Raw genomic sequence first — 46,427 nt, 5'->3', positions numbered from 1 at the left:
GGGCGCTCTCGGCGGGTGCGACCTGGACCTTGCAGCGCGAGATCGACGGCGGCGGCGCCCGGGACTCCCACGGCCTCGACCTGGAATTCGACCTCACCACCGCCCGCTTCTGGCACGGCACTCTGGGCCTCGAAGGCGAGACCTCCTTCAGCGACGACACGGACGCCGGCACCGGCCCCCTGGCCGAAGCCTCGATCTCCCTGACCTACGACCTGAAGTTCTGACGGCTCCGGCGCCGGCCCGCTACAGCGGCCAGACCAGCAGGATCATCGGGATCGCCACCGCGATGACGATGATCTCCAGCGGCAGGCCGAGGCGCCAGTAATCGCCGAAGCGGTTGCGGCCCGCCCCGGGATTGAGGGACATTTTGGGAGTTTTCTGCACAGCGACACAGGCTCTGGCAGGTGACAATCCCAAGCTATCCATATATCCATAAATGGCATTTCCAGGTGTTCCCTGCCCCGAAGTTTTCGTCTTCGAGGCTAACGACCCTCTGAATACAGAGGGCATCAAGCGCCGTGAAATTAGCACAGGAGGAGCAATCACCTTCGTTGACAAATGATCTACCCTTTGTTGTAGGCTCCTTGCTGTCGACAACTAAGAGCCGCCAACCAAAGGGCTGCACGAATGGCCAAGAAGAAGACATGCTTCATCATTATGCCTATCACCACGCCCCCAGATTTAGTTGAGACCTACAGTGGGGGCCGGGAGCACTTCAAGTATGTATTGGAGGAGCTATTCGTCCCTGCGGTGGAGGCCGCTGATCTAGAGGCAATTCGACCGATTTCTGAAGGCTCTGAAATCATTCACGGAGATATTATAAAGCACATCGAAACTGCTGACATGCTGCTATGCGACATGTCCTCTTTGAATGCAAATGTGTTCTTCGAACTAGGAATGCGGACAGCAGCCAATAAGCCGGTAGCCCTTGTGAAAGACCGAGACACACCAAAGGCGCCATTCGATCTAAACATAATCAATCACTACACCTATAGCTCCACTCTACATTCCTGGGAGATGAAGCAGCAAATTGGCGGCCTGAAAAACCATCTACAAAGTTGCCTTTCAAAAATCGACGAAGGCAACGCCCTTTGGAAGTACTTTAGCGTAACCGTGAAGGCAGAGCCGTTAGAGGAAAAACCAGGAGCAGAGGCTCAATTCGCGCTCATCAACAAACAGCTGGAATATCTGCGAAGCCTGGTTGAAGGCCAAAGAGAAGGGAATCCCCTTAGTTTCGCTGATATTGATAGGATGATTGACGGCAACTTGCCCAGGCCTTCTCGCTCACGCCAAAGTCTCCGTAAGAAAGTTGAACATCGGATACGGAATATGGTCAATAACCAAGGAGTTCCTGCTGCTGTTCATGTCGTAGGACCAGATCATTTCGAACTCGAATTTTTTCAAGGCGTACAAAGGGAAATACCTGGGATTGAAGATTTTTGCAGAGCCGTCGATTCACTTGCAAGAGAAAACAAGATGTCTGTTGATTTTGTTTTTGACGAGTAGAAATGATCTTCTTTAACTCTTGCAATCGTCACTACCTCGCCATTTTCCTTTTCGTGGCCATTGGTGTTGGGGTGTTCCCTTTCGCTAGGGCGGCGGCAACAGAAAAAGTGAGAGTGACTATGTATCAACTCGCCCAGGTGATCTTGAATGAGCGGTCGCGCACGAAATTGGATAACAACGTAAGCCTAAGCTGGAGTGCTGTACATCAGAACATAGGCGCCATTCAAGGCGCGGCTTACGTGTATGCATTAGAAGGGAAGTGTGAACGTTTTAAGACCGAGACCTTGAACGGGAGCCGCGTGTCAAAACAACACGCCCTTCGGGTGCTAGAGCTTCATGCTTCCCGGTCTGCTGCTAGTGATCTCAGCACAACGGCAACGCTCTTTGGCACAGAAGCAGCAGAATATTGGTGCGGGCATCGATAATGGCTCTTGATGTGCTTTGCGATAGTCGTTTGCTAGCTAAGCATAGACACCCCCTAGAAGCCATTCTAAGAGTCATACAGAGCGATCTGGATTTCTGGGCCGCCAACCCCTACCTGGGAATCAAATCCGCGAATCCGGGGCGGCGAGAATCCGTTCTAGGGGGAGTCGCTGTCCGACCATAGTAGAATTGGCATCAGCGGTGCTAGGTTCCACTTCTACCCGATTCGCCGACAGAACCCGATATTGGATTTGGTAGGAAATGGACAAACGCTATCAGGTCTTTGTAAGTTCCACTTATACCGACCTACTCGAAGCCCGGCAGGAAGTGATGCAGGCGCTTTTGGAGTTGGACTGCATCCCTGCCGGTATGGAATTGTTCCCTGCCGCAGATGATGATCAGTGGACTTTGATAAAGCGTGTCATAGATGATTGCGACTATTACATCGTCATAATTGGCGGACGCTATGGCTCTCTTGGGCCAGATGAAAAGAGCTTTACGCAGTTGGAATACGAGTATGCTGTCTCGATGGGTAAGCCAGTAATAGCATTCTTACACAAGGAGCCAGGAAAGCTCCCCGCTGAGCATACCGAGAAAGATCCAGAGAACGCGAAAAAGCTAGAAGCGTTTCGTCAGCTAGCTCAACAGAAGGTGGTCAAATATTGGACGAGCCCAGCAGATCTCGGCTCTGTCGTCAGCCGGAGTCTCGTTAAGCTGATAAAGAATAATCCGGCTGTAGGTTGGGTGAAAGCAGATTTGCTCCCATCAAAGGCGACCACAGAAGAGATACTTGAACTGAGAAAAATTGTCGACTCTCTTGAGCGAGAACTTGAACTATCGCGCACATCTGCCCCGAAAGATACTGAGCATTTAGCGCAAGGAGACGAACAATATAGGATAAGTTTCACATTCAAGTCATACGAAGGGGCAAATTTTTATAGATCCACTATACATCACACGACTTTTGATGCTTCTTGGTCGCAGATATTCTCACGAATCTCACCTCTTATGATTGATGAGGCATCAGATCGCGAAATCAAGCGCGCTTTAGATGATATGACTACGGAAGTAAATATTGTTCCATTAAGTGAAAGAGCGGAGTTCAATGGGTTTACAATAATCGACTTCCAGATCGATGACAATGACTTCGACACCATTAAGGTGCAGTTGCTCGCGCTGAAACTCATAGCGAAAAGCGTCAAAAGCCGAAGCGTGAAGGACACCCAAAACTACTGGACGCTCACACCTTACGGCGATTCGTATATGACGCAGCTAAGAGCAATTAGGAGGGAAGGCCACGAAGAACCTTCTCCAAAGCCCTCCGAAGCCGCGAAGTCCACGTCAACGTAGAAATCACCTACGCTAACAGTTCTGGTGTTGGTGTCCGGGTCGAAGCCACGGGTGCTGATCTCGCATCTAGAAGCCGCTTCCCGAATATCACGATCACTTGGGCCACGGCCTCCAGAGCCGCTTTCGCTTTCCGCGCCCATTGTCCAAACTCTTTCTCAAAATCCTTGGCCTGTTTCTCGCTCACGAAATAGAACCGGGCGAAGTGCTTCGGAGGGTTCCCTGGTTCTGAGTGGCCGTGCTGGTCCCAGACAGGGATACGAAGCCCGTCACAGCCCAGCCAATTGAACATTTGATCCAGCCGCTTCCCCAGCCCTTCGGGAGGGACAGTAATATCGACTTTGTACGGATAGAGTCGTTCGGCCCTTTGCTTGAATAGCTCGCTATTCATCCGCCCTATATGTTCATAATATGTTCTCATTCGGTCTTAGTCAACCATCCATAGGCCAGCGCCCCCCGGGTGGCAAACATACTCTCGACAATCCCCAGGCTTAACTGACTGGAAACCCACAGAAACATCAACAGGTTTTCCGCGCTGGCCGATGCCGTGCTGTTGACACGGGGTGAAAATCAGGAGATGAATCACTTCTCTCTCGTATCAGCCATCGGAGGCGCAGAGGTTTCCGCCCAACGGGTCGATGACGCAAGCAAAGTGCTTGGCGACATTTTGGTGGAACCTTTGTTTCTGGACGTATGGCTGCGCCCGAACCCTTTTTCCCACGATGGCTTGTTATCGCCCGCGCGGTCTCCCAGGAGCTGCGCGAATGGGCCAGGGTGCTTCGCGTATGGCTCTGGGTGGTGCTGATCTTGCTTTAGGCTTAGGTCCCGCTCGGACGTGGCCTCCTTATCCCAATGTAGCCTTGGGCTTCCCATTGCTTTGCACAATGCTCTACCAACGACTCGGCATTGGCCTTGCCAGCGTCGTTATAGGTCCACCAATACCACTCGTTGCAGCCAACTGTTTTGCCCGTTTCTGGGTTTTTCAGAACCATGCCGGTTTGGCCGCACCCGGCAAGGAGCAGGGCAAGGGGCAAGGCAAGGCGCAACATCGCTGTATTGTACGCCCGTTGGTCAACTAGGCCTAGGCACCTAGAGAGGCCAAACCCACAGGATCATGGGGATTGAGACAGCGACAATTAGGATTTCCAGCGGGAGCCCCATCCTCCAATAGTCCCCGAACTTATAGCCGCCTGCGCCAAGAATTAGCGTGTTGTTCTTGTGCCCGATCGGGGTCAGGAAGGCGCAGGAGGCGGCGACCGCGACCGTCATCAGGAAGGGGTCGGGGTTGGCGTCCAGGCGACGCGCGATCTCGACCGCGATGGGGGCGGCGACCACGGCGGTGGCCGTGTTGTTCATCACGTCGGAGAGGGTCATGACGATGACCATCAGCAGGACAAGGACCACCACCGCCGGATAGCCCTGGGACAGGGCCAGGATGCCGGAAGCGATGATCTCCGTGCCGCCGGTCGCCTCCAGGGCCTGGCCGATCGGGATCATCGAGCCGATCAGCACGATCACCGGCCACTCGACGTTCTCGTAGATGTCGCGCGGCGGCACGATCTTCAGGAAGACCATGGCCGCGGCGGCGGCGCTCAGCGCGACCGGCAGGTAGAGCCAGCCCAGACTGGCCAGCAGGATCGCGAGGGCGAAGATGCTGCCGCAGATGATCGCGCTGCCGCGCCGGCCGCCCTGGACCCCGCGCTCCCCCAAGGGCAGGCAGCCGAGCCAGCGGACCACCTCGGGCAGCTCGTTGGCGTTGCCCTGGAGCAGCAGCACATCGCCGGCCTCGACCGAGAGGTGGCGCAGCCGCTCGCGGAAGCGCTTGCCGCGGCGCGCGATGCCCAGGAGGTGGACGCCGAAGCGGTACTTCAGGCGCAGGCTCATGGTGCTGCGCCCGACCACCCGGGCGCCCGGCGGGACCACCACCTCCATGACCGCCACGTCGTCGCTGGACAGGAGGCCGGTCTTGGCCTCGGTGACCACCGCGTGCTCCAGCTTGAGGTTGGCGATCAGGCGCTCGATGTCGTCGGGCCCGCCCTCGATCACCAGCAGGTCGCCCTCGCGGATCTCCTGGTGCCGGGCCATGCCGGCCAGGCGCTGGCCGCCGCGGACCAGGCCGATGATGTCGACCTCGGCGTCCTGGGCGGCGACGTCCAGCTCGCGCAGCTTCTTGCCGGCGACCTTGCTGTCCTTCGGGACCCGGGCCTCGGCGATGTAGTCCTCCAGCTCGAAGGCCTTGGCGTCGGTGGCGCCGCCCCGGTCCTTGGGGATCAGGCGCCAGCCGATCAGGGCGACGAAGGCGATCCCGGCCAGGGCGCAGGCGCCGCCGACCGGGGTGAAGTCGAACATGCCGAAGGGGGCGCCCAGGGCGTCCTCGCGGAAGGCGGCGATGATGATGTTGGGCGGGGTGCCGATCAGGGTCACCAGGCCGCCCAGGATCGAGGCGAAGGACAGCGGCATCAGGGTCAGCGAGGCGGCGCGCTTGGCCTTGCGCGCGGCCTGGATGTCGACCGGCATCAGGAGCGCCAGGGCGCCGACGTTGTTCATCACCGCCGAGAGCACCCCGGCCAGGCCGGACATCACCAGGATGTGGCTGGTCAGGCCCCGCGCCAGGCCCGAGATCGCCCGGGTCAGGAGGTCGACCGCGCCGGAGTTGCTGAGCCCCCGGCTGACGATGAGGACCATGGCGATGACCACCGTCGCCGGATGGCCGAAGCCCGCGAAGGCCCGGTCGCCCGGGACGACTCCGGCGACCACCGCGACCAGCAGGGCCGCGAAGGCCACCAGGTCGTAGCGCCAGCGGCCCCAGATCAGGAGCGCCATCACGGCGACGAGGATGGCGAAGACGGCGGACTGCTCGGCGGTCATGCGGTCATACGGGAATCGGCGGTGACGAATCGGAAACTTTTTGCTGGCCTTTGGTTAACAATAGCGCCTGACCCGGCCCGGGCAAGAGTTCACGAGGATAAACCTCTGAAATACGGAGGTAATCCCGGCAAAGGCTGGAATTGTTCAAAATTCCATCCGTAAAGGTCGAGTTAATTTTTGGCGGTCAGAATATTTACCCAGCCTTGGCGGCCAACCAGGACGGCGGCTGTGACTATCGAGGGTACTGACTATGCCTATCGGGACTGTGAAGTGGTTCAACACCAAAAAGCGCTACGGCTTTATCCAACCTGAGGATGGCTCGAAGGACGTCTTCGTCCATGCCACCGCGGTCGAGGCCGCGGGGCTCGAGAGCCTGCAAGAGGGCCAGAAGGTCAAGTTCGAGCTTTCGCCCGACCCCCAGGGCCGAACCATGGCAATCGACATCTCCGTATCCTACTGACACGCAGCGGATCCGCCTCGGATCCCCCTGCCGGCGCCGCGGCGCCCGGCGGGGTCAGTCGGACTGTGCCGAATCGGGGCCGTCCGCGGCCGCCAGGCGGCGCAGCTCGGTCTTGAGCACCTTGCCGTAGTTGTTCTTGGGCAGGGCTTCGGCGAAGCGGTAGCCGCGCGGCCGCTTGAAGCGGGCGATGCTGGCCAGGCAGAGGGCGTCCAGCGCGGCCGGGTCGAGCTTGGCGCCGCGGCGGGGGACGACGAAGGCCAGGACCTCCTCGCCCCAGTCCGGATGCGGCCGACCGATCACGGCGCATTCCATGACGTCGGGATGGCTTTGCAGCACCTCCTCGATCTCGCGCGGATAGATGTTCGATCCGCCGGAGATGATCACGTCTTTTGAGCGGTCCTTGAGGGTCAGGAAGCCGTCGTCGTCGAGGACGCCCATGTCGCCGGTGTGCAGCCAGCCGCCGCGCAGGGCCTCGGCGCTGGCCTCGGGCCGGTTCCAGTAGCCGGGCATGACCGAATCGCCGCGCGCCAGGACCTCGCCCAGCTCGCCGGGGGGCAGGGCCTCGTCGTCGGGCCCGGCGATCCGGACTTCGACCGCGGTCTGCGCCCGCCCGACCGAGGCCAGGCGCGCCTCGTAGCGCGGGTGCGCGCAGTCCGCGTGCTGGGCCCGGGTCAGCGAGGTGATGGTCATGGGGCTCTCGCCCTGGCCATAGATCTGCACGAAGACGTTGCCCAGGGTCTCCAGGCCGCGCTTCAGGTCGTCGACGTACATCGGCCCGCCGCCGTAGACGATGGTCTTGAGGTTGCCGGTCTCGCCACCGCCGGCCGCGGGATGCTCGATCAGCCGCTTGGCCATGGTCGGCGCGGCGAACATCGTCGTGCCCGGGTGATGGCCGAGCAGCGCGAAGACCTCCTCGGGGTCGAAGCCGCCGCTTTCGGGGATCACCTGCAGGGCGCCGGCCGCGACGTGCGGCAGGATGTAGATGCCGGAGCCGTGGGAGATCGGCGCCGCGTGCAGGATGCAGTCGCCCGGGTCGATGCGGTCGACGTCGGCGAAGTAGCAGAGCGTCATGGTCAGCAGGTTGCGGTGCGACAGCATCGCGCCCTTGGGCCGGCCGGTGGTCCCGCTGGTGTAGAACAGCCAGGCCAGGTCGTCGGCCGCGACTTCGGTTGGGGCCAGCGGCGCGGTGTCGAAAAGGGCCGGGTAGGCCGGGCCCTCGACGTCGATGACCTCCCTCAGCGCCGGCAGCTCGGCAAGGCCGCCCAGGGTCTGCGCCAGCTCGGCGGTGGCGAAGGCCAGCCGGCAGCCGCTGTCGGCCAGGATGTAGTGGAACTCCTTGGGGTGCAGCTTGGCGTTGACCGGCACCGCCCCGATCCCGGCGAACCAGCAGCCGTAGAGCAGCTCGACGAACTGCGGGCAGTTGCGCATGATCAGCGCGATCCGCTCCCCGGGCGCGAGCCCGAAGCGCCCGCGCAGCGCCCCGGCCAAGGCCGCTGCCCGTTTCGCGAGCCCGCCGTAGTCGGCGACCACCCGCGTCCCCACGGCCAGCGCCGGCGCCTGCGGCGCCGCCCGGGCGGTGCGGAGAAGAAGCTGGGCGAGGTTCATCGGCGTGGGCCTGGTCTCGTTGCCTCTGCGTGTTGGCCCCGCCATCTTGCAATTCCGCGGGCGATATCGAAAGACCTGCGGCCCCGCTTGCGCTCCCGGCTTCGCCGTCGCTTTGCAGCCTGCTTGTCAGCGACTAGCTTGGCGCATGGCTCGGCTTCGGTCGCAACGGGAACATGCGACGGTCCGGCTCGCCCGCGTCGAAGGCCGCGCCGCCGGGGCGCCGGGCTGAAGGGCGATGGCGGACCTTGCCGTCTATGGCGGTCTCTTCCTCAGCGCCTTGCTCTCGGCGACCCTGCTCCCGGGGTCTTCGGAGGCCCTGCTGACCGGGCTCGTGGTGTCCGGGCGTGGCGCGCCCTGGCTGCTTCTGGCCGCGGCGGTGGCCGGCAACGTTCTCGGCTCCCTGGTCAACTGGGTTTGCGGCCGCTTCCTCGCGGCCTTCCGGGACCGCAGGTGGTTCCCGGTGTCGCCGCGCCGCTACGCCCAGGCGGCCGGCTGGTTCGCGCGCTACGGCGTCTGGTCGCTGCTCTTTGCCTGGGCCCCGGTCGTCGGCGATCCCCTGACGGTCATCGCCGGCGCCTTCCGGGTCCGGCTCCTGCCCTTCCTGCTGCTGGTCACGATCGGCAAGCTCGCGCGCTATCTCTTCGTGTTCTGGCTCGCCCTCTCCCTGACGGGGTCGTAGGGGAAGCTCGAAGCGGACGCGGCCGGGGGCAGGCTGCGCTCAATCCGTGAGGCAGTCCGGGTCGAAGGCGTAGGCGCCCTAAAGCCAGGCGCGCAGCTCCTCGGCGTAGGGGTTGCCGGCGAAGCCGCCGTCGGACTCGATCAGGTCACGGCGCCGGTCCTCGGCGATCGCGCCGAGGCCCCGATCCTGGAACAGCGCGACCTCCGAGGCGATCCGCGCGCCCAGCGCTAGGCCGGTGGGGCCCATCCGGTCAGGCCTGTGGTGGCACGATCGGAGCCGAGTAGTCGGTCGCCTGCAGGATCCGGTCCTCGATGGCGCCGACCAGGCTGCCGTGCTCGGCGGCGGTGACGCGCTTGATCTCCTGCCAGTCCTCGTCGGCCATGAAGGACGCCCAGGCCGCCTCCTTCGCCGCCTCGTCCGGCCAGGCCAGCAGGTAGACGAACTCGGTCCGCCGCTCGGTCCCCCGCTCGAAGGTGGTCTCCCACATGGCGAGGATCCGGAAGCCGTGGCGGGCCATGATCCGGGCGGCGTGATCGCGGAAACGCCCGTGGAAGGCGGCCTTGTTGTGCTCGAAGATCTCGTAGATGCGCAGCTGGTTGATCACGCGGCGGTCTCCCTCGTCCTCATCCGTCTCCACGGGACCCAAGTGTCCCGAGTCTGAAGTTCGCAGGAGCGAAATTCAGAATCGAAGGGACACCATCTTGGTGAATCCAGTGTGATCCGGCTTCCAAAGCCGGGCATATGAAATGTGTCGGGCTTCGAAACCATCACACTAGCGGGCCTGACCGGAGATGTCGTCCCGGTCGACGGGAAAGACGAGGCCGACCCGGCCGGTCGATCGCAAGAACCACTATTTGCGGGGATGCCGGAGATTATTTCGCGCGTACAGAAATCATGAGAAGGGACTCAGGGCGAATTTTTGCCTGGACCGGGCCTTCTCCTGGGTCTGGCCCTGGCAGGCACCAAGTCGAACTGCTATATATCAAACAATTGGCGATCCATGAAGGATGGCCGGCGGAGGGATCGGACTGAAGCCGTGCGGCAGGACCCGCAGGCAGCACAGAAAAAGCAAAATCAGCACCCGCGCCGGCGCTGGTTGCGGCTCGTCGGCATGCTTGGTGGCGCAGCCACGGCGCTGAGCCTGGGGGTTGGGGCGGTCCTGCTTCCCGGTTCGCCCGGCGCCTCGGCCGAGGACATCCGCTTCTTCCGGATCGGCACTGGCTCGACCTCCGGCACCTACTTTCCCATCGGCGGCATCATCGCGACTGCGATCAGCAGCCCGCCCGGCAGCCGGGCCTGCGAGGTGGGCGGCTCCTGCGGCGTGCCGGGCCTGATCGCGGTGGCCCAGTCGACCAGCGGCTCGGTCGACAATGTCGACGCCATCGGTCGCGGCCTCCTGGAATCCGGCTTCAGCCAGGCCGACATCGCCTACTGGGCCTACAACGGCAAGGGCGCCTACAGCAAGAAAGGCGCGGTCGGCAATCTTCGGGCCATCGCCAACCTCTACCCCGAGGCCGTGCATATCGTGGTGCGCCGCGACGCCCGGCTGACCTCGCCGCGCGACCTCAAGGGCCTGCGGGTCTCTCTCGACAAGGAAGGCTCGGGCACCAAGGTCGACGCCGACCTGATCCTGCGCGCCTACGGGCTGACCACCAAGGACATCGAGGCGCACTACGTGCCGGCCGGGCTGTCGATCGACAAGCTGCGGGCCGGCGAGCTCGACGCCTTCTTCTTCATCGCCGGGCCGCCGGCCAAGGCGGTCAGCGCGCTGGCCGAGGACACCTCGATCACCCTGCTGCCGATCAAGGGCGAGGAGGCCGAGGCCCTGACCAAGAAGTATCCCTTCTTCGGCCATTACAGGATCCAGGCCGGGGCCTACCTCAACGTGCCGGCGACCGAGACCCTCAGCGTCGGTGCGCAGTGGCTGGTCGGTGCGGAGGTCGAGGAGGAGACGGTCTACGAGATCACCCGGGCGCTGTGGCACGAGAACACCGCGAGCCTGCTGGGGCGGGGCCATCCGACCGGCAAGCTGATCACCCGGGAAACCGCCCTTCAGGGCATCGGCATACCCCTGCATCCGGGTGCCGAGCGCTTCTACGAAGAGCTGGCCACCGTCACCGAATAGCGGGCTTCGACCGAGGCTCCTAGAGCGGGATGACATGAAGCCGATCCAGCTTCATGTCTGAATCCCGCTCTCTTTCAACAGTTTAGAGCACGATTCAGACAAGAGGTCGATTCGACCTCATGTCATCGTGCTCTAGGTATCAGATCGAAGGCCGGCGCGCGATCGCAGCCTCGACGATTCCGGTGACACGCTCGCGCTCCGCGCCGATCAGCGGCAGCCGCGGCCGTCGGACCCACTCGGCGCCCTCGCCGGCGATCTGGTTGGCCAGCTTGATGTACTGCACCAGCTTCTTGTCGACGTCGAGATGCAGCAGCGGCATGAACCAGCGGTAGAGCGCCAGGGCCTCCTCGACCCGCCCCGCCACGGCCAGGCGATAGAGCGCCACCGCCTCCTTGGGGAAGGCGTTGACCAGCCCGGCGACCCAGCCGGCGGCACCGAACAGCAGGTTCTCCAGGACCAAGTCGTCGACCCCGCAGAACAGCACATAGCGGTCGCCGCAGACGTTGATCATGTCGGTGACCCGGCGGCTGTCGTGGGAGGATTCCTTGACCGCGACGATGGTCTCGCTCCCGGCCAGTTTGAGGAAGGCCTCCGGGCCGAGGTCGACCTTGTAGCTGACCGGGTTGTTGTAGATCATGATCGGCAGGTCGCTGGCCGCGGCCAGGGACTCGAAGTGGGCCAGGGCCTCGCGCTCGTCCTGCTCGTAGACCATGCAGGGCAGGGCCATCAGGCCGGCGCAGCCGGCGCGCTCCGCGCGCTTTGCGTGGGCGATGCCCAGCTCGGTGGTGTACTCCGCGACGCCGGAGAGGACCGGCACCCGGCCGGCCGCGGCCTCGACGGCGCCGCGCAGCACCGCCTCCTTCTCCTCCGGCATGAGCGAGGCGTTCTCGCCTAGAGTGCCGAGCATGACCAAGCCTTCGCAGCCGGCGTCCAGGCAGGACTCGATGTGCCGTGCCGTCGCTTCCAGGTCGAGGCTTTCGTCCTGCTTGAACTCGGTCATCAGGGCGGGGAAGACGCCCGACCAGGCGATCGCCATCGCGGAATTCCTTTATGCTCGGGATAGACGGGCTTGGCCCGAAGTTTTCTTAGTCTTCCATAGCGGAAATATGCTAGCAATATATTTGTACCGGGAGCCGTTGAAATTCCAACGAAATTTGGCGCCGGAACCGGGCGGAGAAGCAGATGAGACCTGCGGATGGACAAAAGCGGCTGGCCGACGAGGCCTTCCGGCGCCTTGAGGAGATGATCGTCTCGCTGCGCCTGAAGCCGGGCGAGGCCGTTACCGAGCCGGCCTTGGTCGAGATGATCGAGATCGGCCGCACCCCGACCCGCGAGGCGGTCCAGCGCCTGGCCGCGCAGGGCCTGATCCGGGTCCAGGCCGGTAAGGGCCTGGTCATCACCGAGGTCAATCCCTTCGACCATCTGGCGCTGATCGAGGCTCGCGCGGTGCTCGAGCGATTGCTGGCACGGCGGGCGGCGGCGGTGGCCCGGGACGCGCTGCGCCGCGAGCTGGTCGACTGCGCGGTCAGCATGACCCGGCGCGCCGAGGCCGGCGATCTCGAGGGCTTCATGCGCCAGGACAAGACCTTCGATGCGATCGTCGCCCAGGGCGCTCGCAACCGTTTTGCCACGGCCGCCGTGGCGCCCATGCAGACCCTGAGCCGGCGCTTCTGGTACGCCCATCACGCGGGCAGCGACCTGGAGCCCTCGGCCCGGCTCCACGTCGCCGTGATGGGTGCAATCGTCGAGGCCGATCCGGAGGCCGCCGGCCGGGCCAGCGATGTCCTGATGGACGATCTGCGCCAGGCCGCCAAGCGGGTGCTGGAGACCGAGGCCGCGGGCGACCTGGCCCTCAGCCGCTGAGCGCGGCCGCAGCCTTCGCCGATCCCCGGCGCTACTGATCCCCGGCGCTACTGATCGATCACCCAGGGCTCCGCTTCGGCGGCGGTCCGCCAGGCTTTCATCGCCGGCCAGGTCCAGACCGCGTCGCGATAGGCGGCGGTCGCACCCTCCAGCGACACGCCGTAGGTGACGAAGCGGCCGACCACCGGGGCGAAGAAGGCGTCGACGATGCCGAAGCGCCCGAAGAGGAAGTCGCCGCCCCGGCCGAAGTCCCGCCGGCAGACCTCCCAGATCTCGACGATCCGCAAGATGTCGGCGGCGACGCCCGGCGCGTCGTGGCCGCGCCCGGGGAAGCGGCCGCGCAGGTCCATCGGCAGGTGCTCGCGCAGGGCGGCGAAGCCGGCGTGCATCTCGGCGGCGATGGCGCGTGCCTGGGCGCGCTGCTTCGGGTCCTCGGGCCAGAGGCCGGCCTCGGGGAAGCACTCCGCTAGGTACTCGCCGATCGCAAGGCTGTCCCAGATGGTCAGATCGCCGTGCTTCAGGGTCGGCACCCGGCCGCTCGGCGAATGGGCGCGGATCGCGGCCTTGGTTTCGGGAAGGTCGAGCGGGATCACGACCTCGTCGTATTCGGCCCCGCTGGCCTCCAGGATCAGCCAGCCGCGCAGCGACCAGGAGGAATAGTTCTTGTTCCCGAGGATGATGGTAAAGTCGGCCAAGTCGAGCCCTCCCTTCGTGACGTGACCGGCATTTAGCGACGCTGCCGTCCCCGAGGCAAGCGCACGGTGGCGCCGGCGGCTTCGCGCAACCCCCGACCGAGTACCCTTCCATGCCCGCCTTCGCCCCTCGCCGATGACCCCGGACCTGGCCCTGATCGTCGCCTTGGGGGCAGGTCTGGCCGGCTTCGTGACCGGTCTCGCCGGCTTCGGCACCGGGCTGGTCGCCCTGGGCGTCTGGCTGCACGTCCTCGATCCCCTGCTGGCGGCGCCCCTGGTGGTGATCTGCTCCGTGGTCGGCCAGCTGCAATCGCTCTGGAGCTTGCGCCGCAGTCTGGTCTGGTCACGGCTTCGGCCCTTCCTGGCGGGCGGCCTGCCCGGCGTGCCGCTGGGCGTCCTGCTGCTCGGGCTCCTCGATCCGCAGGTCTTCCGCGCCCTGGTCGGCTTGTTCCTGCTGGCCTACGCTGGGATCATGCTGCTGCTGCGCAGGCTGCCGGTCCTGAGCTTCGGCGGCCGCCTGGCCGATGCCGCGGTGGGCTTCGGCGGCGGCGTTCTGGGCGGCTTCGCCGGCCTCTCGGGGCCGCTGCCGACCATCTGGTGCGGCCTGAAGGGCTGGAGCAAGGACGAGCAGCGCAGCGTCTTCCAGGGCTTCAACCTCACGATCCTGAGCCTCGCCCTGATCTCCCAGGCCCTGGGCGGGGTCGTGACCCGGGAGGTCCTGCTGCTCGGCCTGGTCTGCCTGCCGGCGACCTCTCTGGGCGCCTGGCTGGGCCATCGCGTCTATGGCCGGATCGACGACCGCCAGTTCCGGCGCCTGGTCCTTTGGCTGTTGCTGGCGTCGGGCGCGGCGCTTACCGTCGGCAATCTGCCGTGATCCGGCGGACGACCGAGGGGAAGGGGGAGCCGAGGACCTTGCTGCAGCATCTGACCGCCCGGCCCGGGAAGGAGGCCGTCACCATCACGCCACTCACCGTGGCGGCGCTCGAGCCCTGGCTGGCGGCGCAGCCGGCCGCCACCCGGCGCTGGGTGGAGCGGATCGGCTTCACGGCCCGGCCCGGCACGACCGCCCTGCTGCCCGATGCCGAGGGGGCGCTGGCCCGGGTCCTGCTGGGGGTCGAGGCGGGCGAGGACATCTGGTCCTATGGCGGCCTGCCCGGCGCCCTGCCCCCGGGCCGCTACCGGCTGGACGATGCCGTGGATGCGGCGGCTGCGGGCCGCGCCGCCTTGGGCTGGGCCCTCGGCGGCTACGCCTTCACCCGCTACAAGGCGCCCGAGCGCGACTTCGCGGTCCTGGTCTGGCCCAAGGGGGTGGACAAGGCAGCGGTGACCCGGGCGGCCGAGGCGACCTTCCTGGTCCGCGACCTGATCAACACCCCGGCCGAGGACATGGGCCCGCCGCAGCTGGCCGCGGCGGCCAAGGCCGTGGCCAGGCGGCACGGCGCCAAGGTCGCGGTCACCACCGGGGACGCCCTGCTTAAGAAGAACTACCCGATGATCCACGCCGTCGGCCGGGCCGCCGACAGGGCGCCGCGCCTGATCGACCTGCGCTGGGGAACCAAGGGCCCGCGGGTCACCCTGGTCGGCAAGGGAGTCTGCTTCGACAGCGGCGGCCTGGACCTCAAGTCCGCGGCCGGCATGAAGCTGATGAAGAAGGACATGGGCGGCGCCGCCCACGTCCTGGGCCTGGCCCAGATGATCATGGCCGCCGAACTGCCGCTGCGCCTGCGGATGCTGATCCCGGCGGTCGAGAACAGCGTGTCGGGCAACGCCTTCCGGCCGCTTGACGTGATCAGGACCCGCCAGGGCCTGACCGTCGAGATCGGCCATACCGACGCCGAGGGCCGGCTGATCCTCTGCGACGCCATGACCGAGGCCGATCGCGAGCAACCCGATCTGCTGGTCGACTTCGCGACCCTGACCGGGGCCGCCCGGGTCGCCCTGGGCACGGAACTGCCGGCCCTGTTCTGCAACGACGACGCCACCGCGGCCGCGGCGCTTGAGCACGGCCTGGCGGCCCAGGACCCGCTGTGGCGCCTGCCCCTGCACGCGCCGTACAAGCGCCTTTTGGACAGCAAGGTCGCCGACCTCAACAACGTCTCCGAGGGCGGCTACGGCGGCGCGATCACCGCCGCGCTCTTCCTCGAGTCCTTCGTCGCCAAGGCCAAGGCCTGGATCCACATCGACGTCATGGCCTGGAACCTGGCGGCAAAGCCCGGCCGCCCCGCCGGCGGCGAGGCCATGGGCCTGCGCGCCATCTACGGCCTGATCGAGGCGCTGGCCAGAGCGGGATGATTTGAAGCCGATTGGGCTTCAAATCTGAATCGTGCTCTCGGTCCCCGAAAGGCGGCAAGCGTTGATCCCGCTTGCGTCCGGGGCGCCGGTCACTTGACGGCGATCACCGTCATCGCGGCCAGGTTGGCGACCTTGTGCGACACGCTGCCCAGCAGGGCGCCCTCGATGTCGCCGACCCCGCGGCTGCCGAGCACGATGGCGTCGGCGTCGTTGCGCTTGGCGAAGTCGACGATGGTCCGGGCCGGCGGGCCGATCCTGACCTCGGTCTGGACCGAGGCGACGCCAGCGGCCCGGGCCGCCTGGGCGGCCGCCTCCAGGATCCGCTTGGTCATCTCGTCCAGGACGTACTGCGGTTCCCCGGTCAGGTGCTCGAGCTCCAGGTAGCGCTTGATCTCCGGCGTCACCGTGATCTTCCTGGTGACGGTCAGCAAGGTCAGCCGGGCGCCGAACTTGGCGGCCAGGGCGCTTGCGACCTCTGCGGCCTTGAGCGCGTGCTCGGAGCCGTCGACGGCACAGACGATGTTGTTGAACATGGGACTCCCTCCCCGCGGCGCTTGCGTACGCGTCTTCGTCGCGCAGATTAGCGTCGGAGCGGACGCCGGGATAGCGCGGGCGCGCCCTCCGAGGCCAAGCCGGCGACGCGCTCAGTAGCCGCGCGCGACCTCGACCACGTGCTCCAGCGGCTGGCCCGCCTCGAAGCGGCGGATTTGGCCGACCACGGCCGCGGCGGCGCTGTCGGGGATGGTCATGCTGGCGACGTGGGGCGTGAGCACGACCCGCGGATGGTCCCAGAAGGGGCTGTTGGCCGGCAGCGGCTCCTCCGGGAAGACGTCCAGGGTCGCGCCGCCGACCCGGCCGTCGTCCAGGGCCGCCAGCAGGTCGGCCTCGACGATCAGGTCGCCGCGGCCGGCGTTCACGATGGCGGCGCCGCGCGGCAGGGCTGACAGGGCCTCCGCGTTCAGCAGGCCGCGGGTCTCGGCGGTCGAGGGCAGGAGGCAGACCAGGATGTCGCTCTGTCCGAGGAAGGCGGCCAAGCCCTCGACGCCGGAAAAGCTCTCGACACCCGGCACCGACTTGGGGCTGCGGCTCCAGCCGGCGACCGGGAAGCCGAAGCTCAGCAGACTCCGGGCGGCGTCCTGGCCCAGGACTCCCAGGCCCAGGACCCCGACCCGCCGCTCCTGCGCGCCGATCTGGGAGATCTCCCGCCACGCGCGGGCGCGCTGCTGGGCCAGGTAGTCGAGCATGAAGCGGTGGTGATAGAGCACGCTCATGACCACGAACTCGGTCATCCCGGCGGTCAGGCCGGGCTCCACCATGCGCACCACGGGCACCGCCGGCGGCAGCTCGGGATCGCTGGCCAGGTGGTCGATGCCGGCGCCGATCGAGAAGATGACCTTGAGGTTCGGCAGCCCGGCCAGCAGGCCCGGCGGCGGCGCCCAGACCAGGGCATAGTCGATCCCGGCCGGATCGCCGAGCTGCGGCCAGGACCGCAGCTCGAGATCGGGCGCGTGGCGTGCCAGCGCCCGCTCCCAGCTGCCGCCGCGGTCGATATCGCCCTTGAAGAGAAGCGCCATGTCCAGAGTCCCCAGGCCCCTGCGGTCAAACGATGCACGACGGCCGAGAGCTACAGGGAAATGCCGGGGCTTTCAACCGGGCGGCGAGGCGCCGCGGGGATCTCGGGGCCCGAGGTCACTTGGGACACTCGGACTGGTCCTTCATCGCCGCCACGAAGGATTCGTAGCTGCTTTCGCCCGGCGGCAGGCGGATGCTGGCCTCGGTCGAGGCCCGGTGCTGCTGGTAGACCTCCAGGCTGCGGTCGAAGGCGGCGCAGGCCTCCGCGGTTTGCTTCTGGAAGTGGTGCCCGTAGCCGAGCTGGAGCTGGGCGTTGATGACCCATCCGTAGGCGGCTTCCTGCTCGTAGAGCGTCGCCGCCCGCTCCAGGTAGGCGATCGACTGGGCCAGCCGGTTTTCGTAGGTGATGCTGGGATCGAGAAAGCCTTCACGGCCGTAGAGCTCGGCCGCCCGCTTGACCGCGTCGGAGCGCAGGAAGAGCGCGTAGCTCCGATAGGCGTGGCCCAGGCCCAGGCGGTCGCCCGTCGCCTGGTAGATCTGGATCGCTTCGCGGATCAGGCGCTCGGCCGGGCGCGGGCGGTTGCGCTCCTCGTAGTACCAGCCGGCCAGCAGAAGTTTCTCGGCCGGGTTCTCGACCTTGGTCTCGATTCCCTCTTCCGGTGCGGTCGGGCAGGCCGCGAGCAGCGGCGCCAGGACGATGAGCAGGCAGGGGCGGGGCCAGCGCAAGGGCGGCTGCACCTTCACATGGCGACGACGCCGGTCTCGACCGCTTCCAGCTCGAAGGCGGCCTTCATGAGCGCCTGGGTGTAGGGGTGATCGGGCGACTCGAAGATCTTCTGCGCCGGTCCGTGCTCCATGACCTGGCCGTTGCGCAGCACGATGACCTCGTCGGCCAGGGCACGGACCACCTTAAGGTCGTGGCTGATGAACATGTAGGCCAGCTTGTGCCTTTCCTGCAGATCGCGCAAGAGGTCGACGATCTGGGCCTGGACCGACATGTCCAGGGCCGAAGTCGGCTCGTCGAGCACGACGAAGCGCGGCTTCAGGACCATGGCCCGGGCGATGGCGACGCGCTGGCGCTGGCCGCCGGAGAACTCGTGGGGATAGCGGTGCCGCGAGGCCGGGTCGAGGCCGACCTCCTGCAGTGCGGCGACGATCATCTCCTCGCGCTCGGCCGGGCTGCCGCCCAGCTCGTGGACCTTCAGGCCCTCCTCGACGATCTGGCCGATCGAGAGGCGCGGGCTCAAGGAGCCGAAGGGGTCCTGGAACACGATCTGCATCTCGCGCCGCAGCGGCCGGAGCGCGGTGCTGCCCAGGCCCTGGATGGTCTCGCCCTTGAAGGCGATCCCGCCCTTCGACGAAAGCAGGCGCAGCAGCGCCAGGCCGAGCGTGGTCTTGCCGGAGCCGCTCTCGCCGACCACGCCGACGGTGTGGCCTTCGCGCACCGTCAGGGTCACCCCGTCGACGGCGCGCACGTGGTCGACGGTACGCTTGAGCACGCCCTTCTTGATCGGGAAGTGGACCTTGACGTCCTCGCCGCGCATCACGACCGGCGCGCTGGCCGGGGCTGCGATCGGCGCGCCCTTGGGCTCGGCGGCCAGCAGCTTCTGGGTGTAGGGATGCTGGGGCCGCTCGAAGATGTCCCAGGCCGTGCCGGCCTCGACGATCTCGCCCTCGGTCATGACGCAGACCCGGTCGGCCATCTTGCGGACGATCGCCAGGTCGTGGGTGATCAGCAGCATGGCCATGCCGAACTTCTGCTGCAGCTCCTTCAGCAGCTTCAGGATCTGCGCCTGGATGGTGACGTCCAGCGCCGTGGTCGGCTCGTCGGCGATCAGCAGGTCGGGCTCGTTGGCCAGCGCCATGGCGATCATGACCCGCTGGCGCTGGCCGCCCGAGAGCTCGTGCGGATAGGCGCCCAGGCGCTTCTCCGGGTCCTGCAGGCCGACCAGGCGCAGCAGCTCCAGCACCCGGCCGCGGCACTGCTGCGGGTTCAGGCCCTTGTGCAGGATCAGGGTCTCGGCGATCTGCTTCTCGACCTTGTGCAGGGGGTTGAGCGAGGTCATCGGCTCCTGGAAGATCATCGAGATCTGGTCGCCGCGGACCTGGCGCAGCTTGCGCGCCGGCGCGCCCATCAGCTGCTGGCCCTTGAAGACGACGGAGGAGCCGAGGGTGTGGGTCGCGGCCGGGTAGGGCAGGAGCTGCAGGATCGACAGCGCCGAGACCGACTTGCCCGAGCCGCTCTCGCCGACCAGGGCCAGGGTCTTGCCCTTCTCGATGTCGAAGGAGACGCCCCGGACCGCCGCGGTCTTGCCGTGGTGCGAGCGGAAGTTGACCCCCAGGCTGCTGACCCTGAGGAGCGGACCGCCGCCCATGCCTTCGTCCGGCATCACTCGGCCCCCTGCGGCGCGCGCTCCGGCGTGGTGCTCGGCCGCACGTCGGGCGTGCTCTCCGCCGCCGGCGGTGCGGCGAAGAGCTTGCGCGGATCGAAGGCGTCGCGCACCGCCTCGCCGATGAAGATCAGCAGGGTCAGCATGCTGCCGATGACGAAGAAGCCCGTCAGCCCGAGCCAGGGCGCCTGCAGGTTCGCCTTGCCCTGCGCCAAGAGGTCGCCCAGCGAGGCCGAACCGGGCGGCAGGCCGACTCCGATGAAATCGAGGGAGGTCAGGATGGTCACGGACCCGGCCAAGGTGAAAGGCATGAAGGTGAGGGTCGCGACCATGGCGTTGGGCAGAACGTGGTGAAAGATGATCCGCGTATTGGTGGCGCCGAGCGCCCGGCTGGCGCGGACGTAGTCGAAGTTGCGGGTCTTGAGGAACTCGGCCCGCACCACGCCGACGAAGCCGATCCAGGAGAACAACAACAGCACGATCAGCAGCCACCAGAAGTTCGGTTCGATGACCGAGGCAATGATGATGATGATGTAGAGCTGCGGGACCGACGACCAGATCTCGATAAAGCGCTGGGCCAGAAGATCGATCCAGCCGCCGTAGTACCCTTGAATGGCGCCCGCGCTGACTCCGATGATCGCGGAGACGATGGTCAAGGCGAAACCGAAGAGCACCGAGATCCGGAAGCCATAGATCAGGCGCGCGACGACGTCCCGGGCCTGATCGTCGGTACCGAGCCAGTGCTTGGAATCGGGCGGGGTCGGGGCGGGATCGGAGAGATCCCAGGCCACGGTGCGATGGTTGAAGCGGATCAGCGGCCAGAGCATCCAACCCTTGTCATCGATCATCCGTTGCACCTCGGGGTCCGTGTAGTCGGCTTCCGAACGCAAGGTGCCGCCGAATTCGGTTTCCGGATAGAAACGCAGGATCGGCGAATAGATCCCGCCGTCGAACACCACCAGGAAAGGCTTGTCGTTGGCGATGACCTCGGCGAAGAGCGACAGACCGAAGACCACGAGGAAGATCCAGAAGGACCAATAGCCCCGGCGATTGGCCTTGAAATTGGCCAGGCGGCGCTGGTTGATCGGCGTCAGTGTCTTGCCGAAGAGGCGATCGGCCACGGCTCAGGTCTCCCGCGTCTCGAAATCGATGCGGGGATCGATCAGGGTGTAGGTCAGATCGGTGATGATGCCCAGCAGCAGGCCGAAGAGGGTGAAGGCATACAAGGTGCCCAGGACGATGGGGTAGTCGCGATTGAAGATGGCTTCGAAGCCGAGCAGGCCCAGGCCGTCGAGCGAGAAGATGACTTCGATCAGAAACGAGCCGGTGAAGAGCATGCCGATCAGCAGGGCCGGGAAACCGGAAATCACGATCAGCATGGCGTTGCGGAAGACGTGGCCGAAGAGCACGCGGCGCTCGGCGAGGCCCTTGGCCCGCGCGGTCGCGACGTATTGCATGCCGATCTGATCGAGGAAGGAGTTCTTGGTCAGCATCGTGAGTCCGGCAAAGCCGCTCAAGGATATGGCCAGGACGGGCAAAGCCAGGTGCCAGAGATAGTCGAGCACCTTCTCGATGACGGACAGATCCTCCCAGCCCTCCGACGTAAGGCCGGAAAGCGGGAACCAATCCAGGTAGACACCGCCGGCCAAGACCACCAGAAGCAGGACGGCGAAGAGGAATCCCGGGATCGCATAGGCGATGATGACCGCGCCCGATGTCCAGACGTCGAAGTCCGTGCCGTCGCGTACCGCCTTGGCGACTCCCAGGGGGATGGAGATCAGATAGATGATTATGGTGGACCAAACGCCGAGAGAAATGGAGACGGGCATCTTTTCGACGATGAGGTCGACCACGGGCTGGTCGCGAAAGAAGGAGTCGCCGAAGTCGAAGACGGCGTAGTTGGCGAGCATGATCCAGAAGCGCTGGTACCAGGGCTTGTCCAGACCGAACTGCTTCTCCAGTTCGGCAATGTATTCCGGATCCAGCCCCTGGGCCCCACGATATGCCCCGCGCGGCCCTTCGGATTGTCCCGCGCCGGCCTGCGGGCCCGAGGTCTGGGTCGAGAGCTCGCCTTGGCCGCCGCGTGTGACGCGCTCCGTGATCTCGCTGCCTTCGCCGGTGATCTCGGCGATGATCTGCTCCACCGGCCCGCCCGGCAGGAACTGCAGGACGACGAAGTTGATCAGCATGATCACGAACAAGGTCGGGATCAGCAGGAAGAGCCGGCGGATGATGTAGGCCGTCATGACTCGATCACCGCAATCCCCTCGTCCCGTCGGCGGCTGCCAACCCGGAAGGCGAACCAGGCGGCGACGATCAGGACGATGAAGAAGGAAAGGCCGAAGAGCTTGCGCCCGTCAAATCCCTGGCTCGCTTGGCCCGCGATCCCATTGCCCTGTCGGGTGCCCGGCATCTGCGCCCCGAGGGCGGCGGCCTTGTCTTCATCGAACCACCAGAAGTCGGTCGATGTGCCGTCCGACGGCGGCGTCTCCGGGTAGGAGAACTTGTCCCAATAAAGGATTCGATCGACCTGCAGATGCCATGCCGGGATGATGTAGAAACCCCAAAGCAGGACACGGTCCAGAGCTCGGGTCCTGAAGATCAGCTCTTCGCGGCTTGGCGCCTGGATTAGAAGCTCGATCAGGTCGTCGATGACTGGATCCTTGATCCCCGGAAAGTTGCGCGAACCCGCAGCATCGGCGGATGCGGTCGACCAGTAGTTGCGTTGCTCGTTACCGGGAGAACTGCTCTGGCCCCAACCGGACGACAGCATGTCGTAGTCCTTGGCTCTGAGCCGGTTGATGTATTGCGAGGAATCGACCAGGCGCACCTTCATCTCTATGCCGAGCCGCTTCATGTTGCGTGCCATGGGCAGGGCGATGCGCTGAAACGCGGGGCTGACCAGGAGCATCTCGAACACGAAGGGCTTGCCACTTTCCGCATTGCGCAAGACACCCTTTGAGTCGACCTTCCAGCCCGCCTCTTCCAACAGTGTTGCGGCCTTCAGCAGGTTCTCCCGTGGCCAGCCGCGCCCGTCGGTCTTGGGGACCAGGAACGCCTCCGTGAAGACCTTGTCAGGGACCTTGCCGCGGTAGGGCTCTAGGATCTCGAGCTCGCGGCCCTGCGGCAGCCCGGTCGAGGCCAGCTCGGAATTCCCGAAATAGCTGTAGTTGCGCGTGTACTGGCCGAAGAAGAGCGTCGGATTGGTCCACTCGAAATCGAAGGCATAGCCCAGCGCCTCCCGGACCTTGCGGTCCTTGAAGACCGGGCGGCGCGTATTGAAGACGAAGGCCTGCATGCCGGTCGGACGGCCGTGCTTGAACGCCACCATCTTTAGGAGGCCGCGAGCGACGGCCGGAACCTCGTAGTCCTTGGCCCAGGACTTGGCCGTGTTCTCGTCTCGATAGTCCAGCTGGCCGGCCTTCAGCGCCTGCCGGATCACCGTCTCGTCGCGATAGAAGTTGGTCCGGCGGCGGTCGAAGTTGTGCCGGCCGCGATTGACCGGCAGGTCCTTGCCCCAATAGTCATCGACCCGTTCGTAGACGACGTAGCGGCCAGGTTCCCAGTCGGTGACCTTGTAGGGACCGCTCGTGACCGGCGGCTCGAGCGTCGTCTTTTCGAAGTCGCGCGCTTCCCAGTGGTGCTTGGCCAGGATCGGCAGCTGGCCGGCGATCAGCGGCAGTTCCCGGTTCTGCTCCTCGGCGAAATGGAACTTGACGGATCGTGGCCCGACCTTCTCGGCCCGCTCGATCGAGCCGTAATAGAACCTGTAGATCGGCCGGCCCTTCGCCTTGAGGATATCGAGGGAGAAGATCACGTCCTCGGGCGTGATCGGCTGTCCGTCGTGCCAGCGGGCCTCGGGACGCAGGTGAAAGGTCACCCAGGAGCGATCTTCGGGCCACTCCACGGACTCGCAGATCAGGCAGTATTCGGTGAAGGCTTCGTCGGCACTCTTGGTCAGGAGCGTGTCGCCGCCCGGCGAGATCGGCGTGCCCCTGGCAATCCAGGGATTGAAGGAATCGAAGGTGCCGCGCGTGCCGACCCGCAGCGTCCCGCCCTTGGGTGCATCCGGGTTGACGTAGTCGAAGTGGGTGAAGTCCGGGCCGTACTTGGGCTCGCCGTGCATGGCGATGGCGTGGGCGCGGTGGATCTTCTGGCCGGCCTCCGCGCCGCCGGCGCTTTCGGTCTCCGCGTCCGCGGGCTGTGCGGCCAGGGCGAGCAGCAGGGCCAGGGCGGCGCCGGTCGGGCGCAACAGCGCTCTTCGAGGTGGCTTGGTCTTGCGCACGCCTAGGCAGTTAGAGTGTTTTTTCCGGTGAAGCAAGGCTCCGGCCATAGGGTTGACGAAAAGTTAATCGCCGGCGAGCAGCGCCAGGGCGGCCGCGTGGAGGCGCGGATCGCCGGCGGCGAGCACCCGGCCGTCGGAGCCGAGGGTCAGCGGCCGGCCCCGCCAATCGGTGATCTTGCCGCCGGCGCCCTCGATGACCGGCACCTGGGCCAGGTAGTCGTAGACCCCGAGGTCGGCCTCCAGCACCAGGTCGATGCGGCCGCTCGCCAGCAGGCCGTAGGACAGGCACTCGCCGCCGAAGACCGGGAACTTCACCGCCTGGCGCAGGCGCCGGTAGGCCGCGGCGTCCTGGCCATGGAACATTTCCGGCGAGGTCGCGCCGAGAATCGCCGCGCCCGGCCCGGCGCAGGGCCGGGTCCGGGCCTCGCCGACGCTGTCGCCCTGGCGCAGCAAGGTCGGTCGCCCCAGGGCGCCGGTCCAGCGCTGATCGAGCATCGGGAGATCGATCACACCGAGGATCGGCCGGCCCTGCCGGGTGAGACTGATCAAGGTGCCGAACCAGGGCTGGCCGGTGATGAAGCGCTTGGTGCCGTCGATCGGGTCCAGGACCCAGACGAACTCGGCGTCGCCCCGCTCCTGGCCGTATTCTTCGCCGAGGATGCCGTGCTCGGGATGGGCCGCGGCGATCCCCGCCCGCATCAGCGCCTCGGCCTCCCGGTCGGCGGCGGTCACAGGCGAGGCGTCGGCCTTGTCCTCGACCGGCGGCGGGGCGGCGAACCAGCGCCGGGTGACGGCCCGGGCTTGCTCCGCCAGGCGCTCGGCCAGCGCGAGATAGCCCTCCAGCCGGTCTACGCTGCCGTCCGCCGGCACGGCCGCGGCGCCTATTCCGGCAGGGCGGGCGGGCTGTCGTGCTGCTGGCGCAGGTAGGCCAGCATGGCCGCGATGTCCTCTTCCTTGCGCAGGCCGGCGAAGGCCATCTTGGTCCCCGGCGCCCACTCCTTGGGCTTGGCCAGGAAGGCCGCCATGTTGTCGTAGTTCCAGGTCTCGCCCGCCTTGCCCTCGAAGGCCGAGGAATAGCTGTAGCCCTCGACGCCGGCGATCCCCCGGCCGAGAACGCCGTAGAGCGCCGGCCCGACCCGGTTCTTGCCGCCGCTGTCGAAGGTGTGGCAGGCCTTGCACTTGCGCGCGACCTTCTGGCCGGCGGCGGGATCCGCGGCGGCGATCATCGCGCCGAGGCCGGCTGCGGCGTCCGACGCGGGCGCGGCCGCTTCCTGGGTCTCGGTGGCCTCGGCGGCCACCTGCTGGGTCTCGGCGGCCGCGGCTGCCGCCACTGCGGCGGTCGCTTCGCCGGCGGCCTCGCCCTCAGCCGCTTCGGCGATCTCCGCCGCGGCCTCGGCAGGGTCCGGCTCCGTCTCCGCGGCGATCTCGCCGCTCGTTTCGGCCGCCATCTCGCCGGTGCCCTCGCTGGCCGACTCGGCGGCCGGCTCCTCCGCCGGCGCGGGCTCCGGCAGCGGCTGCGGGTCGTTGCTCAGGCTCCGCAGGTAGGCGATCAGCTCGGCCCGGTCTTCGACCTTCTTCAGGCCGGCATAGGCCATCTTGGTCCCCGGCGCCCAGGTCTTGGGGGCGGCCAGGAAGGCGTCCAGGCTCTCGTAGCTCCAGATCTCGCCCGACATGCCGGACAGCGCATCGGAATAGCCGTAGCCCTCCACCGCGGCGATCTGACGGCCGACGATGTCCCAGAGGTTGGGCCCGACCCGGTTGGCGCCGCCCTCGTCGAAGCTGTGGCAGGCCGTGCACTTCTTGGAGACCTTCTCGCCGGCCACCGGATCGACCGAGGCGAGCAGCACCATGACCGACTCCTCGACCGCCTCGGCTGGTTCCGCATCGGCCACGGCTTCGTCCTCGCCGGGCGTCGCGATGACATAGGCTCGCTCTTCCGGCGCTTCCGCCACCGGCACGACGAAGCCGGCGAAGAAGCCGGCCGTCATGGCGATGACACCGGCGGCCAGGATGGCTGCGACGATCTTGTTCAGTTCGAGGGAGTCCATACCCGTCCCCTGGAATGCACTGGTTCTTTGATTTTCGGCGGCGTGACCATACCGGCGGACCGGGGCCCGTTCAATACTGCGTGGCCTGGGCGAAAGCGCTTTTCCGGCGCGCCCGGCAACCCTATTCTGCGGCGAAGTCGAGACAGCACGGCCCCGCCTTTCACATGACTCCTCTCGTCGTCATTCCGGCGCGCCTGGCATCCACGCGCCTGCCCGACAAGCCGCTGGCCGACATTCACGGCCGGCCGATGATCGTGCAGGTCTGGCTTCGCGCCATGGAGGCCGACGTCGGCCCGGTGCTGGTGGCCTGCGCCGAGCAGGCGATCGCCGACGCCGTCGAGGCGGCGGGCGGCCGGGCGGTGCTGACCCGCCCCGATCATCCCAGCGGCTCCGACCGGATCTGGGAGGCGGTCCAGCTCGTCGACCCCGAGGGCCGTCACGACGTGGTCGTCAACCTGCAGGGCGATCTGCCGAACCTCGACCCTGCGGTTCTGCGCGCGGTGCTGGTGCCCCTGGAGGACTCTGCGGTCGACATCGGGACCGCGGCGGTCCTGATCGAAGACCCGGCCGAACGCGACGATCCCCATGTGGTCAAAGCCCTGGGCGACTTCGGGGGCGGACGGATCGCGCAGGCGCAGGATTTCCTGCGCAAGCTGCCCGAGGGGCACGGCGGCCCCGCCTATCACCACGTCGGCATCTACGCCTACCGCCGCGAGGCCCTGGCCCGCTTCGTCGCCCTGCCGCCCTCGGCCCGCGAGCTGGAGCGCAAGCTGGAGCAGATGCGGGCCATGGACGACGGCCTCAGGATCGACCTGGCCTTGATTGACAGCGATCCGCTCGGTGTCGATACTCCCGTTGATCTGGCCCGGATCCGCGAGCTCATGGCACCTTCGGCCGGATAGCCCCCAATAGCCGCCCAGAAGGCTTTCTCCGCAGGACCCGTCATGGCCGAACCCCCTCAGCCCGAGCCCTTCATCGCCTTCCAGGGCGTCGCCGGCGCCTATTCGGACATGGCCTGCCGGGCGGTCTTTCCGGATCTCACGACCCTGCCTTGTCCGGACTTCGAGGACACCTTCGCCGCGGTCTCCGACGGCCGGGCGCGCCTGGCGATGATCCCGATCGAGAACTCCAGCGCCGGCCGGGTCGCCGACATCCACCACCTGCTGCCCGAGTCCGGCCTGCACATTATCGGCGAGCACTTCCAGCGGGTCGATCATCACCTCCTGGCGCCCAAGGGCGCCCAGCTGGAGGGAATTCGGACGGTGCAGAGCCACGTCCAGGCCCTTTCGCAATGCCGGGACTTCATCCGCCGCCATGGCTACAAGCCCGTGGTTCGTGCCGACACCGCGGGCGCGGCCGAAGAGGTCGCGGCGGCGGGCGACCCCAGCCGGGCCGCCATCGCCTCCGCCCTGGCCGGCGAGATCTACGGCCTCGACAGCCTGGCCGAAGACGTTCAGGACACCGAGCACAACACCACGCGCTTCCTGCTGATGGCCAAGGATCCGGTGCATCCCGAGTCCGACCAGGGCCCGGTGATCACCTCCTTCGTGTTCCGGGTGCGCTCGGTGCCGGCGGCGCTCTACAAGGCCCTGGGCGGCTTCGCGACCAACGGCATCAACATCACCAAGCTGGAAAGCTACATCGTCGACGCCAACTTCACGGTGGCGCAGTTCTACGCCGACATCGAAGGCCATCCCGAGGACCGCCTGGTCCGCCTGGCCCTCGAGGAGCTGAGCTTCTTCTCCCGCGAGGTCAAGATCCTCGGCGTCTACGCCGCCCACCCCTTCCGCAGCAGCGGCGAGTACCGGGGCGGTTGAGCCGCGGCTCCGGTGCACACGGGTCCGCCTCGTCCCGGCCGTCCTTGCGGTCGGCGGAGGCCATCGGGGCGCCGGCTCAGCAGCCGTAGCGGCAGCTCTCCTCGCCGTTCAAGCGCAGGACCCGCACCACGGTCAGACCCGGTTCGCGGACCGGATCGGTCGCCAGCGAGAGCACGCGGCCGTCGAAGGGCGCTTCGTATTCCGCCCTGAGCTCGCCGAAGGCGTTGCGCTGAAGGGCCACGCTCTGACCCTTGCTGACCTCCTCCTTGAGCTCGACCAGCACCTCGGTGAAGCCGCCGACGTCTGCGCGCACGGTGCTGTACTCGTTGCCGACGAAGGTCTCGATTCCCAGGTCTTCGATCTCGCCCTGCAGCATGCCGAGGTCGACCATCACGTTGCGGATGCCCTTCTGGGCGTGTTCGATGTAGTCCCACTGGTACTTCTTCGGGCTGCCGATCTCGTAGGTGACGGCGGGAACCCCGGATTCGACAAAGGTGGTCTCGAAGGTGCCCTCCTGCCCCTTGTCGATCTTGATCATGTCCGGCTGCAGCAGTTCGGCCATGCGCCGGATCTTGGGATTGCGAAAGTCGGCGAAGACGAAGAGCGGATACTCCGTGCCGCGCGACTGGGTATGCATGTCGATCGCGTAGTCGACGTTGCCGTCGTAGATCTGCGACCAGAGCTTGTCGTTGTAACGCTCGGCCGGGTTGCTGGAGCCCTCTTTGCCGGGCGCCAGCCGGTTGAGGTCCTCTGTCGCGCCACCGTCGGTGCTGGCGCGATAGTACCGGCTGTCGTGGAGCATACCGGAGGGGTTGACGCCGGGTATCGCGACGACCGCGCCGGTCAAGGACTCCGGATCCAGCTTCGCGAAGATCCGCTCGATCACGGCGATGCCGTTGAGCTCGTCGCCGTGTACCGAGGCATTCAGCAGCAGGCGGATGCCGTCGTTCGGTCCCTTGGCGACCATGATCGGGACGTAGTAGCCGTGCCCGATGTTGGTGTCGCCGGGGGAAAAGAAAAACTTGTGAAGCTTGCCGCCCTCCAGGCTGGCCACGTCGAGCTTGGAGATCACCGGCTTGCCGTCGATGACGTCGCCGGTCAGCTCGGTCTTCGCTTGGGCCGATCCCTCCGCAATCGCGAGGGTCAAGAGCGATGCGACGAACGCGAAGCATGTGCGCATGATTTTGGTTCTCCCTGTCAAGGATCTGTCATTCAGGATCTCACTCGTGACAATCAGTGATTGTCTTATCATGTAGGTGTTACGCTCTAAGGTGTTTCTCGAGCATAGTCCGGCAATCAATGTTAGAAAATCACCAAATATATACGACTTTAAATTTTAATTGGATCGGTAGTTCCGAGATCTGGCGTGCTCGAGCGGCGGCTGGAGCCGTTCGACTGAATCCGGAGTATCGGGCTCGTCTCGGCCCATCGGTCGGGCGCGGGGCGGCCGTCAGCCCGCCAGCCAGTCCTCGATCAGGCGCCGCGCGATGGAGTCCCGGCGCGGCAGGCGCAGCCTGTCGTCCTCCGGCGAGTTGAGCAGCTCGTCGCGGGTGAACCAGCGCGCGCTCTCCAGCTCATCGGGATTGACCACGAGCTCGCCGCCGGCGTAGCGGGCGTGGAAGCCGAGCATGATCGAGGAGGGGAAGGGCCAGGGCTGGGAGGAATGGTAGCGGACCTCGTCGACGCGGATGCCGCTCTCCTCCTCGACCTCGCGGGCGACCGCGTCCTCCAAGCTCTCGCCCGGCTCCACGAAGCCGGCCAGGGTCGAGTGCATGCCGGCCGGCCAGACGGCCTGGCGGCCCATCAGGCAGCGCGCGCCGTCATGGACCAGCATGATCACCGCCGGATCGGTGCGCGGGAAATGCGGCGTGCCGCAGTCCGGATTGCGGCAGCGGCGCAGGTGCCCGGCCTCCAGGCTCTCGGTCGGATGGCCGCAGAGGCCGCAGAAGCGGTGCCGCGAATGCCAGTACATCATGCCCCGGGCGTAGGCCAGCAGCGCGCCCTCCCAATGGGCCAGCAGGGGGCCGACCGCCCGGATGTCCTGGAAGGCGCTGTCGGCGGTCAGCGCCGGCCCCGGCTCGGGCGCCTCCAGGGGCGTCAGGTCGAGGGCGATGTAGGCCGTCTCCTCGTAGAGCCCGAGCAGGGCCAGGCCGGCGGACTGCTCGACCAGGTGCCCGGCCTCGTCGGTCCGCAGGAAACGGGCCCGCGGCACCTCGACCTGCAGGAAGAGGTTGCGCTGGCGCCAGACCGGCACCAGCAGGGTCCGCGGGTCGGCCAGCCGCTCGGCCAGCCAGGACGGGTCGCCGCGCCTGTCGTGGGCGCGGTCCAGCCCGCCGCTGGCATAGAAGTTGGGCTTCCGGTGGTCGGGATCGGGCATGCCGAGGCGAAGGTGGCACAGCTTCCGACGCCGGGCAATCAGCGCCCTTGCGCAACCCTGCGTCAGTCGGCCTTACGCTTGTCGGACAGTCGGTGCTCGACCAGCTCGACCGCCGCATCTGCGGCCGCCTCCGCATAGGCGGGATCGCGATGGATCAGGATCTGGGTGATGCAGCCGTCAAGCAAGACCATCAATTGCCGGGCGAGCCGGGCCGGCTCATTGACGCCGTGGGATGCCAGGTGACCCGCCAGCCATTCCTCGAAGGCCCGCTTGTGCTTCGCCGCGATGTCGGAGACGGCTTCGTTCGGGGTCTCGCGAAGTTCCGAGACCGCGCGGGCGAAGGGGCAGCCCTGCCATTTCGGATTGCCGGCCTGCCGGGCGAAGGCCCGGAACAAGCCTTCGACCTGCGCTGCAAGGCCACCGGAGACCCGATTCATCGACTTGATCAAGCCGGCGAGGACGGGCTCGTTTCGCGCCTCCAGGACGGCCGCGATCAGATCGTCCTTGCTGTCGAAATGTAGGTAGAGGGTCCGTTTCGTGACCCCTGCCGCCGAAGCGACGGCGTCGACGCCGACGGCGCGAATACCCTTGGCATAGAACAGATCCGCTGCGGCTTCGAGGATGCGCCTTCGGGTCTCCGCCGGTATGCCGCGCACTATGCTCTTCCAAGCGGGCCGTTGATCAGCCGGTGGAAGGCGCCTGCTTCCAGGCCTTCGCCCAGCAGGAACAGACCGGTATTGTAGGGATCGAGCTCGAAACCATCCTCGACCCTTGGCACAAGATACCGTCGTAGACGTTCCGCCCGGCTCCTTTGCCCCAGTTCCTTGGCCAGGCAGAAGGCCCAGGCCGTGGCAAGTTCGTTCGACGAGAACTCCTGCTCGGCTTCCCAGTCGGCGACCCGGACGAAGGCGCCGCCGCCCGCGGAGACGATGTTCCGCTGCCAGCGCTCGAACCAGGTCGTCACGCGATCCGGCACGACCCCGCTCATCAGGAAAAGCGCCCAGATGTCCGCGCCCAGCGCACGCTTCTCGACCAGCGGGAACGGCTTGTCCGGCTGGGTGCCGAAGTAGAACAGCGGGCCGGTCTCCTCGCCGCTCAGCAGATGGTCCTCGACGGTTGCCAGCCACCTGGCGTTCGCGGCGGCGAAATCGGTCCCGAAGAGGCGATCGTGGAGCCTGTTGTTGATCAGCATGTGCGCGTTGCACATCACCATCGACTGGTGGTGGTAGCAGCTCACGCCGCAGCTCGGCGATACCGTCATCTGTTCCCAGAGTCCGCGGGAGAGCTCCTCATAGGTCGTCGCACGCCCCTCGAGCTCGATGCGGTCGGCCGGCGGCGCGCCGAAGGCGTCGATGTAGAACCCGATGAAGGTCGCGAGACGCCCGGCATAGGTCAGGTTCCGTTCCTGCAACGGCCAGGTCTGCTCGCCGAGCTCGCTATGCCAGTAGGTCCAGCACCTCGGTTCGAGAAGGCCGCGATAGATCGCATCCAGCTGTGGCCGCAGCCTCTCGGCCTGGCTTGGATCCCGCTTGAGTTCGACGAAGTAAGCGAGCGCCGGATAGACCAGGTGATAGCGGCTCGCGAAGTTCAGCATCTCCCTCTTCGGCCGATAGATCCGGGTCCAGTCGCACGCACCGCCGGAATAGCACCGCTCGAGGCGGTCCTTCGCCGCCGAGGTCGGATCGCTCACAATCGCTCGCATCGTTTCGGCTCCTTTAGTATACTGATCGGTATACTAAATTCCGGACTCGCGTGAGTCAAGCGCCTGGCTGCTGCGGTGGGCCCGCCGGAGCAAGTCGGCCTGGCGGGGTTCCCCATTGGCTCAGGGTCGGATTCCGGCGCGACCCCTTGCGCGCCGACCGCGTCCGTCGCAGTCTATCGGATGGGTCGGGCGAGGCGGCCGCCCTGGGGGGTGACAAGAACAATAAGGGGATCAGGCCCATGGCCCGCTCCGTCATGGCCGCATGTCTGCTCGCTGTCATCTTGCTGCCGGGCTTGACCGTCGAGGTCCGGGCGCAGTCCTTCGGCTGCCTGATCGGCTTCCGACAGCAGCCGCGGATCTGGATCTACACCGACCCCGAGGGCGCCGGCCGGCGCCTCCGGCCGGTGCGGATCTCCGAGACCGTCGGCGAGGTGCTCGAGGAACTGGCGCCCGAGGACGGGCGCAGGCCCTACAGCTTCGAGGTCGTGCGCAACAACGAGGCGCACAACCTGATCGACGACCTGGACCTGCTGTCCTGCACCTCCGGCAAGCGCCTGGACGTCGCGGTCCGCTCCCGCAAGATCCTCAAGTACCCCGAGGACCCGAAGTCCTTCACCCTGATGTCCTTCACCTTCACCCTGCGCGACCCGCGCAAGCTCAAGACCACGCGCGAGGTCGAGCTCGGACCCTTCCGCCTCCTGCTGGCCGACCCCGGCGATCCCGGCAGCCTCAAGGCGGCCCTGGCGCCGATCATTGCCGAGCGCCTGGCCGACTGCCTCTTCGACGCCGATCCGGGAGCCTGCAAAGGCGGCGCTTGAGGGTCGGGAATCGCTTGCGCCGGCGGGGCCGGCGGCTGATATATAGGCCCGGGAGGTTGGCGGCGGACGGACCCCTCGCCAACCCGGTCAGATCCGGAAGGAAGCAGCCGTAACGAGTTCGGTCCGGGTCGTTCGTCCAGCCTCCCGCCTCCTGTCCACGGGACCCGGTCCGGGGCCCCATTCTTCTCGCCGCCGACGCCTCTTGCTTCGACAGAGGGCCGGTCGGACGACTATACTGGGCAGCCGAAAGACAGCGCGAGCGAAGCACCGGATGAGCGCCTCCGAGAGCCCAGACCCGCCGCAGGCGCAGGACCTGCCGCCAGATCTGCCCCGGGGCCAGGACGGGCCCGAGGGCGCCTACCGGGTGCTGGCCCGTAAGTATCGCCCGACCCGCCTGTCCGAGCTAGCCGGCCAGGAGGCCATCGTCCGGATCCTGACCAACGCCATCGCCCAGGACCGCATCGCCCAGGCCTTCCTGCTGACCGGGGTGCGCGGCACCGGCAAGACCACGACCGCCCGGATCATCGCCCGGGCGCTCAACTGCGTCGGCCCCGACGGCGGCGGCGGCCCGACGGCGGCGCCCTGTGGGCTCTGCGAGCACTGCACGGCGATCTCCGAGGACCGCCACGTCGACGTCATCGAGATGGACGCCGCCAGCCGCACCGGCGTGGCCGACATCCGCGAGCTGATCGAGGGCGTGCGCTACCGTCCGGTCTCGGCCCGGCGCAAGGTCTACATCATCGACGAAGTGCATATGCTCTCGACCAGCGCCTTCAACGCGCTCCTTAAGACCCTGGAGGAGCCGCCGCCGCACGTCGTCTTCATCTTCGCCACCACCGAGCTGCGCAAGGTGCCGATCACCGTGCAGTCGCGCTGCCAGCGCCTGACCCTGCGGCGGATCGACGAGGCGGTGCTGCGCGACCGCTTCGCCGCCATCGTCGAGAAGGAGGAGGTCGCGGCCGAGCCCGCGGCCATCGCCCTGATCGCCAAGGCGGCCGACGGCTCGGCGCGCGACGGCCTGTCGCTGCTCGACCAGGCCATCGCCCACACCGGCGGCGACGTGACCGCGGCCCGGGTCACTGAGATGCTGGGCCTCGCCGACCGGACCCGGATCTTCGACCTCTTCGAGGCGGCCTTGCGCGGCAAGCTGCCCGAGGCGCTGGCCCTGCTGAGCGACATGTACGCCGCCGGCGCCGACCCGGCGACCCTGCTGTCCGACCTCTTGGAGCTGACCCACTTCCTGACCCGGGCCAAGGTCGTGCCGGCCATGCTGGAAGACCCCGGCACGCCGGAGGCCGAGCGGACCCGCGGCAAGGCGCTGAGCGAGGGCCTGTCCCTGCCGGTGCTGTCCCGGACCTGGCAGGTCCTGCTCAAGGGCCTGCAGGAGACCCAGGCCGCCGAGCGGCCCCTGCAGGCGGCCGAGATGGTGCTGATCCGCCTGGCTTACATGAGCGACCTGCCGACGCCGGAGGCCCTGGTTCGCCAGCTTGCGGAGGGCGACAAGGCCGCGACCGGCGGCGGCCCGAAGACCGGGGCGGCGAGGGCGCCGGTTTCGACCGGCGGCGGCAATGGCGGCGCCGCCGCCTTGGCCCGTCAGGCGGCGCCCGAGCCGGCCCCGCAGGATCACCCCGAAACCCGGGCGCGCGCCGAGGCGCAGCCCGAGGCCGCGACCGCGGCGGTGCCCGAGAGCTTCGAGGGCCTGATTCGGCTCTTCTGGGACCGCAAGGAGGGCAAGCTGGCGGTCCATCTCAGCGACCACGTGCACCTGGTCCGCTACGCCCCGGGCATTCTGGAGTTCCGCCCCGGCGAGCTGGCGCCGCCGAAGCTCGCGGGCACGGTCGGGCGGCTGCTCCAGGACTGGACCGGCCGGCGCTGGATGGTCAGCGTCTCGGAGGGCGAGGCCGGCGCGCCGACCCTGGCCGAGCAGCGCCGGGCCGCCGAGGCGACGGAGCGCGACGAGGTCCTGCAGCATCCCCTGGTGCAGGCCGCGCTGGAGACCTTTCCCGGCGCCGAGCTTCTGGCCGTCCGCCGCAAGGCCGACGCGGCGGCGGCCGAACCCGAGCCCGGCGCGGCTGCGGCCGCGCCCAAGGAAGGAGACGCGGAGGCATGAAGAACCTCGGTCAGATGATGAAGCAGGCGCAGGAGATGCAGGCCAAGATGGCCGAGATGCAGCAGCAGCTGGCCGAGGCCGAGATGACCGGCGCTTCCGGCGGCGGCATGGTCCAGGTCACCATGAGCGGCAAGGGCGAGCTGCGCGCGGTCAAGATCGATCCCAAGATCGTCGATCCGGGCGAGATCGAGGTCCTGGAGGACCTGATCGTCGCCGCCGCCGCGGATGCCAAGGCCAAGGTCGAGGCCCACGTCGCCGAGGAGATGAAGAAGCTGACCGGCGGCCTCAGCCTGCCGCCCGGCTTCCAGCTGCCCTTCTGAGGCGGGCTGCTGCGGCCACCCTGGCGTTCCCGTGACCAAGAACGAGATCGAGACCCTGATCCAGCTGCTGGCGCGCCTGCCCGGCCTGGGGCCGCGCTCGGCGCGCCGCGCCGCCCTGCACCTCATCGCCAAGCGCGAGCAGCTCCTGCTGCCCCTGGCCGCGGCGCTGCAGCGGACGGGGGAGGCGATCCGGACCTGCAGCCGCTGCGGCAACATCGACACCGTCGATCCCTGCGGGATCTGCGCCGACCCGCGCCGCCAGCCGGGGGTGATCTGCGTGGTCGAGCAGGTCGGCGACCTCTGGGCGCTGGAGCGCAGCGGCGCCTTCAAGGGCCGCTATCACGTCCTGGGCGGCACGCTCTCCGCGCTCGACGGCCGCGGGCCCGAGCAGCTGCGCATCGGCTCCCTGGTCGAGCGCGCCGCGGCGTCCGAGGTCGAGGAGGTGATCCTGGCCCTCGGCGCCACGGTCGACGGCCAGACCACGGCCCACGTCGTGGCCGAACGCCTGTCGTCCAGCGGGGTCTCGGTCACCCGCCTGGCCCACGGCGTCCCGGTCGGCGGCGAGCTCGACTACCTTGACGACGGAACCCTGACCGCCGCCCTCAAGGCCCGCCGCCCGGCATAGACCCCACCCCTCACCCAGCTCCGGCTAAGGCTCGGCCTTCGGCCGCGCCAAGCCTCCACATCCCTCTCCCCGGGGGAGAGGGAGGGGCCCGCCGCGAAGCGGTGGGAGGGTGAGGGGACCCGGGTTTGGCCCAGTCCTACTCCGCCGCCGCGGCCGGCACCGCGGGGCGGCGTTCGGCGAGCAGCGTCTCGTTGCCCGGGCGCGGCAGCAGCGGGACCAGCAGGGACAGGGCCAGCGAGACCGCCGCCATGGCCGCGCCCGAGAGGAAGACCGCCGCCGGCGAGACCAGCCAGAGGAAGCCGAAGGCGGCCGGGATCACCACCGCGGCGATGTGGTTGATGGTGAAGCTGACCCCGGCGGTGGCGGCGATGTCGGCGGGATCGGCGATCTTCTGGAAGTAGGTCTTGATCGCGATCGCCAGGGCGAAGAACAGGTGGTCGACCACGTAGAGCCCGGCCGCCAGGGCCGCGTTCTCGACGAAGGCGTAGGCGCCGAAGACCAGGATCAGGCCGAGGTACTCGAAGATCAGCGCGCGCCGCTCGCCCCAGCGCCCGATCAGGCGGCCGATGCGCGGCGCCATGACCACGTTGATCACCGCGTTGAGCAGGAACAGCAGGGTAATCTCGCCGACCGTGAAGCCGAATTTCTCGACCATCAGGAAGCCGGCGAAGACGATGAAGATCTGCCGCCGCGCCCCCGACATGAAGGTCAGCAGGTAGTAGAGCCAGTAGCGCGGCCGCAGCACCATGTGGCGGTGCTGGCGCACCTTCTCCTCGAAGCGCGGGAAGACGATCCAGGCGAAGACGGCGATCGCCACGGTCAGGCCGCCGCCCATCAGGTAGACCCAGTGGAAGTCCAGCCCTGCGAGGTCGAAGGCCAGCCAGATCAGGCCGAAGGTGACGATGGAGGCGAAGGACCCGGCGGCGATGATCCGGCCCAGGGTCTCGGGCGCCCGCGCCTTCTCGATCCACTGCAGGGACAGCGAGATCTGCACCGTCTCGTAGTAGTGGTAGCCCAGCGACATGATGACGGTTGTGACGTAAAGCCCGGCCACGCTGGGGAAATAGCCGGTGACCGCGGTGCCCAGGCCGAGCAGCAGCAGCGCCAGGTAGGCCAGGGTCTGCTCGCGCAGGATCAGCAGCAGAAAGACCACCGCGAAGGCGAGGAAGCCCGGCACCTCGCGCAGGCTCTGCAGGATGCCCATCTCGGCGCCGGTGAAGGCTGCCCGCTCGACCGCGAAGTTGTTCAGCAGCGCCTGCCAGGCCGCGAAGGACAGCGGCACCGCGCTGGCCATCAGCAGCAGCAGAACGTCTTCGCGGCGCCAGTCGCCCAGGCCACCGGCGCCGCGCAGGCGGGAGATCGCGGCTCTCATGGCCGCAAGCCTAGTGGATCGGCGCTTTGCCGTCGCCCCGCAATTCGTCATGCCAGGGATTGGGAAACCTGGGGTCCGGCGGCCGCCGCATCGTGCGGCACGGCGACTTTCGCCCTGCGCCCCTTAGCCCGTGCCGCGGATCGGGTAGTCCTTGTCCTGGATGAAGCCGATCGCCCCGGCGATCTGGGCCAGGTCGGGGCGGGCGAAGGGGGCGTTGGAGATGTCGATGATGTGGGCCCTGCCCTCTGGGTTGACGACGAAGAGCCCCGGCTCGGCGAAGGGTCGGTCGGTCTCCTGGGCGCTCCGCGGCTCCGAGACGTAGAGCCCCAGGTCGCGCGCCTGGGCGATGGAAAGGTCGTAGCCGACCGGCAGGCTCAGCTGCCAGTCCTCGACGGTCGCCTCCGCCTTCTCCCGCGGGTCGCAGGACAGGGTGACGATCTCGGTGCCGATCTTGGCGAAGTCGGCCTTCAGGGCCTCCAGCTGGCCCAGGTAGGCCTTGCACTTCGGGCAGTGCCGGCCGCGGTAGACCACCACCAGCTGCCAGCGGCCGGGACCGCCGACCTGGATTTCGCCGCCCGCGACGGCGGGCAGGGCGAATCGGGGCATTTCCGCGCCCGCTTGGAGTTTCTGTGACATATTCTTGCCGATCTCCTGTAAGACTTGGATCCTGCTCCGGATAAGTGAATTACCCTGCCCCGGCGCCAGTCACAAGCGCGCGATCCCTTGGATTAAACGCTGTGAAATAAGGAGCTTTTGTTAAACCCTTCGGGGGTAACTGCCGGTAAATCTTGTCTTTACGAAGGTTATCCACTATTCACTTTCACGGGTGTCGTGGCCCCGGTCGAAACGGGACGTGAGGTGCGGGGAATGGTTGCTGCAGCGCAAGGATATCCGGCGCTGGTGCTGAACGCGGACTTCCGGCCGCTCAGCTACTTCCCCCTGTCGCTCTGGCCCTGGCAGGAAGCGGTCAAGGCGGCCTTCCTGGGGCGGGTCAACATCGTCTCCGAATACGACCGCGTGGTGCGCTCGCCCAGCCTCGAGATCCGCCTGCCCAGCGTCATCGCGCTCAAGGAATACGTCCACCTGGACCGGCGGCCGGCCTTCACGCGCTTCAACGTCTTCCTGCGCGACAGCTTCGAGTGCCAGTACTGCCTGACCGACTTCCCCTCGGAGGACCTGACCTTCGACCACGTGGTGCCGCGCTCGCGCGGCGGCAGGACCACCTGGGACAACGTCGTCACGGCCTGCCAGACCTGCAACCTTCTCAAGGGCAACCGGCGGCTGCAGGACTGCGGCCTGCGGCTGCTGCGCCCGCCGGCCCAGCCGACCGCCTACCAGCTGCAGGAGAACGGCCGCTCCTTCCCGCCCAACTTCCTGCACGAAAGCTGGAACGACTTCCTCTACTGGGACAGCGAGCTGGAGGCCTGAGCGGCGCGGCAGGAGCGCGCAACCGCGGCCTCGATGCAGGGGTGCTGTCGCCTCCTTGCTTGCCTCAGCAAATCTGTCATTGCCGGGCTTGACCCGGCAATCCATTGTGCGGGCGGCCCGATGGATGCCCGGGTCAAGCCCGGGCATGACAGACGCAGGGTTCCAGGAACGCGTGTCATATCGATAGATGCAACACCGGTCATCAGCTCCCGACCTCGTCATTTTCGACTGCGACGGCGTGCTGATCGACAGCGAGATGCTGGTCTGCCGGGTCGGCGCCGAGGTCTTCACCGCCCACGGCTTCCCGATCACCGCGCAGGAGATCGCCCGGCGCTTCATCGGTCGCTCGGCCGCTTACATGTTCGGCGAGGTCGAGAAGGACTCCGGCCGCCCGCTGCCCGTCGCCCTGCGTGACGAGGTGAAGACCCGGGTCACCGCGGCCCTGGCCGACGGGACCGAGGCCATGCCGGGGCTGGTGCCTCTGCTGGACCGCTTACGGGTCCCGGCCTGCGTTGCCTCCTCTTCCGATCCCCAGCGCCTCGAAGCCGCTCTGGGCGCGGCAGGTCTCTACCGGCGCTTCCAACCGCACATCTACAGCGCCGTCGAGGTTCCCCGCGGCAAGCCGGCCCCCGACCTCTTCCTTCACGCCGCCGCCTGTCTAGGCGTGGCGGCCGAGGCCTGCGTCGTCGTCGAGGACAGTCTGGCCGGGGTCGCCGCCGGCATGGCCGCGGGCATGTCCGTGATCGGCTTCACCGGCGGCAGCCACTGCGGCCCGGGCCACGGCGAGGCTCTGAGCGAGGTCGGCGCCGGACGCGTCGTGCCGTCGATGGAAGAATTGCAGACGCTGCTTTGCCCGTAACGGCCTCGGGTCCGCCGAGGGAGCGGCGGAATTCCCGGGTTGGCGGCCGGCGGACCGCCGCCCCGGCCTCAGGCCGTCGCCGGGGCCGCCGCCGTCCGGTCGCGCGGGTCGGCCAGCAGCGCCTTCCAGAACCGCCCCTTCACCATCCAGGAGACGCCGAAGGCCCAGAGCGCGAGCGCCTCGAACCAGAAGGTCGCGTTGACCGCGGTCCACCACGCCCAGGATTCCCCGGTGACGTAGGAGACCAGGGCGTTTGTCGCCATGGCGAGCATGGAAAAGACGATGACCCAGCCGGACCAGATGTAGATTCGATTGCGCCGCCGCTTCACCGGCGTGAGCCGCCCCTCCGCGTCGGTCTGCTCCCGCGGGATGACGCGCGTGAAGACATAGAAGGAATAGAACGCCAGGAAGGCGAACAACAGGGCGGCGCTGCCGAAGTGAAGGACGTTGACGTTCGCAAAGAGCTCGAAGAACTGCCCGAGCCTGGTCGCGGGGACGACGGTGACCGGCTCGGTCTTCCAAGGCGCCAGCAGGTCCACCAGGGCCCGGCCGGCGAAGGCCTTCTCTTCGCAGCCGCGCCCGGAGGTCGGGAAGACCGCAATGCCGTAGGCGCAGAAACCGGCGAGGGTCGCGAGCCGATTCTCCCAGAAGTTCTCGCCGCGGTAGGCGATCAGAAAGGTTCCGATGAAGGCCAGGGCCATCACCAGAACGTCGCCGAAGAACTGCGAATAGTAGAAGTGGCTGATCGAATCGTAGAAGCAGGTCCCGACCAGCACGCCGAAGAGCATGGCGAAAGGCAGGCCGAGCGCGACGGCCCCGACCAGCAGGGCCAGGAACTGCTGGTCCAGGACGTAGTCCCGGACGGATCGGTAGGCAAAGGCCGGGTCCGGCTGAAAGCGGCCCGGGTCCATCTGAAGGACGTTCACCAGATCCTTGATCGGCTGCATGAGATCGCTCCCGCGTCGATGTCGCGATGCCGCCGGTCGCGATCATACAGCAGTCTGGATTCCGGCTGCAATTCGCCGGCCTGCGGACCGCGGCGCCGGGCCGCGCGCGGCCAGAGCACGGCAGTGCAGAGGAAGGTGCTCGCCACCGGGCGCATCGAGGGGCCCTGAAGCCGGCGCCCGAGCGCCGCTTGGCTTCGTGGGTCCGACGCTACGGAGCGACTCTCTTCGAGAGCATTCGGAGTGATCCGAATCTCAAGACCTGAAGGGAGTCACTTTGCCGCTTCGATCCGAAGGGGGTCCGATCTGGTGCCGAAAGGACGCGGTCGTCGTTCTATAGGAAAAGGGGCTCGTCGGCCCGGGCCGCAGGGGCCGTCGCGCCAGGGTCTCCGAAGGCGATTCGCCGAACCGGAGCTTGTAGGCTTTGCCGAAGCGGCCGAGGTGCCAGAAGCCGTGGTCGAAGGCCGTGTCCGTGACCGTGGTCTCGCCGGGCCACCGCTGCTGAAGGGACTGGCGCACCGCGCTCAGTCGCCGGGCTCGGTGGTAGACCTGGGGCGCCACGCCGTAGTGGTCGCGGAAGGCATACTGGATCGTGCGGGCGCTGGTCCCGGTGGCCCGGCACAGCTCGGCGAGGGAGACGGCCCGGTCCAGATTGCCGTCCAGGTAGGCTCGGGCCTGACGGGCGTAGCGCACCCAGACGCTGCGACGTCCGCTGCGGGACGGCACACCCCTGGGAAGGGCGTCCTCGAGCAGGGCCGCAAAGTCGGTGACGATCTTGTCGCGAAAAGCCTCTATGCGATTGGCGTTGGCCCCCGGCGGCCACATCGCGTCTTGCAGCAGGGAGGCCAGGAGACCTTCGAAGGCTATCCTCTGCCGGGGGTCGCCCCGATGCCGCAGCATCGCCCAGCGAAGAAGATCGTCGAACATGTCCTCTCCGAGCATGGCGGAGAGATCGCTCATCGACTCGGGCTCGAGGTGGAGGGTGATCAGGTCGACGCCTTGCGGGCCGCCACAGGCAATCTCGCTTACCTCGCCCGGCATGAAGATGTCGCCCGCGGCGTAGGGCAGGCCGTTCAGGCGAACGCCGTCCCTCGGCCGCAAGGGAAAGAGGGCCGGGGTGAAGTCCTTCGGCAAGCTGGCGCAGAAGACGAAGTCCCGGCCGTAGACTTCGTGGGCGACCATGAGGCCCGGAAGCCTGAGTTCCTTCAAGGTGCCGTCCAGGCTTCCCGCCTCGTTCTGGGTGTAAAGGATGTCCCAACCGACGGCGGTCGCCTCCTCCTGGAGCTCCCCGATGTCATCCATCGAGATCGACCAAAGCGGCGATCCATGCTGTCCCTCGCTCTCCACGCCGGCCCCTCCCAAGGCAGCTTTCGGACCATTGACGGGAGGCTTGCCAATAGCCGCCAAAAAAGGCTTGCCATTACGCGCCAGGGCATGCGGACCGCAGCCCGCTATGGCTTCGAAAATCTAAGGTCCGGTCAACGATCTCGGCTGTCGTGCGCGCCCGACACGCCGGGGACCGGGCGAGCGCTCTCTAGACGACCCGGGCGCAGGCTCCTGCGACTTCGGGCATAACCCGCGTCCCGAAGGCCTTCCGCGGCCTCGCCGGTCGAAAGGGCGGGCGCAGCTTTGCCGCCGGGATTCGCGCGCCGGCTTTGCTCCCACGCCCGCTGCCCTGCTCCCGTCAGGGCTGCTCGGATCTCTGGAAAACGCCCGCGCTCGGAGCGGCCTTGCACGAAGCGGATAACGGTTTTTCGCAAGGCGGATAACGGTTCTTCGCGCAGCGGATAGCTGACGCGATGTCGTTGCCGCTAGGTGTCGTGTCCGGCGCGAATTGGTCGTTTCCGCCTGTCGTCGAGCGGGTCGTCCGGCGGTCCCAAGCTCGAAAACACCGACAAGCGGTACCGGCCAAGTGTCCACGCCTGGTCCCCGTGATCGCCGGGGGCTCGGAGTGTCGCGACAGCACCGGCCGCAGAGCTGCGGCGCCGAGGGGGGCTGTATCAGATGGAAACCATTGCGCTTACACGGGCGGGCCAGCTGATCCACGTCACCGATACGCTGGAGCGGCTCGGCCTGTCGGCCGAGGAGATGCTGAGGCAGGGGAACTTGCCGCCGTGGCACTATTGCCATCCGGACGACCTGATTCCCACGCAGCACATCTATGCGCTCCTGGGACAGGCCGCTCGACGTCTGGGCAACCGGGCCCTCGGACTGCGGGTCGGGCTGGAAAGCAGCATCGAGACTCTGGGCTCCTACGGGAAGGTGATCGCGAGCGCGCCTACCATCAAGCAGGCCTTCGAGACGAGCTGCCGCCTGCTTCACCTGCACACCTCCGCCGCCCACATCTGGCTGATCCCGGCCGGTGAGGAGGTCTGGTTCTGCCGCAGCCGCTTCCGCGGTCCCAAGATCGGTCGCTGGCAGATGGAGCAATACGTTCTGATGCGGCTGATCGACCACGTGCGCATGGGGATGGGCCCGTCCTGGCGGCCGGCCAAGGTCCGCCTGCAGGCGACCGAGGCGCCGGGGTGCAAGCTGCGGGAGGCGCTGGGCGATCCCGAGATCCGCATCGGGCAGAGCTGCACCGCCATCGCCGTGCCGCGCACGCTCCTCGCGCAGCCCTTGCGGTGGCGCGCCGGTCCGCCGCAGGCCCGGCAGGAAGAGCAGGCGCGCCTCTGGCAGACGGCGCCCGCGCAGGGCTTCATAGACGCGCTGCGGCAGCTGGCCGAGACGCTGCTGAAACTCGAGGGGCCGCCGCAGATAAGCACGATGGCGGGACTGACCGGCCTTTCCGTGCGTTCCTTCCAGCGCCGGCTGGCGCAGCACGGGCTCACGCACTTCCAGATCGTCGACCAGGCCCGCTACCGGGCCGCCACCCGTCTGCTCGCGGATGCCGACATCCGCATCACCGATATCGGCCTGGACCTGGGCTATACCGACTCCGCCCACTTCACCCGCGCCTTCAGGCGCTGGGCCGGAGTCACGCCGCGCGAGTACCGCAGCCACCGGCTCACGGCGTGATCGGCAGGGCGCCTAGCGGCACGGCGAAGCGGACACTTCGCATGGCATCCAGGGGCAATTTAAACGGGCAGTTGCAGGCAAGAATTGCGACCCTTGCGTGCGCTGCCGAATGGGCGGAGACGCGCGACTTGATCGGGAGGAGGAAGGTCATGTGCAAGACTCGGGTTCTCTTGGCCGTGCTCTCGGCCCTCGCCCTTGCGGCCGGGCCGGCCGCGGCGAAGACCCAGATGACCGGCGACGTCATCGACGGCAAGCCGGTGATCGCCAAGCTCGACGTCGCCAGCCTGGAGGGCGGCAAGGTCCACAAGTTCTTCTTTGCCGCCGGCGATATGAACGTCGGACAGCGCTGGTACGTCCCGCTGATGGTCGCCAAGGGCGCGGAAAAGGGCCCCGGCCTGCTGCTGAACGCCGCGATCCACGGGGACGAGCTCAACGGCGTCGCGGTGATCCAGCGGCTCTTCGAGGAGCTGGACCCGGCGACGCTGCGCGGCGCGGTCATCGCGCTGCCCGGCATCAACACCTCCGGCATGCTCCTGCACAGCCGGCTCTATCACTACAGCGCCGACGGCGGCTCGGCCACGAACCTGAACCGGCTCATGCCCGGAGACGCGTCGTCCAGCAACCCGGGTGAGCGCTACACCAACAGGCTCTGGACCCAGGTCTACGAGGGCAACGTCGACGCCGCGATCGACATGCACACCCAGTCGCGCGGCACGGACTATCCGCTCTACGTCTTCGCCGACTACCGCAATCCCAAGATCAAGCGCCTGGCGGAGGCCCTCCAGCCGGACATGGTCAAGATCGACACCGGACTGGAGGGCACCGTCGAGTACGCCTTCGTCGAGGCCGGGATCCCGGCGGTCACCTTCGAGATCGGCGCCCCGAAGGTCTACGAGTGGGACCACATCGACCGCGCGAAGCGCGGCATCCGCAACGTTATGGTCGACATGAAGATGCTGGACGGCGAGATCGAAGACCTCGGCGTCGAGACCTTCGTCGGCAACTACTTCGAGACCCTGAGCGCAGAGGTCGGCGGCTTCACGGAGGTGCTGGTCGAGCTCAAGCAACCGGTCACCAAGGGCCAGCGCGTGGCGCTGCAGCGCAACGCCTTCGGCGAGATCGTGGCGGAATACCACGCGCCCTTCGATGCCCGGGTGCTCTCGCTCGCCACCGATCCGCTGCGCGAGCCCGGCGCGACGGTGGTTCGCTTCCTTCACATGAGCGACAAGGAGGGCTGCGAGCACGGCTGCCGGCCGGGTTACTGACCCGGCGCGGCGCCGCCCGTCTTGGGCGACGGCCTGCGGCCTCGACGGCCGGGGAGGGAGGCTCATACCAAGGAGCGTTGATAATGAGTCATTTGACCGGGTTTGCTTGATCGCCCGTCAGGCGCGCTTCGCGCAGCGGTGCGATGTACCGTAGGCGGAGCGCAACGCAGCGGCCGGTCAATCAAACCCGGCCTGCGGTGGCGTGCGGCGACCCGCCGGGTGCGTTCCGACCCTTGCCCGATGCGATGGCATCGCGCCGCGGGCCGCGCCTGCCCGGCGGGTCGCCGCACGCCATCAAATGGGTCATTATCAACGCTCCTTGGTATCAGGGCTTCGGGGGTGCGTAGTTCTCCCGCAGGTAGTCCTCCCGGAATCCGGCCCTCTGGATGTTCGAATAGGAATGCTGGGGATCGCCGGGCACCGCTTCGCCCGTGCAGGTGAAGAGCTTGCGGCAGCCCAGGTCGAGGGCGTGCTGAACGCGCCGCGCCAGCAGGGCGCTTTGGCTGCCCCGGCGGCGATACGTCGGCGCCGTCGCCCCGAAATCGAACCAGGCGAGACCGTCCTCGACGAAGACCGTTCCGGTGCCGGCCGGCTCCTCCCCGTCGAAGCTCATGAACACCTGCCATCCGGGGCGCCCGGGGAGCCCTGCCAGCCAGGGGACGGCCGCGTCTCCCAGGTCGAAGGCGTCACAGACGATCCGCCCGAAGGCCGCGCCCTGCTCGGGACCGACTTGCTCGATCCTGAGGTCCGTCTCGGTCTTCGGCGCGGCCTCCCGGCCGCGACTGAACTTCTGCCAGCCGCGCACCTTCTGCAGGCCCGCGGCGTGCAGCCAGTCGACCAGCCGGGCCGGCCGCGCCGCCGGGTGCCGCTGCACGAAGTAGCGCCGGACCCCGGCCGCGCGATAGGCGGCCAGGAGCGCGGCCACGCTGTCCTCGGTTTCGGGCTGCGAGAGCCCGAGGCCGATCGCCCGGTTGATCACGATCGCCGAGGCCGGCAGCCCGCCGGCGAGCGACACCAGCGCCGCGCCGAGCGAAAGGGCCTGAAGCCCCAGCGCCTCGACCAGCTCGGGCGAAGCGGCGGCTTGGAGATCGGCGAGCGCCGCGCGCTCGATCGATTCGGCTTCGTAGTCCACGGGAACCTCCGGATATGACGCCAGGCCCGGGGCGCCGGCTCAGCGCGGGACCCGGGCCGTGCCGGCGCCTTCCCTCCTTCGCGCGGCGGGTCCGGATGTGGCCCGGGAGGCTCCGCTACCCGGCCCCGCCGGGCCCCGTCACGCGCCCCAGCCGCTGACCGCCTTGACCTCGCAGAAGTCCTCCAGGCCCCAGACGCCGCCCTCGCGCCCGTTGCCGGAGGCCTTGAACCCGCCGAAGGGGCTCCCGGCGCCGCGCGACTGGCCGTTCATCTCGACCATGCCGGAGCGGAGCCGCCGGGCGACCCGGTTGCGCTTCGCCCCGTCCTCGCTCTGCACGTAGTTGGTCAGGCCGTAGGTCGTGTCGTTGGCGATCGCGACCGCCTCCTCCTCGGTCTCGAAGGGGATGATCGAGAGCACCGGGCCGAAGATCTCCTCGCGCGCGATTGTCATGTCGTTGCTGACGTCGGCGAAGACGGTGGGGCGGA

At 67.2% G+C, this 46,427-nt stretch carries 47 protein-coding genes and 1 other RNA gene; 21 read left to right on the top strand and 27 right to left on the bottom strand.

Annotated elements, in window-relative coordinates:
- Positions 1-224, top strand: a 224-nt coding sequence (locus tag QNJ30_09165) for a hypothetical protein (GenBank protein MDJ0943622.1), incomplete at its 5' end; no start/stop codon positions are given.
- A gap of 19 nt (positions 225-243) precedes the next feature.
- Here the strand turns inward: QNJ30_09165 and QNJ30_09160 are convergent.
- Entirely contained in the window at positions 244-366 is a 123-nt protein-coding gene (locus tag QNJ30_09160) for a hypothetical protein (GenBank protein MDJ0943621.1), read from the bottom strand.
- A gap of 261 nt (positions 367-627) precedes the next feature.
- On the opposite strand from QNJ30_09160, the gene QNJ30_09155 reads away from it, so the two are divergent.
- The 3 genes from QNJ30_09155 to QNJ30_09145 all read left to right on the top strand — a co-directional run bounded on the left by QNJ30_09155 (position 628) and on the right by QNJ30_09145 (position 3,279).
- Positions 628-1,506, top strand: coding sequence for a hypothetical protein (locus QNJ30_09155; protein ID MDJ0943620.1), 879 nt, complete (start codon positions 628-630; stop codon positions 1,504-1,506).
- Positions 1,507-1,508: 2 nt separating this feature from the next.
- Positions 1,509-1,931 carry a hypothetical protein gene (locus QNJ30_09150; GenBank protein MDJ0943619.1) on the top strand — a complete coding sequence of 141 codons (423 nt, stop codon included), beginning with the start codon at positions 1,509-1,511 and terminating at the stop codon, positions 1,929-1,931.
- Positions 1,932-2,190: 259 nt separating this feature from the next.
- Positions 2,191-3,279, top strand: a complete 1,089-nt coding sequence (locus QNJ30_09145) for a DUF4062 domain-containing protein (GenBank protein ID MDJ0943618.1) — start codon at positions 2,191-2,193, stop codon at positions 3,277-3,279.
- Between the two features lie 7 nt (positions 3,280-3,286).
- Here QNJ30_09145 and QNJ30_09140 read toward each other — a convergent pair whose 3' ends face one another.
- Together QNJ30_09140 and QNJ30_09135 are read right to left on the bottom strand one after the other, a co-directional pair.
- Positions 3,287-3,667 (bottom strand): hypothetical protein, encoded by a 381-nt coding sequence (locus tag QNJ30_09140; protein MDJ0943617.1) that lies wholly within the window; start codon positions 3,665-3,667, stop codon positions 3,287-3,289.
- A gap of 698 nt (positions 3,668-4,365) precedes the next feature.
- Positions 4,366-6,144 carry an SLC13 family permease gene (locus QNJ30_09135; protein MDJ0943616.1) on the bottom strand — a complete coding sequence of 593 codons (1,779 nt, stop codon included), beginning with the start codon at positions 6,142-6,144 and terminating at the stop codon, positions 4,366-4,368.
- 250 nt (positions 6,145-6,394) lie between these two features.
- Between QNJ30_09135 and QNJ30_09130 the strand changes: the two genes are divergently transcribed.
- Positions 6,395-6,604, top strand: coding sequence for a cold-shock protein (locus QNJ30_09130; protein MDJ0943615.1), 210 nt, complete (start codon positions 6,395-6,397; stop codon positions 6,602-6,604).
- A 54-nt stretch (positions 6,605-6,658) separates the two neighbouring features.
- On the opposite strand, the gene QNJ30_09125 is transcribed toward QNJ30_09130, so the two are convergent.
- Positions 6,659-8,254, bottom strand: coding sequence for an AMP-binding protein (locus QNJ30_09125; GenBank protein MDJ0943614.1), 1,596 nt, complete (start codon positions 8,252-8,254; stop codon positions 6,659-6,661).
- A gap of 190 nt (positions 8,255-8,444) precedes the next feature.
- On the opposite strand from QNJ30_09125, the gene QNJ30_09120 reads away from it, so the two are divergent.
- Positions 8,445-8,888, top strand: a complete 444-nt coding sequence (locus QNJ30_09120) for a YqaA family protein (protein MDJ0943613.1) — start codon at positions 8,445-8,447, stop codon at positions 8,886-8,888.
- A 78-nt stretch (positions 8,889-8,966) separates the two neighbouring features.
- Here the strand turns inward: QNJ30_09120 and QNJ30_09115 are convergent, their stop codons facing one another.
- Positions 8,967-9,134: a hypothetical protein gene (locus QNJ30_09115; GenBank protein ID MDJ0943612.1), complete on the bottom strand. Its 168-nt coding sequence runs from the start codon at positions 9,132-9,134 to the stop codon at positions 8,967-8,969.
- 4 nt (positions 9,135-9,138) lie between these two features.
- Positions 9,139-9,525 (bottom strand): NIPSNAP family protein, encoded by a 387-nt coding sequence (locus QNJ30_09110; GenBank protein MDJ0943611.1) that lies wholly within the window; start codon positions 9,523-9,525, stop codon positions 9,139-9,141.
- Between the two features lie 474 nt (positions 9,526-9,999).
- On the opposite strand from QNJ30_09110, the gene QNJ30_09105 reads away from it, so the two are divergent.
- Complete coding sequence (locus tag QNJ30_09105) at positions 10,000-11,013, top strand: TAXI family TRAP transporter solute-binding subunit (GenBank protein ID MDJ0943610.1); 1,014 nt, start codon at positions 10,000-10,002, stop codon at positions 11,011-11,013.
- Between the two features lie 139 nt (positions 11,014-11,152).
- On the opposite strand, the gene QNJ30_09100 is transcribed toward QNJ30_09105, so the two are convergent.
- A complete protein-coding gene (locus QNJ30_09100; protein ID MDJ0943609.1) occupies positions 11,153-12,049 on the bottom strand; it encodes a dihydrodipicolinate synthase family protein in 897 nt (298 codons plus the stop codon).
- 146 nt (positions 12,050-12,195) lie between these two features.
- Between QNJ30_09100 and QNJ30_09095 the strand changes: the two genes are divergently transcribed.
- Positions 12,196-12,876 carry a GntR family transcriptional regulator gene (locus QNJ30_09095; GenBank protein MDJ0943608.1) on the top strand — a complete coding sequence of 227 codons (681 nt, stop codon included), beginning with the start codon at positions 12,196-12,198 and terminating at the stop codon, positions 12,874-12,876.
- Positions 12,877-12,923: 47 nt separating this feature from the next.
- On the opposite strand, the gene QNJ30_09090 is transcribed toward QNJ30_09095, so the two are convergent.
- Positions 12,924-13,571: a glutathione S-transferase family protein gene (locus QNJ30_09090; protein ID MDJ0943607.1), complete on the bottom strand. Its 648-nt coding sequence runs from the start codon at positions 13,569-13,571 to the stop codon at positions 12,924-12,926.
- 133 nt (positions 13,572-13,704) lie between these two features.
- Here QNJ30_09090 and QNJ30_09085 point away from each other — a divergent pair, with 133 nt between their 5' ends.
- Both QNJ30_09085 and QNJ30_09080 read left to right on the top strand, forming a co-directional pair.
- Entirely contained in the window at positions 13,705-14,442 is a 738-nt protein-coding gene (locus tag QNJ30_09085) for a sulfite exporter TauE/SafE family protein (protein ID MDJ0943606.1), read from the top strand.
- 38 nt (positions 14,443-14,480) lie between these two features.
- A complete protein-coding gene (locus QNJ30_09080; GenBank protein MDJ0943605.1) occupies positions 14,481-15,860 on the top strand; it encodes a leucyl aminopeptidase family protein in 1,380 nt (459 codons plus the stop codon).
- Between the two features lie 89 nt (positions 15,861-15,949).
- Here QNJ30_09080 and QNJ30_09075 read toward each other — a convergent pair whose 3' ends face one another.
- The 9 genes from QNJ30_09075 to QNJ30_09035 form a co-directional block, all read right to left on the bottom strand.
- Positions 15,950-16,393 (bottom strand): universal stress protein, encoded by a 444-nt coding sequence (locus QNJ30_09075; protein ID MDJ0943604.1) that lies wholly within the window; start codon positions 16,391-16,393, stop codon positions 15,950-15,952.
- Positions 16,394-16,504: 111 nt separating this feature from the next.
- Positions 16,505-17,434 carry a glyoxylate/hydroxypyruvate reductase A gene (locus QNJ30_09070; GenBank protein MDJ0943603.1) on the bottom strand — a complete coding sequence of 310 codons (930 nt, stop codon included), beginning with the start codon at positions 17,432-17,434 and terminating at the stop codon, positions 16,505-16,507.
- Positions 17,435-17,549: 115 nt separating this feature from the next.
- Positions 17,550-18,158, bottom strand: a complete 609-nt coding sequence (locus QNJ30_09065) for a hypothetical protein (protein ID MDJ0943602.1) — start codon at positions 18,156-18,158, stop codon at positions 17,550-17,552.
- A 14-nt stretch (positions 18,159-18,172) separates the two neighbouring features.
- A complete protein-coding gene (locus QNJ30_09060; GenBank protein ID MDJ0943601.1) occupies positions 18,173-19,822 on the bottom strand; it encodes an ABC transporter ATP-binding protein in 1,650 nt (549 codons plus the stop codon).
- A complete protein-coding gene (locus QNJ30_09055; GenBank protein MDJ0943600.1) occupies positions 19,822-20,943 on the bottom strand; it encodes an ABC transporter permease in 1,122 nt (373 codons plus the stop codon). Before QNJ30_09055 ends, QNJ30_09060 begins: the two co-directional genes overlap by 1 nt.
- A 3-nt stretch (positions 20,944-20,946) precedes the next feature.
- Complete coding sequence (gene yejB / locus QNJ30_09050) at positions 20,947-22,068, bottom strand: microcin C ABC transporter permease YejB (GenBank protein ID MDJ0943599.1); 1,122 nt, start codon at positions 22,066-22,068, stop codon at positions 20,947-20,949.
- On the bottom strand, positions 22,065-24,074 hold the full coding sequence (locus QNJ30_09045; protein ID MDJ0943598.1) for an extracellular solute-binding protein: 2,010 nt from the start codon (positions 24,072-24,074) through the stop codon (positions 22,065-22,067). Before QNJ30_09045 ends, yejB begins: the two co-directional genes overlap by 4 nt.
- A 96-nt stretch (positions 24,075-24,170) precedes the next feature.
- A complete protein-coding gene (locus QNJ30_09040) occupies positions 24,171-24,977 on the bottom strand; it encodes an inositol monophosphatase family protein (protein ID MDJ0943597.1) in 807 nt (268 codons plus the stop codon).
- 11 nt (positions 24,978-24,988) lie between these two features.
- A complete protein-coding gene (locus tag QNJ30_09035) occupies positions 24,989-26,155 on the bottom strand; it encodes a cytochrome c family protein (GenBank protein MDJ0943596.1) in 1,167 nt (388 codons plus the stop codon).
- Between the two features lie 164 nt (positions 26,156-26,319).
- Here QNJ30_09035 and QNJ30_09030 point away from each other — a divergent pair, with 164 nt between their 5' ends.
- Together QNJ30_09030 and QNJ30_09025 are read left to right on the top strand one after the other, a co-directional pair.
- A complete protein-coding gene (locus QNJ30_09030) occupies positions 26,320-27,057 on the top strand; it encodes a 3-deoxy-manno-octulosonate cytidylyltransferase (GenBank protein MDJ0943595.1) in 738 nt (245 codons plus the stop codon).
- Positions 27,058-27,099: 42 nt separating this feature from the next.
- Positions 27,100-27,972 (top strand): prephenate dehydratase, encoded by an 873-nt coding sequence (locus QNJ30_09025; GenBank protein MDJ0943594.1) that lies wholly within the window; start codon positions 27,100-27,102, stop codon positions 27,970-27,972.
- Positions 27,973-28,048: 76 nt separating this feature from the next.
- Here QNJ30_09025 and QNJ30_09020 read toward each other — a convergent pair whose 3' ends face one another.
- The 4 genes from QNJ30_09020 to QNJ30_09005 form a co-directional block, all read right to left on the bottom strand.
- Entirely contained in the window at positions 28,049-29,152 is a 1,104-nt protein-coding gene (locus QNJ30_09020) for a succinylglutamate desuccinylase/aspartoacylase family protein (GenBank protein ID MDJ0943593.1), read from the bottom strand.
- A 270-nt stretch (positions 29,153-29,422) separates the two neighbouring features.
- Positions 29,423-30,349 carry an NAD(+) diphosphatase gene (gene nudC, locus QNJ30_09015; GenBank protein ID MDJ0943592.1) on the bottom strand — a complete coding sequence of 309 codons (927 nt, stop codon included), beginning with the start codon at positions 30,347-30,349 and terminating at the stop codon, positions 29,423-29,425.
- Between the two features lie 62 nt (positions 30,350-30,411).
- Entirely contained in the window at positions 30,412-31,005 is a 594-nt protein-coding gene (locus tag QNJ30_09010; protein ID MDJ0943591.1) for a helix-turn-helix domain-containing protein, read from the bottom strand.
- Positions 31,005-32,051 carry a hypothetical protein gene (locus QNJ30_09005; GenBank protein ID MDJ0943590.1) on the bottom strand — a complete coding sequence of 349 codons (1,047 nt, stop codon included), beginning with the start codon at positions 32,049-32,051 and terminating at the stop codon, positions 31,005-31,007. Before QNJ30_09005 ends, QNJ30_09010 begins: the two co-directional genes overlap by 1 nt.
- 239 nt (positions 32,052-32,290) lie before the next feature.
- Here QNJ30_09005 and QNJ30_09000 point away from each other — a divergent pair, with 239 nt between their 5' ends.
- From QNJ30_09000 to recR, 5 genes are all read left to right on the top strand, one after another.
- On the top strand, positions 32,291-32,869 hold the full coding sequence (locus QNJ30_09000; GenBank protein MDJ0943589.1) for a hypothetical protein: 579 nt from the start codon (positions 32,291-32,293) through the stop codon (positions 32,867-32,869).
- 51 nt (positions 32,870-32,920) lie between these two features.
- An RNA gene (ffs, locus tag QNJ30_08995) (signal recognition particle sRNA small type) lies at positions 32,921-33,017 on the top strand.
- A gap of 123 nt (positions 33,018-33,140) precedes the next feature.
- Positions 33,141-34,979, top strand: a complete 1,839-nt coding sequence (locus QNJ30_08990) for a DNA polymerase III subunit gamma/tau (protein ID MDJ0943588.1) — start codon at positions 33,141-33,143, stop codon at positions 34,977-34,979.
- On the top strand, positions 34,976-35,299 hold the full coding sequence (locus QNJ30_08985; protein MDJ0943587.1) for a YbaB/EbfC family nucleoid-associated protein: 324 nt from the start codon (positions 34,976-34,978) through the stop codon (positions 35,297-35,299). Before QNJ30_08990 ends, QNJ30_08985 begins: the two co-directional genes overlap by 4 nt.
- Before the next feature lie 31 nt (positions 35,300-35,330).
- Positions 35,331-35,924 carry a recombination mediator RecR gene (gene recR / locus QNJ30_08980; protein MDJ0943586.1) on the top strand — a complete coding sequence of 198 codons (594 nt, stop codon included), beginning with the start codon at positions 35,331-35,333 and terminating at the stop codon, positions 35,922-35,924.
- A 136-nt stretch (positions 35,925-36,060) separates the two neighbouring features.
- Here recR and QNJ30_08975 read toward each other — a convergent pair whose 3' ends face one another.
- Together QNJ30_08975 and QNJ30_08970 are read right to left on the bottom strand one after the other, a co-directional pair.
- Positions 36,061-37,296, bottom strand: a complete 1,236-nt coding sequence (locus QNJ30_08975) for an MFS transporter (protein ID MDJ0943585.1) — start codon at positions 37,294-37,296, stop codon at positions 36,061-36,063.
- Positions 37,297-37,419: 123 nt separating this feature from the next.
- The gene (locus QNJ30_08970) at positions 37,420-37,932 is read right to left on the bottom strand and encodes a peroxiredoxin-like family protein (protein ID MDJ0943584.1); all 513 of its coding nucleotides are present in this window, start codon (positions 37,930-37,932) and stop codon (positions 37,420-37,422) included.
- Positions 37,933-38,163: 231 nt separating this feature from the next.
- Between QNJ30_08970 and QNJ30_08965 the strand changes: the two genes are divergently transcribed.
- Both QNJ30_08965 and QNJ30_08960 read left to right on the top strand, forming a co-directional pair.
- A complete protein-coding gene (locus tag QNJ30_08965) occupies positions 38,164-38,724 on the top strand; it encodes an HNH endonuclease (GenBank protein ID MDJ0943583.1) in 561 nt (186 codons plus the stop codon).
- Between the two features lie 187 nt (positions 38,725-38,911).
- Positions 38,912-39,583, top strand: coding sequence for an HAD-IA family hydrolase (locus tag QNJ30_08960; GenBank protein ID MDJ0943582.1), 672 nt, complete (start codon positions 38,912-38,914; stop codon positions 39,581-39,583).
- A 68-nt stretch (positions 39,584-39,651) separates the two neighbouring features.
- On the opposite strand, the gene QNJ30_08955 is transcribed toward QNJ30_08960, so the two are convergent.
- Positions 39,652-40,530 (bottom strand): hypothetical protein, encoded by an 879-nt coding sequence (locus tag QNJ30_08955; GenBank protein MDJ0943581.1) that lies wholly within the window; start codon positions 40,528-40,530, stop codon positions 39,652-39,654.
- Positions 40,531-40,782: 252 nt separating this feature from the next.
- A complete protein-coding gene (locus QNJ30_08950) occupies positions 40,783-41,874 on the bottom strand; it encodes a helix-turn-helix domain-containing protein (GenBank protein ID MDJ0943580.1) in 1,092 nt (363 codons plus the stop codon).
- A gap of 657 nt (positions 41,875-42,531) precedes the next feature.
- Between QNJ30_08950 and QNJ30_08945 the strand changes: the two genes are divergently transcribed.
- Both QNJ30_08945 and QNJ30_08940 read left to right on the top strand, forming a co-directional pair.
- Complete coding sequence (locus QNJ30_08945; GenBank protein MDJ0943579.1) at positions 42,532-43,545, top strand: AraC family transcriptional regulator ligand-binding domain-containing protein; 1,014 nt, start codon at positions 42,532-42,534, stop codon at positions 43,543-43,545.
- Between the two features lie 149 nt (positions 43,546-43,694).
- A complete protein-coding gene (locus QNJ30_08940; GenBank protein MDJ0943578.1) occupies positions 43,695-44,810 on the top strand; it encodes a succinylglutamate desuccinylase/aspartoacylase family protein in 1,116 nt (371 codons plus the stop codon).
- Positions 44,811-45,135: 325 nt separating this feature from the next.
- Here QNJ30_08940 and QNJ30_08935 read toward each other — a convergent pair whose 3' ends face one another.
- Together QNJ30_08935 and QNJ30_08930 are read right to left on the bottom strand one after the other, a co-directional pair.
- A complete protein-coding gene (locus QNJ30_08935) occupies positions 45,136-45,942 on the bottom strand; it encodes a GNAT family N-acetyltransferase (protein MDJ0943577.1) in 807 nt (268 codons plus the stop codon).
- A gap of 138 nt (positions 45,943-46,080) precedes the next feature.
- Positions 46,081-46,427, bottom strand: a 347-nt coding sequence (locus QNJ30_08930) for an aldehyde dehydrogenase family protein (protein MDJ0943576.1), incomplete at its 5' end; no start/stop codon positions are given.

The organism is Kiloniellales bacterium (genome assembly GCA_030066685.1).
Lineage (GTDB): Bacteria > Pseudomonadota > Alphaproteobacteria > Kiloniellales > JAKSBE01 > JAKSBE01.
The sequence above is the reverse complement of the archived record's forward strand: the minus strand, read 5'-3'. Positions and strand labels throughout refer to the sequence as shown.

Bases quoted from the DNA above. Each gene is read 5' to 3' on its own strand.
- QNJ30_09160 (MDJ0943621.1), bottom strand. From the start codon at position 366: ATGTCCCTCAATCCCGGGGCGGGCCGCAACCGCTTCGGCGATTACTGG.
- QNJ30_09155 (MDJ0943620.1), top strand. From the start codon at position 628: ATGGCCAAGAAGAAGACATGCTTCATCATTATGCCTATCACCACGCCC.
- QNJ30_09150 (MDJ0943619.1), top strand. From the start codon at position 1,509: ATGATCTTCTTTAACTCTTGCAATCGTCACTACCTCGCCATTTTCCTT.
- QNJ30_09145 (MDJ0943618.1), top strand. From the start codon at position 2,191: ATGGACAAACGCTATCAGGTCTTTGTAAGTTCCACTTATACCGACCTA.
- QNJ30_09140 (MDJ0943617.1), bottom strand. From the start codon at position 3,667: ATGAATAGCGAGCTATTCAAGCAAAGGGCCGAACGACTCTATCCGTAC.
- QNJ30_09135 (MDJ0943616.1), bottom strand. From the start codon at position 6,144: ATGACCGCCGAGCAGTCCGCCGTCTTCGCCATCCTCGTCGCCGTGATG.
- QNJ30_09130 (MDJ0943615.1), top strand. From the start codon at position 6,395: ATGCCTATCGGGACTGTGAAGTGGTTCAACACCAAAAAGCGCTACGGC.
- QNJ30_09125 (MDJ0943614.1), bottom strand. From the start codon at position 8,254: ATGGCGGGGCCAACACGCAGAGGCAACGAGACCAGGCCCACGCCGATG.
- QNJ30_09120 (MDJ0943613.1), top strand. From the start codon at position 8,445: ATGGCGGACCTTGCCGTCTATGGCGGTCTCTTCCTCAGCGCCTTGCTC.
- QNJ30_09115 (MDJ0943612.1), bottom strand. From the start codon at position 9,134: ATGGGCCCCACCGGCCTAGCGCTGGGCGCGCGGATCGCCTCGGAGGTC.
- QNJ30_09105 (MDJ0943610.1), top strand. From the start codon at position 10,000: ATGCTTGGTGGCGCAGCCACGGCGCTGAGCCTGGGGGTTGGGGCGGTC.
- QNJ30_09100 (MDJ0943609.1), bottom strand. From the start codon at position 12,049: ATGGCGATCGCCTGGTCGGGCGTCTTCCCCGCCCTGATGACCGAGTTC.
- QNJ30_09095 (MDJ0943608.1), top strand. From the start codon at position 12,196: ATGAGACCTGCGGATGGACAAAAGCGGCTGGCCGACGAGGCCTTCCGG.
- QNJ30_09085 (MDJ0943606.1), top strand. From the start codon at position 13,705: ATGACCCCGGACCTGGCCCTGATCGTCGCCTTGGGGGCAGGTCTGGCC.
- QNJ30_09075 (MDJ0943604.1), bottom strand. From the start codon at position 16,393: ATGTTCAACAACATCGTCTGTGCCGTCGACGGCTCCGAGCACGCGCTC.
- QNJ30_09070 (MDJ0943603.1), bottom strand. From the start codon at position 17,434: ATGGCGCTTCTCTTCAAGGGCGATATCGACCGCGGCGGCAGCTGGGAG.
- QNJ30_09060 (MDJ0943601.1), bottom strand. From the start codon at position 19,822: ATGCCGGACGAAGGCATGGGCGGCGGTCCGCTCCTCAGGGTCAGCAGC.
- yejB (MDJ0943599.1), bottom strand. From the start codon at position 22,068: ATGACGGCCTACATCATCCGCCGGCTCTTCCTGCTGATCCCGACCTTG.
- QNJ30_09035 (MDJ0943596.1), bottom strand. From the start codon at position 26,155: ATGGACTCCCTCGAACTGAACAAGATCGTCGCAGCCATCCTGGCCGCC.
- QNJ30_09030 (MDJ0943595.1), top strand. From the start codon at position 26,320: ATGACTCCTCTCGTCGTCATTCCGGCGCGCCTGGCATCCACGCGCCTG.
- QNJ30_09025 (MDJ0943594.1), top strand. From the start codon at position 27,100: ATGGCCGAACCCCCTCAGCCCGAGCCCTTCATCGCCTTCCAGGGCGTC.
- QNJ30_09020 (MDJ0943593.1), bottom strand. From the start codon at position 29,152: ATGCGCACATGCTTCGCGTTCGTCGCATCGCTCTTGACCCTCGCGATT.
- nudC (MDJ0943592.1), bottom strand. From the start codon at position 30,349: ATGCCCGATCCCGACCACCGGAAGCCCAACTTCTATGCCAGCGGCGGG.
- QNJ30_09005 (MDJ0943590.1), bottom strand. From the start codon at position 32,051: ATGCGAGCGATTGTGAGCGATCCGACCTCGGCGGCGAAGGACCGCCTC.
- QNJ30_09000 (MDJ0943589.1), top strand. From the start codon at position 32,291: ATGGCCCGCTCCGTCATGGCCGCATGTCTGCTCGCTGTCATCTTGCTG.
- QNJ30_08990 (MDJ0943588.1), top strand. From the start codon at position 33,141: ATGAGCGCCTCCGAGAGCCCAGACCCGCCGCAGGCGCAGGACCTGCCG.
- QNJ30_08985 (MDJ0943587.1), top strand. From the start codon at position 34,976: ATGAAGAACCTCGGTCAGATGATGAAGCAGGCGCAGGAGATGCAGGCC.
- QNJ30_08975 (MDJ0943585.1), bottom strand. From the start codon at position 37,296: ATGAGAGCCGCGATCTCCCGCCTGCGCGGCGCCGGTGGCCTGGGCGAC.
- QNJ30_08970 (MDJ0943584.1), bottom strand. From the start codon at position 37,932: ATGTCACAGAAACTCCAAGCGGGCGCGGAAATGCCCCGATTCGCCCTG.
- QNJ30_08965 (MDJ0943583.1), top strand. From the start codon at position 38,164: ATGGTTGCTGCAGCGCAAGGATATCCGGCGCTGGTGCTGAACGCGGAC.
- QNJ30_08960 (MDJ0943582.1), top strand. From the start codon at position 38,912: ATGCAACACCGGTCATCAGCTCCCGACCTCGTCATTTTCGACTGCGAC.
- QNJ30_08955 (MDJ0943581.1), bottom strand. From the start codon at position 40,530: ATGCAGCCGATCAAGGATCTGGTGAACGTCCTTCAGATGGACCCGGGC.
- QNJ30_08945 (MDJ0943579.1), top strand. From the start codon at position 42,532: ATGGAAACCATTGCGCTTACACGGGCGGGCCAGCTGATCCACGTCACC.
- QNJ30_08940 (MDJ0943578.1), top strand. From the start codon at position 43,695: ATGTGCAAGACTCGGGTTCTCTTGGCCGTGCTCTCGGCCCTCGCCCTT.